At 72.2% G+C, this 57,671-nt stretch carries 36 protein-coding genes (1 of these 36 cut by a window edge); 23 read left to right on the top strand and 13 right to left on the bottom strand.

Features of this window, described 5'->3' with window-relative positions; genetic code table 11:
- The 3 genes in view from ACF07B_RS07715 to ACF07B_RS07705 are tightly spaced (each overlapping or abutting the next) and all read left to right on the top strand, a layout consistent with a single transcriptional unit that may run on beyond the window.
- Positions 1-1,594, top strand: the 3' portion of a protein-coding gene (locus tag ACF07B_RS07715; RefSeq protein ID WP_392178167.1) for an alpha/beta hydrolase family protein. It extends 374 nt beyond the left edge of the window; only the last 1,594 of its 1,968 coding nucleotides appear in the window; the start codon falls outside the window, past its left edge; its stop codon occupies positions 1,592-1,594.
- The gene (locus tag ACF07B_RS07710) at positions 1,591-2,511 is read left to right on the top strand and encodes an aminoglycoside N(3)-acetyltransferase (protein ID WP_392178166.1); all 921 of its coding nucleotides are present in this window, start codon (positions 1,591-1,593) and stop codon (positions 2,509-2,511) included. Before ACF07B_RS07715 ends, ACF07B_RS07710 begins: the two co-directional genes overlap by 4 nt.
- Positions 2,508-3,050: a GNAT family N-acetyltransferase gene (locus ACF07B_RS07705; RefSeq protein WP_392178165.1), complete on the top strand. Its 543-nt coding sequence runs from the start codon at positions 2,508-2,510 to the stop codon at positions 3,048-3,050. The genes ACF07B_RS07710 and ACF07B_RS07705 overlap by 4 nt, the downstream gene beginning before the upstream one ends.
- A 12-nt stretch (positions 3,051-3,062) precedes the next feature.
- Here the strand turns inward: ACF07B_RS07705 and ACF07B_RS07700 are convergent, their stop codons facing one another.
- Complete coding sequence (locus tag ACF07B_RS07700; protein WP_392178164.1) at positions 3,063-4,274, bottom strand: RNA-guided endonuclease InsQ/TnpB family protein; 1,212 nt, start codon at positions 4,272-4,274, stop codon at positions 3,063-3,065.
- A gap of 152 nt (positions 4,275-4,426) precedes the next feature.
- Here ACF07B_RS07700 and ACF07B_RS07695 point away from each other — a divergent pair, with 152 nt between their 5' ends.
- The 6 genes from ACF07B_RS07695 to ACF07B_RS07670 all read left to right on the top strand — a co-directional run bounded on the left by ACF07B_RS07695 (position 4,427) and on the right by ACF07B_RS07670 (position 11,104).
- Positions 4,427-5,746 carry a M16 family metallopeptidase gene (locus tag ACF07B_RS07695; protein WP_392178163.1) on the top strand — a complete coding sequence of 440 codons (1,320 nt, stop codon included), beginning with the start codon at positions 4,427-4,429 and terminating at the stop codon, positions 5,744-5,746.
- The gene (locus ACF07B_RS07690; protein WP_392178162.1) at positions 5,743-7,125 is read left to right on the top strand and encodes a M16 family metallopeptidase; all 1,383 of its coding nucleotides are present in this window, start codon (positions 5,743-5,745) and stop codon (positions 7,123-7,125) included. Before ACF07B_RS07695 ends, ACF07B_RS07690 begins: the two co-directional genes overlap by 4 nt.
- Before the next feature lie 98 nt (positions 7,126-7,223).
- On the top strand, positions 7,224-8,501 hold the full coding sequence (locus ACF07B_RS07685; RefSeq protein ID WP_392178161.1) for an MFS transporter: 1,278 nt from the start codon (positions 7,224-7,226) through the stop codon (positions 8,499-8,501).
- Between the two features lie 132 nt (positions 8,502-8,633).
- The gene (locus ACF07B_RS07680) at positions 8,634-9,095 is read left to right on the top strand and encodes a nuclear transport factor 2 family protein (RefSeq protein ID WP_392178160.1); all 462 of its coding nucleotides are present in this window, start codon (positions 8,634-8,636) and stop codon (positions 9,093-9,095) included.
- Positions 9,096-9,410: 315 nt separating this feature from the next.
- Positions 9,411-10,166 (top strand): thioesterase II family protein, encoded by a 756-nt coding sequence (locus ACF07B_RS07675; RefSeq protein ID WP_392178159.1) that lies wholly within the window; start codon positions 9,411-9,413, stop codon positions 10,164-10,166.
- The gene (locus ACF07B_RS07670) at positions 10,163-11,104 is read left to right on the top strand and encodes a BTAD domain-containing putative transcriptional regulator (RefSeq protein WP_392178158.1); all 942 of its coding nucleotides are present in this window, start codon (positions 10,163-10,165) and stop codon (positions 11,102-11,104) included. Before ACF07B_RS07675 ends, ACF07B_RS07670 begins: the two co-directional genes overlap by 4 nt.
- Positions 11,105-11,169: 65 nt before the next feature.
- Here the strand turns inward: ACF07B_RS07670 and ACF07B_RS07665 are convergent, their stop codons facing one another.
- From ACF07B_RS07665 to ACF07B_RS07655, 3 genes are all read right to left on the bottom strand, one after another.
- Positions 11,170-12,021, bottom strand: a complete 852-nt coding sequence (locus tag ACF07B_RS07665; protein WP_392178157.1) for a hypothetical protein — start codon at positions 12,019-12,021, stop codon at positions 11,170-11,172.
- Positions 12,018-12,926, bottom strand: coding sequence for an acetylglutamate kinase (gene argB, locus ACF07B_RS07660; RefSeq protein WP_392178156.1), 909 nt, complete (start codon positions 12,924-12,926; stop codon positions 12,018-12,020). The genes ACF07B_RS07665 and argB overlap by 4 nt, the downstream gene beginning before the upstream one ends.
- A gap of 274 nt (positions 12,927-13,200) precedes the next feature.
- A complete protein-coding gene (locus ACF07B_RS07655) occupies positions 13,201-14,553 on the bottom strand; it encodes a lysine N(6)-hydroxylase/L-ornithine N(5)-oxygenase family protein (protein ID WP_392178155.1) in 1,353 nt (450 codons plus the stop codon).
- 496 nt (positions 14,554-15,049) lie between these two features.
- Between ACF07B_RS07655 and ACF07B_RS07650 the strand changes: the two genes are divergently transcribed.
- Positions 15,050-15,706: an FMN-binding negative transcriptional regulator gene (locus ACF07B_RS07650; protein ID WP_392178154.1), complete on the top strand. Its 657-nt coding sequence runs from the start codon at positions 15,050-15,052 to the stop codon at positions 15,704-15,706.
- A gap of 28 nt (positions 15,707-15,734) precedes the next feature.
- Here the strand turns inward: ACF07B_RS07650 and ACF07B_RS07645 are convergent, their stop codons facing one another.
- The 8 genes from ACF07B_RS07645 to ACF07B_RS07610 form a co-directional block, all read right to left on the bottom strand.
- The gene (locus ACF07B_RS07645) at positions 15,735-16,529 is read right to left on the bottom strand and encodes an LmbU family transcriptional regulator (RefSeq protein ID WP_369484529.1); all 795 of its coding nucleotides are present in this window, start codon (positions 16,527-16,529) and stop codon (positions 15,735-15,737) included.
- 321 nt (positions 16,530-16,850) lie between these two features.
- Complete coding sequence (locus ACF07B_RS07640) at positions 16,851-17,627, bottom strand: ABC transporter permease (RefSeq protein WP_362395411.1); 777 nt, start codon at positions 17,625-17,627, stop codon at positions 16,851-16,853.
- On the bottom strand, positions 17,624-18,580 hold the full coding sequence (locus ACF07B_RS07635) for an ATP-binding cassette domain-containing protein (protein ID WP_392178153.1): 957 nt from the start codon (positions 18,578-18,580) through the stop codon (positions 17,624-17,626). The genes ACF07B_RS07640 and ACF07B_RS07635 overlap by 4 nt, the downstream gene beginning before the upstream one ends.
- A gap of 29 nt (positions 18,581-18,609) precedes the next feature.
- The gene (locus ACF07B_RS07630; protein WP_392178152.1) at positions 18,610-19,296 is read right to left on the bottom strand and encodes a hypothetical protein; all 687 of its coding nucleotides are present in this window, start codon (positions 19,294-19,296) and stop codon (positions 18,610-18,612) included.
- Positions 19,297-19,440: 144 nt separating this feature from the next.
- Positions 19,441-20,646 carry an acetylornithine transaminase gene (locus ACF07B_RS07625; RefSeq protein ID WP_392178729.1) on the bottom strand — a complete coding sequence of 402 codons (1,206 nt, stop codon included), beginning with the start codon at positions 20,644-20,646 and terminating at the stop codon, positions 19,441-19,443.
- Positions 20,647-20,975: 329 nt separating this feature from the next.
- Positions 20,976-22,127 carry a bifunctional glutamate N-acetyltransferase/amino-acid acetyltransferase ArgJ gene (gene argJ / locus ACF07B_RS07620; RefSeq protein WP_369484525.1) on the bottom strand — a complete coding sequence of 384 codons (1,152 nt, stop codon included), beginning with the start codon at positions 22,125-22,127 and terminating at the stop codon, positions 20,976-20,978.
- Positions 22,128-22,182: 55 nt separating this feature from the next.
- On the bottom strand, positions 22,183-23,211 hold the full coding sequence (gene argC, locus ACF07B_RS07615; RefSeq protein ID WP_392178151.1) for an N-acetyl-gamma-glutamyl-phosphate reductase: 1,029 nt from the start codon (positions 23,209-23,211) through the stop codon (positions 22,183-22,185).
- 67 nt (positions 23,212-23,278) lie between these two features.
- The gene (locus tag ACF07B_RS07610; protein ID WP_392178150.1) at positions 23,279-24,454 is read right to left on the bottom strand and encodes a serine hydrolase domain-containing protein; all 1,176 of its coding nucleotides are present in this window, start codon (positions 24,452-24,454) and stop codon (positions 23,279-23,281) included.
- 988 nt (positions 24,455-25,442) lie between these two features.
- Here ACF07B_RS07610 and ACF07B_RS07605 point away from each other — a divergent pair.
- From ACF07B_RS07605 to ACF07B_RS07550, 12 genes are all read left to right on the top strand, one after another.
- Complete coding sequence (locus ACF07B_RS07605) at positions 25,443-25,658, top strand: MbtH family protein (RefSeq protein ID WP_328443621.1); 216 nt, start codon at positions 25,443-25,445, stop codon at positions 25,656-25,658.
- A gap of 142 nt (positions 25,659-25,800) precedes the next feature.
- Positions 25,801-26,520 carry an LmbU family transcriptional regulator gene (locus tag ACF07B_RS07600; protein ID WP_392178149.1) on the top strand — a complete coding sequence of 240 codons (720 nt, stop codon included), beginning with the start codon at positions 25,801-25,803 and terminating at the stop codon, positions 26,518-26,520.
- A 168-nt stretch (positions 26,521-26,688) separates the two neighbouring features.
- The gene (locus tag ACF07B_RS07595; protein ID WP_392178148.1) at positions 26,689-28,257 is read left to right on the top strand and encodes an amino acid adenylation domain-containing protein; all 1,569 of its coding nucleotides are present in this window, start codon (positions 26,689-26,691) and stop codon (positions 28,255-28,257) included.
- Positions 28,257-28,484: a phosphopantetheine-binding protein gene (locus ACF07B_RS07590; RefSeq protein ID WP_362395385.1), complete on the top strand. Its 228-nt coding sequence runs from the start codon at positions 28,257-28,259 to the stop codon at positions 28,482-28,484. The genes ACF07B_RS07595 and ACF07B_RS07590 overlap by 1 nt, the downstream gene beginning before the upstream one ends.
- Positions 28,485-28,558: 74 nt before the next feature.
- Positions 28,559-29,746 (top strand): NAD(P)/FAD-dependent oxidoreductase, encoded by a 1,188-nt coding sequence (locus tag ACF07B_RS07585; RefSeq protein ID WP_362395383.1) that lies wholly within the window; start codon positions 28,559-28,561, stop codon positions 29,744-29,746.
- Positions 29,747-29,791: 45 nt separating this feature from the next.
- The gene (locus ACF07B_RS07580) at positions 29,792-37,558 is read left to right on the top strand and encodes an amino acid adenylation domain-containing protein (protein WP_392178147.1); all 7,767 of its coding nucleotides are present in this window, start codon (positions 29,792-29,794) and stop codon (positions 37,556-37,558) included.
- A gap of 10 nt (positions 37,559-37,568) precedes the next feature.
- Positions 37,569-45,338: an amino acid adenylation domain-containing protein gene (locus tag ACF07B_RS07575; RefSeq protein ID WP_392178146.1), complete on the top strand. Its 7,770-nt coding sequence runs from the start codon at positions 37,569-37,571 to the stop codon at positions 45,336-45,338.
- A 5-nt stretch (positions 45,339-45,343) separates the two neighbouring features.
- The gene (locus ACF07B_RS07570; RefSeq protein WP_392178145.1) at positions 45,344-50,329 is read left to right on the top strand and encodes an amino acid adenylation domain-containing protein; all 4,986 of its coding nucleotides are present in this window, start codon (positions 45,344-45,346) and stop codon (positions 50,327-50,329) included.
- Positions 50,330-50,421: 92 nt separating this feature from the next.
- A complete protein-coding gene (locus ACF07B_RS07565) occupies positions 50,422-51,108 on the top strand; it encodes a thioesterase II family protein (RefSeq protein ID WP_392178728.1) in 687 nt (228 codons plus the stop codon).
- A gap of 292 nt (positions 51,109-51,400) precedes the next feature.
- Positions 51,401-52,375: an ATP-binding cassette domain-containing protein gene (locus tag ACF07B_RS07560; protein WP_392178144.1), complete on the top strand. Its 975-nt coding sequence runs from the start codon at positions 51,401-51,403 to the stop codon at positions 52,373-52,375.
- Positions 52,372-53,133 (top strand): ABC transporter permease, encoded by a 762-nt coding sequence (locus ACF07B_RS07555; protein ID WP_392178143.1) that lies wholly within the window; start codon positions 52,372-52,374, stop codon positions 53,131-53,133. The genes ACF07B_RS07560 and ACF07B_RS07555 overlap by 4 nt, the downstream gene beginning before the upstream one ends.
- 148 nt (positions 53,134-53,281) lie before the next feature.
- Positions 53,282-54,514, top strand: coding sequence for a cytochrome P450 (locus tag ACF07B_RS07550; protein WP_392178142.1), 1,233 nt, complete (start codon positions 53,282-53,284; stop codon positions 54,512-54,514).
- Between the two features lie 75 nt (positions 54,515-54,589).
- Here ACF07B_RS07550 and ACF07B_RS07545 read toward each other — a convergent pair whose 3' ends face one another.
- Positions 54,590-55,981 (bottom strand): PLP-dependent aminotransferase family protein, encoded by a 1,392-nt coding sequence (locus ACF07B_RS07545; protein WP_392178141.1) that lies wholly within the window; start codon positions 55,979-55,981, stop codon positions 54,590-54,592.
- Positions 55,982-56,566: 585 nt separating this feature from the next.
- Here ACF07B_RS07545 and ACF07B_RS07540 point away from each other — a divergent pair.
- Entirely contained in the window at positions 56,567-57,493 is a 927-nt protein-coding gene (locus ACF07B_RS07540) for a phytanoyl-CoA dioxygenase family protein (RefSeq protein WP_392178140.1), read from the top strand.
- Positions 57,494-57,671 lie beyond the last annotated feature (178 nt).

Below are 57,671 nucleotides of genomic sequence, written 5' to 3'. Positions count from 1 at the left end.
CCGGCCGGGCGGCGGCCAGATCGCGGTGACCACCAGCACCTTCGGCGGACCCGGAGAACACCCCCAGGACCTGCTCGCCGGCTCCGACGCCGTATGGGCCCAAGGCTCCGACATGACGCTCAGCTACGCCAAACAACCCCAAAAAGAGTGGCAGGTCCACCTCGTGCCGCTGGACGGCACCGGCACCCGCCTGCTCACCCCCCACGTCCCCGCCGGCCTCGCCCTCTCCGGCGAAGCCGCCTGGGCCACGAAGACCACCCTGTTCCTGGGCGCCCTGCGCCACCACCGCCACGGCGTCCGCAACTTCGGCCTGCTCTCCCTGAACGCCGACCACGGCGAGGCCACCCGCGAACTCTTCTCCGACGACGTCGACCTCTGCTACCCCGTACCGGGCCCCGGCGGGCAGGTCGCCTACCTCGGCACCACACCGCGCCACGACAACACACCCATCGCCCAGTTCGCCTGCCTCGTCGGCGAACCACTGCACCAGCCCGAACTGCTGGCCGCCGACGACGGCCTGTGGCAGCGCCCCATCGGCTGGGACGGACCGCGCCGCCTGGTGTGCACCGCCGAGTCGGGACCCCGCCGCGGCCTGTACGTCCACGACCTGGACGACGCCACCTGGCGGCCGGTGCCCGCCCGCGCCTCGGTGATCAACGCCCGCGTCCACGACGGCCGCGCCGCCGTCCTGAGCTCCGCCCCCGACACACCGCCCGCCCTGGAAGTGACCCCCCTGCACCCCGGCCCGCACCCCGGCCGCACCGGCGAACACGTCGTGTCCGCCGAGGCACCCGAGCGGCCGGGCCGGCTGCACTACCGGCGCCAGCACCTCCCCAACCTGGACGGCGACCTCGCCAGCTGGGTGTGCCTGCCCGAGAACGGCACAGCCCACGCCACCGTCGTCCTCTACCACGGCGGCCCGTTCCAGAGCTGGAGCGAATGGTCCTGGCGGTGGAACCCCTGGCCGTTCGTCGCCTGCGGCCTGGCCGTCATCCTGGTCGAACCCCCGCTCAGCCTCGGCTACCCCGACGCCGTCCGCACCGGCTGGCGCCAGTGGCGCGGCGGCATCGCGGCCGCCGCCGCCGCCCAGGTCGAGTCCGTCCGCGCCGCCGAAGGCCTGCTCGACTCCCCCCTCGCCCTCATGGGCGGCAGCTTCGGCGGCTACCTCGCCCTGACCACCGCCGACCTGCTCAACCCCGACCTCGTCGTCACCCACGCCGCCCCCCTCGACCTCACCCAGGTCGCCGAGGGCAGCGACGTGGGCTGGCAGTGGATCCGCGAGTTCGGCGACCCCACCGAATGGCGCCCGCTCTACCAGATCAACAGCCTCGCCCCGCGCCCCGTACGGCCCGGCACCCGGGTCCTGCTCTCGCACGGACTGCAGGACGGACTCGTCCCGCCCACCGAGACCCTGCGCACCCACCGCGCCCTCGCCCGCCAGGGGGTACGCAGCGAGGTGGCGTTCTTCCGCTCCGAGGCACACCCCCTCAGCCGGCCCGGCAACATCCGCGCCTGGTACCGCTGGGTCCTGTCGGCCGTCGCCGACGAACTCACCCCCGCACCGGCGAAACCCCCCGCGGAGGCACCCCGATGACGGGACGTCACATCGTCACCCGCTCCGCGCTGGCCGACGGCCTCACCGCCCTGGGCATCCGCCCCGGCGCCACCGTCATCGCCCACACCTCCCTCAGCTCCTTCGGCTACGTCGTCGGCGGGGCACACAGCGTCCTGCTCGCCCTGCGCGACACCCTGGGCCCCCGGGGCACCCTCGTCATGCCCGCCTTCACCCCCCAGCTGTGCCATCCGTCGACCTGGCGCGCACCCGACCTCGCCCACGCCGCCGCCGACCCGCGCACCGCCGCCCAGATGCCGCCCTTCGACCCCCGCCGCACCCCGGCCGCCCGCACCATGGGCGTCCTGCCCGAACTCCTGCGCACCCAGCCCGGCACCCTGCGCTCCTGCCACCCGCACGTCTCCTTCGCCGCCCAGGGCCCCCGCGCCGAGACCATCGTGCGCGAGCACCCCACGGCCTGGCGGCTCGCCGCCCACGGCCCCCTCGGCCGGCTGTGGGACCTCGACGCGACCGTCCTGCTGCTCGGCGCCCCCTGGCACAAGACCACCGCCCTGCACCTCGCCGAGTACGCCACCGCCTACCCGGGCCGGCGCTCCGGCCTGTGGGCGGTGCCCGAACCCGACGGGCACGGCGGAAGCCGCTGGCAGGCCGTACCCGAACTCCTGGTGTGGGAAGGCGACTTCGACACCCTCGGCGCCGCCTACGAAACCTCCGGAGCCCCGCTCGCCGGCACCCGCATCGGCGGCGCGCACTGCCGGGCCCTGCCGCTGCGCGACCTGGTGCGCTTCGCCTGCCGCTGGCTGGCCGAACACCGCGACCTGAGCCGCACGCTCGCCCCGCCCGGCTGGCACGACGTGGTGGATGCTGAGGCCCCGGTGCCCGCCGGAGAACTCGGCGCGGCACACACCGATCCGGCGGCCAAGGAGCCCATCCCATGAGCAGCGAAGTGTCCCTGCGACCCGTCGTCCCCGGCGATCTCGACCTCTTCGAGCGGGAGTTCACCACCAAGGACGGCACCGGCCCCTACCAGTGGTTCGGGTTCACCCCCACCCACCGGCTGCGCGACCGCTTCGCCGAGGACCGACTCCTGGGCCGCGAGAGCGGCATGCTCACCATCACCGCGGCGGGCGAGACGGTGGGCCGCGTCGAGTGGTTCGCCTCCGCCTGGGGACGCCCCGACACCTCGGCCTGCTGGACCATCGCCATCGCCCTGATTCCCGCCGCCCGCGGCCGCGGCACCGGAACCACCGCCCAGCGCCAGATCGCCGGCTACCTGTTCGCCCACACCCGGGCCGAACGCGTCCAGGCCTTCACCGACCACGCCAACCTCGCCGAGCAACGCGCCCTGGAAAAAGCCGGCTTCACCCGCGAGGGCACCCTGCGCTCCGCCCAGTGGCGCTCCGGGAGCTGGCACGACCAGGTTCTCTACTCGCTGCTGCGCAGCGACACCTCCCTGTGGGACGAGGAGCACCATTGACCTCCCCCCTGCCTAAGGGCAGGGGATTCCAGCGGTCGCTCGCTGGGTTTCCTGCTTCACCGACGACCGCCCCGTCCGGGAGGATCCCCGTTGAGGTCTTACACCGTCTCCACAGGCAGACGCCGCCAGTCCGGCGGCCAGAATGTTGCATGCCGCGTTCACGTCGCGGTCATGGACGGATTCGCACGTGCCGCACGTCCAGTTGCGGACGTGCAGAGGCAGCTTCCCGAAGATCGTGCCGCAGATTCCACACAGCTTGCTGCTGGGGAACCAGCGGTCGATCACGACAAGTTCACGCCCGTACCAGGCGCACTTGTACCCCAGCATCGAGCGGAATTCCGTCCACGACGCATCCGAAATGCCGCGCGCGAGGCGGCCGTTCTTCAACAGGTTGCGGACGGCGAGGTCCTCGATCACGACCGTTTGGTTCTCACGGACGAGACGAGTCGACAGCTTGTGCAGGAAGTCCCGGCGCCGGTCGGCGATCCGGACGTGGACGCGGGCGACCTTCACACGGGCCTTGGCCCAATTGTTCGAGCCCTTGACCTTGCGCGACAGATCCCGCTGCGCACGGGCCAGCCGGGCGCGGTCGCACCGCTCGTGCTTGGGGTTGGTGACCTTCTCCCCGGTGGACAGGGTCACCAGGGAGGAGATTCCCACGTCGACACCGACAGCCGCCGTCGTGGCGAGGGCGGGGGTGACGGTGTCCTCGCAGAGCAGGGAGACGAACCAACGGCCCGCGCTGTCACGGGAGACGGTCACCGTCGTCGGCTCCGCCCCCGCCGGCGACGGACGCGACCAGCGGATGTCCAGAGGCCCGGACATCTTGGCCAGCGTCAGCGCCCCCTTGTGCCATTGGAAGGCGCTGCGGGTGTACTCGGCCGACGCACGGGACTTCTTCCGCGACTTGTAGCGCGGGTACCCGGTCCGCTTGGCGAAGAAGTTGTTGAACGCCGTCTGCAGATGCCGCAGGGCCTGCTGGAGCGGAACGCAGGACACCTCGGTCAGGAAGGCCAGCTCTTCGGTCTTCTTCCACTGCGTCAGCGCGGCGGACGACTGGCTGTAGGAGACTCGGCGCTGTTCGCTGTTCCAGGCCCGTGTGCGCTCCTCCAACGCCCGGTTGTACACCGTGCGGACGCAACCGAACGTGCGCGACAGCTCAGCCGCCTGCTCGTGCGTGGGGTAGAAGCGGTACTTGAAAGCCCGCCGGACCTGCTGCGTCACACCTCGCACGCTATCAACCCCCCTGTGAGTGCGGTGCGTCGGCCAAAGACGAGTCGCCGAATCGCCCTGAGGACGGTGCGGACGTCGTGCTCCGCGGGAGCTTCGCTTCTTCCCCAGACCGACGGCCGGGGTATGCGCGAAGGGACGAACCGATGACCTCACAGCCGACCGCCCTGGTCCTCGACAACGGGCTGAGCGTCCTGCTGCAGCCGCTGCCGGGCTGCCAGGTCGTCGCCACCTGCCTGCACGTCGGCACCGGTTTTCGCAACGAACCGGTCGCCGGCGCCGCCCACCTGCTGGAGCACGTCCTGGCCCAGGGCGCCTCCAGCAGCAGGCCGCTCACCGACGCGGTCGCCGCCACCGGCGGCACCGCCAACGCGCGCACCGCGGCCGACTACACCCAGTACACCTCCATCCTCCCGGCCGGCGCACTCGATCTGGGCCTGCGCATCGAACACGAGCGGCTCACCGACCCCGACCTCGGCCTGCCCCACGTCACCGCGCAGATCGCCGTCGTCCAGGCCGAGATCCGCCGCAACATGCTGCAACGCCCGCACGGCGGACTGGTCCTGTTCGACCTGCCCGCCCTGCTGCACGACAGCTGGCACAACCGGCACAACGGATACGGCGACATCGACGCCCTCGAAGACCTCGGCCCCGCCGAACTGGGCCGCTTCTTCCAGCAGTCCTACGCACCCGGCAACATCCACCTCGCCCTCGCCGGCGACTTCGACCCCGCGCACGCCCGCGACCTGGCCGAGCGGCACCTGGGATCCGTGCCGCCCCGCCCCGCACCGCCCCGCACCCACACCCCCGAGGCCCCGCTCACCGCGCCGCGCCGGGCACTGCGCGACGAACGCATCGCCGCCGCCGCTCGCACCGCGATCGGCTTTCGCACCCCGGACCCGGCCACCGCACCCGACGCCCACCTCGCCACCGTCCTGCTGGGCGAACTGCTGGAGAGCCTGGGCACCGACTGCGCCTGCCACCTTGCCGCCCGGCGGACCTGGGGCACGTTCAAGGCCCGCGCCCACCGCACCGGCAACCCCTTCGACGTCTCCCGCGACGCCCTGTTCGCCGTGGACTTCCCGCACCCCGCGGACACCGGACCCGACGAGGCCGAACACTGCCTGCGCAGCGTCCTCGCGAACATCGCCGACAACCCCGCACAGCTCACCGAGCCCCTGGCCCGCATCCGCCGCCAGCTCGCCCTGGCCCTGCACGCCGAACTGGACTCCGTGGCGAGCCAGGCGTCCTGGCTGTGCGTCGGCGCCGCAGTGCACCGCGACCCGCTCCACCTGGCCGCCCTGCCCGACGCCCTGCTGAAGCTGCCCGACACCCAGGTGGCCGCCGCGGCCGCCCGCTACGCCGCCGCCCCCGCCGCCCGCATCACCAGCCGCCCCGCCCCGGCAACCCCGGCGGCCCCGGCCCCGACCGCGGCCGGTGCCGTCCCCGCAGGAGCCACCCGATGACCGCCCCCACCGCACCCACCGCACCCCAGGCCGCGCCGCCCACCGCACCCCAGGCCGCGCCCACCGCACCCGAGGCGGCCTCCACCGCACCCCGGGCCGCGGCCGCGCAGCCCGCGGCCGTTCCGCACTTCAGCGCCCCCGCGCACAGCGAACAGACCACGGGCCGCGGCACGGCCGTCGCCGTCCAGCGCGCCGGAACCGGGCAACTGACCGAAGCCAGGCTGCTGTTCCCGCTGACCCCCACGCCCGGCGCGCACCCCAGCCGGGTCGAGGTGATGGCCGAGGCCCTGCGCGACGCCCTCACCGAGGCCACCGCGGACCTCGCGACCCTGCGAGTGGAGGCACGCAGCGACCGGGCCGTCATCGCGGTACGCACCTTCGCCGACGACTTCGCCGCCACCCGCGCCCGCATCCGCGACTGCCTCGACACCGGCCGCCCCCACCAGGGCGACCGGGTACGCGCGGCCGCCGACCGGGTCGCCCGCCGACTGACCGCCGCCGAAACCGTGCCCGCCTTCCTGGCCCGCAGCGGCTTCCTCGCCGCCGCCTACGGCCCCCACCCCTACGGCCGGACGGCGTCGGCCGCCGAGGCCGCCGGCGTCGACGGCACGCACACCGCGGCCCTGCTGCACAGCGCACCGGCCCCCCGCCGCCACAGCGTCGTCGTCGGCCCCGACCCGGCCGGGCAACTCCTGGAGCAGGCGGCCGCCCTGCTGCCCCGCACGACCACCGCCCCGCACCACGAGCCGGACGGCGGCGCACCCCCGCCACCCGCGCCCGCCCCAGGCCCGCCCCGCACCCTGCTCCACCCCGCCACCCCGCAGACCCTGCTCCGCCTGGGCGGCCTGGTCCCCGGCCGCGGCCACGACGACTACCCCGCCCTGCAACTGGCCGCGCTCATGCTCGGCGGCTACTACGCCAGCCGCCTCACCCTCGTCCTGCGCGAACGCGAGGGCCTGGCCTACGCGCCCCGCGCCGTCCTGGACCCGCTGGGAGCCCACGCCGTACTGACCGTGGAGGCCGACGTACGGCACGACGGCGCCGCCCGCGCCCTGACCCTCATCGCCCAGGAGACCAGCCGCCTGGCGGACGGCGCCTTCAGCGCACGCGAACTGCGCAACGCCCAGAACTACGCCGTCGGTTCCATGGCGATGGCCTGCTCCTCCCGCTCCGGACTGGCCTCGACCTACGCCGCGGTGCTGGCCGGCGGCCTGCCCGCGAGCTGGCCGGCCGGCTACGAGGACCGGCTGCGCGCCCTGACCGCGGCCGACGTGGCCCGCGCCGCGGCCACCCACCTGGCCGCGCCCGCCCTGACCGGCGTCGTCGTCGCCCCCGCCCGCCTTCCCGGCCTGCCGCCCACCACCCCCGAGGACACCTGAGCACACCCCAGGCAACAGGCAACAGGCAACACAGGGGCCGGACACCGGCCCGGACCGCCCCACCGAACCGGACCACATCAAGGATGGGACCCACCGCCGTGAAAGCGATCGTCCAGCGCACGTTCTCGTCATTACGCGGCCCGGCCCGGACACTCGGCGCGCTGCACTTCGTCGACAGCCTCGGCAACGGCCTGTTCATGGCCGGCTCCGCGGTCTACTTCGTCACCGTGGCCGGCCTGCCCGCCACCGTCGTCGGCCTGGGCCTGTCCGCCGCCGGCCTCAGCGGCTTCGTGGCCAGCCTCGTCTTCGGCCGGATGACCGACAAGGCCGGCGCCCGGCGCCTGCTCGCCGTCCTGCTGTTCCTCCTGGCCGGTTCCTACGCCCTCTACCCGGCCGTGCGCTCACCGGCCGCCTACTTCCCGGTGGTCGTCCTGATCGGCGCCCTGGAGTACGGCTGCGGACCCGCCTTCGGCGCGCTGATCGCCGAACTCGTCCCCGACGGCGAACGCGTCACCGCGCGGGCGGCCCTGCGCTCCTTGTTCAACGCCGGCTTCTCGGCCGGCGCGCTGGCGGCGGCCGCGCTGATCTCCCTGGGCAAGGACGCCCTCAGCCTGCTGCCGCTGGGCAACGGCCTGACCTTCCTGGCGGCGGCCGCCCTGGTGCTGAAACTGCCCGCGAACGCCGCCCGGGCCGCCGCCGACGGCCGTAAACCCTTCCGCGTCCTGCGCGACCTGCCCTTCCTCGGCGTCATCGGCTCCTCCAGCCTGCTCGCCCTGCACAGCGCCGTCCTGCTCGCCGGCATACCGCTGTGGATCGTCCGCAACACCGATCTGCCACGCGGTCTCGTCCCGCTGATCCTCGCCGTCAACACCGTCCTGGTGGTCCTCTTCCAGGTCGCGGCGGCCCGCGGCTCGGAGACCCTGGACGGCTCCGTGCGCGCGGCCCGCAAATCGGGACTGGTCAGCGTGCTGGCCTGCGCCGCCCTGGCCGCCGCGACCCTCACCGGATCCTGGGCCACCGGCGCCGTCACCCTCGGCGCGGTCCTGCTGTTCACCCTCGCCGAACTGTGGCAGGCCGCCAGCGGCTTCGGCCTCGGCTTCGGCCTCGCCCCCGAGCAGGCACGCGGCGAATACCTCGGCGCCTTCCACCTCCACATGGTCATCCAGGCCACCCTCGGACCCGCCCTCGTCGCCTTCCTCGTCATCGGCCACGACCTGGTGGGCTGGCTCGCCCTGGCCGCCCTCTTCCTGGCCGGCACGGCGGCCATCGGCCCCACCGTCGACCGCGCCCGCCGCAACCTCCCCGCACCGCCCCCCGAGCCCGCAGCAGCCCCCGAGCCCGCACCCCAGCCCCGGACGGCGGCCGGGAGCGCTTGAGGCGGTCTTGAAAGATGCTCGATCACCGCCTCGAAGACTGTCCGTACCCAACAGCGGATCCCCGGCACGGCCCGGGATCCCCCTGATGTCCCCCCACCCCGGGGACGCGGACAAAAGCGGAGGCTTGAGACCATGACCGTCGAGCTTGCGGGCACCGCCGAACGCACCCTGCCCGGCGACGAGTTCGCCGCCCTGTACGCACAGGCGCAGCGCTTCTACGCGCACCAGATGCGGCTCCTGGACACGCACGACACCGAGCGCTGGGCCGAGACCTTCACCGAGGACGCCCTGCTGCACCCGCTGTCCCAGCCCGGGCCAATACGGGCACGCGCCGGGCTGGAGAACTATGTGCGCGCCGGCGCCGCCCACCAGCGGCGGGCCGGCAGCCGCCTCGACCACTGGGTCGGCATGCTCGACGTACGGCCGCAGCCGGACGGTTCGCTGCACACCCGCTGCTCGGCCCTGGTCCACGCCACACCGGGCCAGGGCGGCCCCAAGGTGCTGTACGTGTGCGTCATGCAGGACGTCCTGGTCCGCTCCCGAGGCGAATGGCGTATCGCGCACCGCCGGGTGACCCGCGACGACCTGGCCTGAGCCGGGGCAGCCGGCAGCGCGGCAGGATCGCCGCAGCCGAGCTCGAAGTTCCGTACAGCGAAAAGGACATGAGACAGAACCCCGCCTAGAGTCGGCCACGCACATCCCCTCCCCGTCCGCGCCCGCCCGCCGTCCTCGACGAGGGCGGGCGCGTCGACGCACCAGGACGCGCTCCAGAAGGACTTGAGAGCGGTTCGAGGCCCGCTCATGACGGCCGCCGCCGCGGGCCGGGCGCCGCTATCGTCGGCATTCCCCTGGTCCGGGCCCCCGCGTCACCCGGTCCGGACGCCGAAGCGTCTCGTCGATGGAGTGCCCATGCCCAAGGCGGAAGAGCCGAAGCTGCGCCTGTTCGTGTTCCACCACTCCGGCGGTTCGCATCTGGCCTACCGCGGCTGGTCCTCCAGCTTCCCCGCCCACTGGGATGTGCAGATCCCCGACGCACCGGGCCGCGGCCCCCGCGACCGGCGCCCCGCACTGAGCGACGCCGGCGCCCTGCTCGACCACTTCCTGCACGAGCTGGACACCCGCCTGACGGGCCCCTACGCGTTCTTCGGGCACAGCATGGGCGGACTGGTCGCCTACGAACTGACCCGCCGCCTCCTGGACATGGGCCGCACACCGCCCCTGTGGCTCGGCATCTCCGCACGCGGCACACTGCACCCCGACGGCGACCCGGTGCGCCGGCACCTGCTGAGCGACGCCGAACTGCGCCACGAGCTCGCGACGATGGGCGGCACTCCTTCCGAGGTCATGGACCACGACGAACTGTGGGAGCTGTTCGAGCCGACCATCCGCGCCGACCTGCGCATGAGCGAGACCTGGCGCACTCCGCCGCTGACCGCGCCGCTGCCGGTGCCCCTCTCGGTGTTCGGCGGCACCCGGGACCAGGTGGCGCCGCCGCACCGCCTGGACGGCTGGGCCCGATCCAGCGAGCACTTCCTTGGCCGACACCTCTACGACGGCGGCCACTTCTACTTCCAGGACCACCTTCCCGAGGTCGCCCGGCAGATCCAGGACGACGTGCGCCAGGCCGCGCTGACCGCCCGCGCCCCCTTCGCGACACCGCGATGACCCTCCACAACCTCGCCGCACCGGCCCCGGCACACACCCAGGCCACCGGGACCATCGAGGCGACCGAGTTCCGGCTGCTGGGTCCCGTGGCCGTCTACGACCGGGGGACCCAAACGGGCATCACCCCCTCCGGCCCCAAACAGCGGGCCCTGCTCGCCACGCTGGTCGTCCACGCGGGCCAACAGCTCTCCGTGGACCGCCTGGTGGAGGAACTGTGGGGTGACCGGCCCCCCGCCAACGCACCCAGCGCCCTGCACACCCACGTCGCCCGGCTGCGCCGGCTGCTGCCCGCTCCGGGCCACGAGTGGATCAGCACCCTGCCCACCGGATACCTGCTGAGCCTGGGCAGCGCCTCGACCGACGTGGCCCGCTTCACCCGGCTGTCCGGCCAGGGCCGGGCGGCCGCCCCCCAGGACCCCCGCCACGCGACCCGCCTCCTCGGCCAGGCGCTCGCCCTGTGGCAGGGCACGGCCCTGCAGGACAGCTCGCACGGCCCCCTGTGCACGGCCGAGGCGGACCGCCTGGAGGAGCAGCGCCTGACCACGCTGGAAGCCCTGTACGAGGCGAGCCTGAACTGTGGCAGACACACCGAGATCGTCGGTGACCTGGAACGCCTCACCGCCGCCCATCCGCTGCGCGAGCGCCCCTACGACCTGCTGATGGTCGCCCTGTACCGGTGCGGGCGGCAGTCGGAGGCCCTCGGCGTCTACGAACGCGCGCGCCGCCGTCTGGTCGGCGCGCTCGGCGTGGAACCGGGCCCCGCGCTGCGGTGCCGCCTGGAGACGATCCTCAACCACTGCCCCACGCTGGCCCCGTCGCCTCCGCGCCATCCGGACCTGGCCGCGCAGGCGGCACACCTCCAGGCCCGGATCGACCAACTGGTGCGGGAACAGGCGGTCTTGATGCGCAGAGTCCAGGAGCAGGGCGCGGGCCGCTGACCCAGCGGCCGGCCGCCGCCGCCCGGTGCTCCGGTACATCAGGCGGCGGCGGTCTGCCCCAGGGATCAGAGCAGTTGGGTGAACGCGGCGAAGACGTCGTCGAGTTCGTTGGTGTGCACGGTGAGCGACTCGGGCGTGAGCGCTGCCGCGTCGAGGGCCGCGAGCACGGAGCGCAGCGTCTGGACGCCCGCGTCCGCGGGGACCTGGAGGGTGTGTGTCCCGGGCTCGCTCCACGCGCCGTCGAAGCAGGCGCCGGCACGCTCCAGCGCGCTCGCGTCGGCGAACCGCAGGCGGATGACGGCGGCGGGCGGCTCGTCGCGGGGCGCGGGCCACAACCCACCGTCACCGGAATCGTGTTCGCTGTCCCCGTCATAGAACTCGCCTTCGCGGGGTTCGCGTTCGCCGCCGTCGACGCAGAAGTCGCCCTCACCAGGCTCGCGTTCGCCGCCGCCGTCGCTGAACTCGATGTCGTGGAGCTCGCGTTCGCCGCCATCGCCGCCGGGGCCGCCGGAGCCGGGGACGGCAGCCCCGGGGGCGGCGGCGGCCGGCCGGTTCGGGCCGGGTGCCCGGTAGGCGGGCAGGAGGCTCAGGGCGGAGCGGACCCGGGGCACCGTGTACTGGGGCCCGTCGAAGGAGAGCGCGCCACCGCTCCCGTACCCGCCCGCGTCATCGCCGTCGTGCCAGGGGCCCTCCTCGGCCAGGGCGTCCAGCAGGACGGACCTGGCCTCGGACGGCAGACAGGCGGCGAGCCGGCGCGCGCACGCCCGGGCCTCGTCCTCGTCCGTCTTGGCCACGGTGACCAACTCGTGCACGAGCACCGCCGGTTGCGGGGCGCCCCCGGAGCGCGCCGGCTGCCAAGAAGTACCCGCGGGCCCGCCGGCCCGCGGCCCCTGTCGCTGTCGCCACTGCTCGTTCAAGGCAGGACCTCCTCCTCGTCCGGGTCCGGCACGATCACCGTCCCGATCCCGTCGTCGGTGAACATCTCCAGGAGGACCGAGTGCGGTATCCGCCCGTCGATCACCCGGGCCGCGCCCACCCCGCCCCGTACGGCCTTCAGGCAGCCGGTCATCTTGGGCACCATGCCCTCGCTCAGTTCCGGCAGGAGCTTTTCCAGCTCGCCGGCCGTCAGCCGCGGGATGACCTCGGCACTGTGCGGCCAGCCCGCGCACAGCCCCGCGACGTCCGTCAGCATGACGAGTGTCTCGGCCCGCAGCGCGGTCGCGAGCGCCGCCGCCACGGTGTCGGCGTTGACGTTGTAGACCAGGCCGTCCTCGGTGCTGCGGGCGAGCGGGGAGACCACCGGGATCCGGCCGCTCGCCAGCAGGCCGTCCAGGCTGGTGGTGTCCACGCCGGTGATGTCGCCGACCCTGCCGACGTCGACGGGTTCCCCGTCGACCCACGGCACGTGCCGTACCGCGGTGAGGGTGTTGGCGTCCTCGCCGCTCATGCCGACGGCGAGCGGGCCGTGACGGTTGATCAGCCCGACCAGCTCGCGCTGCACCTGGCCGGCGAGGACCATGCGGACCACGTCCATCGCGGCTGGTGAGGTGACGCGCAGGCCTGCCGCGAACTCGCGTTTCATGCCGCGCCGTTCGAGCTCGGCGTCGATCTGGGGGCCTCCTCCGTGCACCACCACGGGCCGCAGCCCGGCGTAGCGCAAAAAGGCGATGTCGCGGGCGAAGACCGCCGTGAGGTTCTCGTCGACCATGGCGTGTCCGCCCAGTTTGACGACGACCCTGCGGCCCTGGTGGCGGGCCAGCCACGGCAGGGCGTCACCGAGGGACCGGGCCTTGGCCTGGGCCTGCTGCACGCTGACGGTCATGAAACCCTCGCCCGCCGAACGAGGCCGCCGACCGGGGAATTGGCGCTCATGGTCTCGACTCCTTTTGTGGGGGCCCCGGCCGCGGGTCGGGTCCCATGACCGGTGGACATGCGCTGGAGAGCTGCACGAAAGGACTTGGCTGTGCTGCGGGTTCTTGGGACGGTGAACACCGGCCGGCCCGAGGAGGCGGCGCCGCGGTCGTCGCGCGCGGGTTCTCGAGTGTCCTGCCGCGGGGTCACGTCCTGTCAACGGGACGGTGGTTCGGCCTGCCGTTTCAGGCGGCCGAGCGGGCGGCCCGCACGTCGCCGCCGCGGCTCAGTTCCTGCCCGGTGCGCCGCAGCACGATCGAATCGGCGATCTCACCGCTGCGCACGGCGATGTTCGACAGCAGGGCCGAGGACAGGCCGTGGGTGTGCTCGGTGCCGCCCTGGAGGTAGACGCCGCTGGTCAGCCCTGACGCGCTGACGAGGCGGTAGTCGCGTTCCACCTGGTGCCGGCCCGCCGTGTCGCGCAGGAAGTGCCGGTCGAAGTCGCCGAGCAGGCGGGCGGGGTCCAGGCCGTCGTAGCCGGTGGCGAACACCAGGGCGTCGACGGCGAGTTCCTCCGTCCGGTCATCGAGCAGCGAGCGCAGGCTCACCCGTGTCTCGTTCCCGGCGCGCTTGACGTCGGTGACCCGGGTGAGGTTGCGAAAGTGCAGGCGTTCGCTGCCGCGCACCCGCTCGTCGTAGGAACGCCGGTACAGGTCCCGGATGACGTCGGAGTCGACCACCGAGTAGTTGGTGTTGCGGTGGTAGCGCCAGAAGGCGTCCCGTGCCTGCTCGGTGCCGAAGTAGTGGTCGTCGACCGCGCCGGGGTCGAACACCTGGTTGGCGAAGGGCGTGTCGTCGGCGATGGCGTAGCCGTAGGAGGGCACGACCGCGGAGACCTGGGCGTGCGGCAGTTCGTCGTGGAAGAAGCGGGTGATCTCGGCCGCGCTCTGGCCGGCGCCGACCACCGCCACGCTCTTGAGGTCCTTGGGGTCCTGCGCGCCGAACCTGCTGAGGAACTCCGAGCTGTGCCACACCCGTTCGTCGGACGTCACGTTGTCCGGCAGGCGCGGCACCAGGCCGGTGGAGATGACCACGTTGCGTGCGGCGACCACCCGGGTGGTGCCGTCGCCGGCGCGCACCTCGATCTCCAGGAGGTCGCCGGCCTGCGCTCCGGCCTCGGGGACGGACCGGATCGAGGTGACCTCGGCGCCGTAGGTGACCCGGTCGCTCAGGTCGGCGGCCGCCCACTCCAGGTACTGGTGGAACTCCTGGCGGGTGGGGAAGAAGTCCTGGTTGTTCACGAACTGCACCAGCCGGTTCGAGGCGTGCAGGTAGGAGACGAAGCTGTACCGCGACAGCGGATTCCTGTACGTCGCCAGGTCCTTGAGGAACGAGATCTGCATGGTCGTCGACGGCAGCAGCATGTTCCGGTGCCAGCCGAAGGCGGGCTGCCTCTCGAAGAAGTGGGCGGTGACCGGATGCCGGGGAGTGCTGGCCCCGTGTTCTTCCAGAGCGATTGCGAGCGACAGGTTGGACGGGCCGAACCCGATACCGACCACGTCGTAGACCTCTTCGCTCCGCCTGCCCGTTGTCTCCATGTGAATGCTCCCGATGCGTCTGGAAATCAACCGGTGGCCCACAGCGCCTTCCGGCTTGGCAAAACCTTGCCATGATGTTGGCAACTCGATCCTGAGATCTGGTCTCGTGACGCTGGAGTGGTGGCGGAGTCGCTGGTGAGAGGGGTGAATTCACCGCACGACGGCGGGAGTCCATTGCCGGGCGCCCATTGTCGGCCGCCGGCCGCCAGTCGCACGGCCGTGACGGCGCGCGGACGGGGTCCGCCGGTCTGTCGCGCCGGGAGGCCGAGGGTGCCGGGAGGCCGAGGGTGCCGGGGTCGGACGGTGGGCTCGGGGGAGGGCGGGAAAAGGCGAAAGCCGCGTGTTTCCGGAGCGTTTCTCGAAGAAGAATCGAAGACCGCTGGAAGACCCCTTTAGACCTTCTCCAGGTCCTCGACATGTGGAAGCATTGTCCTGTCGGCGGGACGGCCGTACGGTCCTGGGAATCCTCGAAACAGACCGATTTCCGAAAAGGAGAATGCGAATGTTCGTGCCCAGCTTTTATCGCGAGCCGAATAATTCCTGGATGGCGGATCTGATCCGCGACAACCCGCTGGCTCTCGCGGTGACGAACGGCAGCCCCGAGGACGGTCCCTTCGCCACGCACCTGCCGGTCATCTTCGACCCCGACGCGTCCGGCGACCCCGGCGCGTCCGGTGAGCTGACGGGGGCCACCCTGCTCGGGCACATGAACCGGGCCAACCCGCACTGGGCGGCGCTGCGGCCGGGCGGCGTGCTGCTGCTGACGTTCACCGGCCCGCACTCGTACGTGTCACCCACCGTGTACGGGAAGACTCCGGCCGCCCCGACGTGGAACTTCACCGCGGTGCACGTCCGGGGCGTGGTGGAGAAGATCGACGCGACCGAGGAGACGCTGGGCGTGGTGCAGTCCACCGTGCGCGCCTTCGAGGGGGCCTTCGGCGACGGCTGGGACATGACCGACTCGCTCGGCTACTTCCGCCAGATCGTGCCCGCCGTCGGGGCCTTCCGGTTCACGGTCACGGGGGCCTCGGGCATGTTCAAGCTCAGCCAGGAGCAGCCGGGCGAGGTGCGCGAGCGGGTGCGGACGTCGTTCGGGCAGAGCGGGTGCACCTACAAGCGCGAGGTCGCCGGGCTGATGAACCGGCTGCCGTGAGACGCCGGTGGCCTCGGCGCCGAGGACTTCAGGCGCTGATGGCCACCGGCCGGCTCCGCTGCTCGGCGAGCCCCTTCGCGTCCTGCACGCCCCTGTCCTGCACGCCCCTGTCCTGCACGCCCTTGAGTCCGGCGGGTTCGGGGTGGTCCGCCGGTGTGCCGGGCTCCTCCAGGGCGGTCGCGGCCGCGCTGTCCAGCGTGGTCATCACCCACTGCTCGAAGTCGACGCCCAGCTGCTGAGCGGCCTGGTGCCACCACTCCAGCCGGCTGCCGGGAACCTCCAGGCGGCGGCCCGGCTGGGCGGGAGCGGCCGGCTGCTGTTCGCCCTGGCGTGCGGCGCGCAGGGCGCCGCGCAGCTGTTTGGTGGTCCACTGCCGCTGTTCGGCGCGGTCGAGCCAGAGCTCCTGGTCCGCGACCGGCATGGAGGCCAGCTCGGCGTGGTGCTGGAAGCTCAGGGCGGGGCGGCGCCGGCCGAGGTCGAAACGCCGTGAGACCCACGCGTAGTTGCGCAGGGTCTGGTACGACAGGTTGGCGGCGCGTATCCCGCGCTGGTAGCGGTCGGTGTAGTGGTCCTTGCCGTACACCATCCAGTCGCCCAGCCACCAGGAGGAGGAGTCGACGACGTCGGCGAGCTGCCGGCCGGCCCGCTCCCACTCGTCGTAGGCCATCTTGGCGGGCATCTGCAGGCCCACCTTGGTCGTCAGCACCGGGACCCGGCGCGGCGCGGACGCCGTGGCGCGTGCCTGCCGCGGCGTCACCTGTGAGGCGGTGGTCGCCGTGCCGCCGTGCGGCCCCGCGGTCTGACCGGCCTGATGCGCCATCATGCCTCCTGAGAACGGTGCATATAACCGTCGATAAGGCTCGCAGGGCGGCCTGGGGTGGCACCGGAGCGGCACTCGAACGGTTGCACATCGAACCTTTTTGTCGAAGGGCGTCCGGCTTTCCCGCCGGGAAATGCGGCGGTCGCGGATCGGCCCGCGCGAGCGCCGGAAGCCGGAAAGCCGGACTGGAAAGAGGGGACCGGAAAGAGGGGGCCGGGTGGGCGGGTGCTTTTTTTGAACCAAAGGGGCGGCGTACTCCGGCCGGTGCCGGTGTACGCCGCCCTGGGCGGAACGAGGGTGCGGACGTCGCCCGCCGCATGGGTGTCAGTTCGCGTCCTTGTCGAACGTCGAGGTCGACCAGAAGTAGCCGAGTACCGCGAGGCCCAGGCACCAGGCCAGGGCGATCCAGCCGTTGTTGCCGATCTCGGTGCCCAACAGGAGCCCGCGCAGGGTCTCGATGGCGGGGGTGAAGGGCTGGTAGTGGGCGATGGGCTGGAACCAGCCGGGCATGGAGTGCAGCGGGACGAAGGCGCTGGACAGCAGCGGCAGCAGGATCAGCGGCATGGCGTTGTTGCTGGCGGCCTCCGCGGTCGGGCTGACCAGGCCCATGCCGACCGCGATCCAGGTGAGCGCCAGGGCGAACAGGACGATCAGGCCGAACGCCGCGAGCCATTCCAGGACGCCGGCGCCGCTGGAGCGGAAGCCGATGGCCACGCCGACGGCGGCGACCAGGACCACGCTCATCACCGACTGCAGGACGCTGCCGATGACATGCCCGATGAGGATGGAGCCGCGGTGGATGGCCATGGTGCGGAAGCGGGCGATGATGCCCTCGCTCATGTCGGTGGAGACGGACACCGCGGTGCCGATCACCGTGGAGCCGATCGTCATCAGCAGGATGCCGGGGACGATGTAGGCGATGTAGGCGGAGCGGCCCGCGCCGCCGCTCATCGCGTTGCCGAAGATGTAGACGAACAGCAGCAACAGCATCACGGGGGTGAGCAGCAGGTTCAGGGTGAGCGAGGGGTAGCGGCGGGCGTGCAGGAGGTTGCGGCGCAGCATGGTGGAGGAGTCGCGCACGGCGAGGGAGAGGGAGGTCATCGCAGGGTCTCCTTGGACTGGTTGGGCAGCTTGCCGCTGTCGGTGAGGGCGAAGAACACGTCGTCGAGGTCGGGGGTGTGCACGGTCAGTTCGTCGGCCTCGATGTCCGCCGCGGCCAGCCAGTCGAGGATGGAGTGGAGTTCCTGCTGGCTGCCGTCGCTGACGATCTGCAGGGCGAGGGCCTCGTCGTCCGGGGTGGCCCCGCGCAGCGCGGTGGCGGCGGACCGGTAGGCGTCGGGGTCGGTGAAGCGGAGCCGGATGTGGCCGCCCGGGATCAGCCGCTTCAGTTCCGCGGCGGTGCCTTCGGCGGCGATCTTTCCGTTGTTCAGCACGGCGATGCGGTCGGCGAGCTGGTCGGCCTCCTCCAGGTACTGGGTGGTGAGGAAGACGGTGACGCCGCCGGCGACGAGTTCGCGGATGATGCCCCACATGGTGTGGCGGGAGCGGGGGTCCAGGCCGGTGGTCGGTTCGTCGAGGAAGATGATGCGGGGGCTGCCGACCAGGGTCATGGCGATGTCCAGGCGGCGTTTCATGCCGCCGGAGTAGGTGGAGGCGGGCTTCTTCGCGGCCTCCACCAGGTCGAAGCGCTCCAGGAGTTCGGCGGCCACGCGCCGGCCCTCGGCCTTGGGCAGGTGGTGCAGGTCCGCCATGAGGAGCATGTTCTCCTCGCCGGTGATCAGGTTGTCGACGGCGGAGAACTGTCCGGTGACCCCGATCGCGGCGCGTACGGCCTGCGGGTCGGTGGCGAGGTCGTGGCCGCCGACGCGCAGTTCGCCGGCGTCGGCGCGGACGAGGGTGGAGAGGATCTTGACGGCGGTGGTCTTGCCGGCGCCGTTCGGGCCGAGCAGGGAGAAGACCGTTCCTTCGGGGACGGCTAGGTCGATGCCGTCGAGCACGGTCTTGTCGCCGTAGGACTTGTGCAGCTTGTTCGCCGCGATGGCCAAAGTGCTCATGAGGGGTGCTCCTTGAAGGTTGCGGGCGGTCACAGGCTGCGGGCGGTGATGTCGCCGTGGGCGGTGGTGGCGTGCACGTCCAGGTCGCGCGTGCCGGTGTTGCGCAGGGAGTTGTCGATGCGGCCGTAGCCGGTCTCGGCGTCCAGGGAGGCGGAGACGCCGGGGGCGGCGCCCACCGTGATGTCGCCGTGCTGGACGGCGAGGGTGAGTGTGCCGCGCACGGCCTCGCCGATCCGGATGCCGCCCTTTTGGACGCTGATCTCGGCGGGGCCGCCGAGGCGGGCGACCGAGACCTCGCCGTCGTGGGCGGTGAGGCGGGCGCTCGCGGCCTCGTCGACGTGGACCGAGCGGTGGCCGCCCGCGAAGGCGACGTCGCCGAGGCGTCCGACGCTGCGGAACTCGGCGGCGTCCGCCTTCGCCTCGACCCGGGAGCCGGCCGGCAGCATGACCGTGACCTCGACGGACCCGGAGTGCCCGAGGAGCGCGTGGGGCGCCTCGGCGGCCGCGATGCGCAGGACACCGTCGCCGAAGACGGCGCTGATCTCCTCGACCGCCGTCACGTCGCGCTTCCTGGCCGGGTCGGCGGGCCGGACCTCGACCACGGTGTCGGCCCGGTCGGCGGCGATGAACTGGATGCGTCCGGCGGGGATGTCCACCTCGGCGCGGATGGGGGCGGGGGTGTCGAACTGCTGCGTCGCGTACGCGGTCTTCTGCATCGGGGGCTCCTCGGCTCGTGTTTTCCGATGCAGAAAACGCTACGTTGCATTCAATGATGTGGCAACAACTCTGTTGCGCACTGGATTCATCATCGCAGCTCAACGCTTTTTAATTGTTGCAATGGATCTGAATGTAATGCAACGTCACCTGTCGGGTTGGTTGCAATGGGCTGAAGGTGAATGCTCCGCGGTGGCATCGGCCCCGGCACGGACGCCGTCATGGACCTCGGACAGCGCCGACCCGAATCCCTCCAGGAAGGTGTCCACCTCGCGGTCCGACACGATCAGTGGCGGGGCGAGCCGGATGACGTCCGGCACCGCCGCGTTCACCAGCAGACCCCTGTCCTGGGCGGCCCGCTGCACGCGTTCGGCCAGGTTCCCCTCCAGCACGACGCCCACCAGCAGGCCGGCGCCGCGGACCTCACGCACCAGCGGATGGGCCAGGTCCTCCAGACCGCGCCGCAGCCGCCGCCCGGCCCGGACCACCCGTTCGAGGAGGCCGTCCCGCTCGATGGTGTCCAGGACGGCGAGGGCGGCCGCGCACACCACGGGGTTGCCGCTGAAGGTGGAGCCGTGCGCGCCGGGTGTCAGCAGACGCGCGGCGGCGCCGAAGGCGAGCGTCGCGCCGATGGGCAGACCGCCGCCCAGACCCTTGGCGAGGGTGACGACGTCCGCCTCGATGCCCTCGGCCTGGGCCGCGAACCAGTGGCCCGTGCGCCCGATCCCGGTCTGCACCTCGTCCAGGACCAGGAGGGTCCCGGTCGCCGCCGTGATCTCCCGGGCCGCCCGCAGATAGCCGGACGGCGGCACGACCACGCCGTTCTCGCCCTGCACGGGCTCCAGCACCAGCAGCGCGGTGTCCTCGGTGACGGCGGCGCGCAGGGCCGCGGCATCCCCGTACGGCACATGGACGACCTCGCCCGGCAGCGGCAGGAACGGGCGCTGCTTGGCGCTCTGGCCGGTCAGCGCCAGGGCGCCCATGGTGCGGCCGTGGAAGCCGCCGGTCGCCGACACCATGTGCGGGCGGCCGGTGAGCCTGCCGATCTTGAAGGCCGCCTCGTTGGCTTCCGCGCCGGAGTTGGAGAAGTACACCCGGCCCTCGCGCCCGGCGAGGGCCAGCAGGCGTTCGGCCAGACGCACGGTCGGCTCGGCGATGAACAGGTTCGAGACATGCCCGAGGGAGGCGATCTGCGCGCAGACGGCCTCCACGACCGCGGGATGGGCGTGGCCGAGCGCGTTGACCGCGATGCCGCCGAAGAAGTCGAGGTACTCGTTGCCCTCGGCGTCCTGGACCCGGCAGCCCCGGCCCTGGACGAGGGGCAGCCGGGGAGTGCCGAAGTTGTCCATCATGACGCCCCGCCAGCGGCCGGTCAGCACCGCGTTGGCCGCCCCACCGCTCTGCGCATCCGTACCGGTGCCCGGACTGGTGCCCGCACCCGGACCCGCACCGCTGTGCGGACCCGCACCGGTGCCCGCACCCGCATCCGCACCGGTGTCCGCACCCGTGCCGCTGTGCGGACCCGCACCGGTGCCCGCACCCGCATCCGCACCGGTGTCCGCACCGGTGTCCGCACCCGTGCCGGTGCTCGCACCGGTGTCCGCACCCGCATCCGCACCGGTGTCCACGGTCGTGTCGCCGCCGTCCGGCGCGAGTGCCGTGCCCGCGCGTTCGACGGGGCTCACGAGGCGTACTCGCTGTTCTCGTGGACGTAGTCGGCGGTGAGGTCGTTGGTCCAGATGACCGCGCAGTCCGTGCCGGCGGCGAGGTCCACGGTGATGCGGACGTCGCGGCCGCTCATGTCCACCAGCGCGCGGTCCTCACCGATGCCGCCGCCTTCGCAGACCCGCACGCCGTTGATGGCGACGCCGAGCCGGTCGGGTTCGAAGACGGCGGAGGTGGTGCCGATGGCGGACAGCACCCGGCCCCAGTTGGGATCCTCGCCGTGGATCGCGCACTTGAGGAGGTTGTTGCGGGCGATGGAGCGGCCCACCTCGACGGCGTCGTCCTCACTCGCGGCGCCCCCGACCTCGATCCGGATCTCCTTGCTCGCGCCCTCCGCGTCCCCGATCAGCTGCCGGGCCAGATCGGCGCAGACCGCGTGGACGGCCTGGGCGAACTCGCCGTACGCGGGAGTGACCCCCGCGGCACCGGAGGCGAGCAGCAGCACGGTGTCGTTGGTGGACATGCAGCCGTCGGAGTCGACCCGGTCGAAGGTGACGCGGGTGGCGTCCCGCAGCGCCCTGTCCAGGCAGGCACCGTCCAGGTCGGCGTCCGTGGTGAGCACGACCAGCATGGTGGCGAGCCCGGGCGCGAGCATGCCCGCGCCCTTGGCCATGCCGCCCACCGTCCACCCCTCCCGGGCGACGGCGGCCGTCTTGTGCACCGTGTCGGTGGTCATCACCGCGCGCGCCGCGTCCTGGCCGCCGTCGGCCGACAGCAGGGCGACGGCCCTCTCGACGCCGGGCAGCAGGCGCTCCATCGGCAGCGGCACGCCGATGAGCCCGGTGGAACACACCGCCACCTCACCGCGGTCCAGGCCGAGCAGGCCGGCGGCCCGCTCCGCGGTCGCCTGCGTGTCCTTCAGGCCCTGCGCCCCGGTACAGGCGTTGGCGCCGCCGGAGTTGAGGACGACCGCGCGGATCCCGCCGTCCGCCAGGACCTGCCGGGACCACTGGACGGGGGCCGCCTGCACACGGTTGGAGGTGAAGACACCGGCCGCGGCACAGCGCGGCCCGTCGTTGACCACCAGCGCCAGATCCGGGCTGCCGTTGTTCTTGATACCCGCGGCGATGCCCGCCGCTCTGAAGCCTCGTGCTGCGGTGACGCTCAATGCATCTCCTCAATCGGCGCGCCGCGTCAGCGGCTGATGTCCGTGCCGCCCCGGATCACGGTGCGACTCCGGTCGTGGAAAGCCCCAGTTCCTCGGGAAGACCCAGGGCGATGTTCATGCTCTGCACGGCGCCGCCGGCGGTGCCCTTGGTGAGGTTGTCGACGGCGCTGATCGCGATGATCCGGTCGACCGCCGGATCGAGGGCCACCTGCACCTGGACGGCGTTCGACCCGTAGACGGCCCCCGTGGCGGGCCACTGCCCCTGCGGCAGCAGCCGGACGAACGGCTCGCCGGCCAGCGCCTTCTCGTACGCGGCCCGCACGTCCTGGACGCCGGTGCCGGGCCGGGCCGCCACGGAGCAGGTGGCCAGGATGCCGCGCGGCATGGGAGCCAGGGTCGGGGTGAAGGACACGGCGACCCGGTGGCCCGCCACGGCGCTGAGGTTCTGCACCATCTCCGGGGTGTGCCGGTGGCCGCCGCCCACGCCGTAGGGCCGCATGGACCCCATGACCTCACTGCCCAGCAGGTCCGCCCGGGGCGACTTCCCGGCGCCCGACGTGCCCGACGCCGCGACGACCACCGCCTCCGGCCCGGCGATACCGGCCGCGTAGGCGGGGAAGAGCGCCAGGGACACCGCGGTCGGATAGCAGCCCGGCACCGCGATACGCCGGGCACCCGCCAACTTCTCGCGGGCGCCCGGCAGTTCGGGCAGTCCGTAGGGCCAGGTGCCCGCGTGCGGGGAACCGTAGAACCTCTCCCAGTCGGCCGCGTCCGCGAGACGGAAGTCCGCCCCGCAGTCGATGACGAGCGTGTCCTCGCCCAACTCCCGTGCCACGGCGGCGGACTGGCCGTGCGGCAGGGCCAGGAAGACGACGTCGTGCCCCCGAAGGGCCTCGGCGGTGGTGGGCCCCACCTCCCGTCCGGCCAGCGCGGCCAGATGCGGCTGAAGGGTGCCCAGCCGCTGTCCCGCGCTCAAGTGCCCGGTCAGGGCACCGATGCGCACCTCGGGGTGGGAAAGGAGCAGACGCAGGAGTTCGCCCCCCGCGTAGCCGCTCGCTCCGGCCACGGCTGCTCGCACTGTCATCGGCTCTCCTGGTGGACGCGGTCGGGTTCGGTCTGGCCTCAGCCGGACGCCGGGTTCGGTCGTGGCCTCAGCCGGACGTCTGGTCGCAGAACTCGGCGTTCAGGATGGGCAGGATCGCCGAGGCGTCCCAGTCGCCGTTGTAGTTGAAGGTGAGTTCATGGCGGCCGTCCTCGGTGAAGGCGGCCAGCGTCAGCGACCCCACCACACCCCCGTCGTGGTACCAGATGTCGCCGCAGCTCATCGTGAGCTTCTCGACGCCGAGCCCGTAGGACGTGATCGGCAGGTCGGGGTTGACGACGGTCGTCTTCAGCTCCCTGAGCTGCTGCGCCGGCAGCAGCCTCCCGCCCAGCAGGGCCCGGTAGAACAGGTTCAGGTCGTGGGCGCTGGAGATGATGTCGCCGTCGCCCCAGTTCTGCGAGCCGTTCAGCTCGGTGACGTCGTCGATCCGCTCCGGCTGGGTGTCGTAGAACAGCTTGGAGTAGCCGCGGCTGCTCGGCCGGGGCAGCTCACTGCTCGTGCCGGGATGGGACGTCGACTTCAGCTCCAGGGGCTCGATGATGCGCCGGCGCACCTCGTCCTCGTACGGCCTGCCCGCCACCTTCTGGACGATCAGCGCCGCCAGGACGTCGTTGGTGTGGGAGAACGCGTGCCGGGCGCCGGGCTGGAACAGCGGCGCGTGGGAGAAGGCCACCTGCAGGCGCTGCTGGGCCGTCAGGGTGTCGTAGCGGTGCCGCAGGAAGCTGTCGCCCAGGGTGTACGTCTGGTAGTACGGCACGTCGGCGAGGTAGTCGAACAGCCCGCTGGTGTGGTTCAGCAGCTGCCGGACGGTGATCCGGGTGCCGTCGTTGCCGTTGCCGCTCACCACGCCGGGCAGGTAGCGCTCGACCGGGTCGTCGAGGTTGATCTTCCTCTCCGCCTCCAGCTGGAGCAGGACCGTGGCCACGAAGGTGTTGGTGATGCTGCCGGTGCGGAACCGGTCGTTCTTGCCGCGCGGGGCGCCCGTCTCCCGGTTGCCGACGCCCGCCGCGGTCTTCCAGACACCGGCGGCGTCCCGCGCCTCGGCGCTCACGCCGGGGACACCGGCCGCGACGGCCGCCTCGATCGCCGCCTGCGTGCCCTGGTGGCCGGCCGCCCGCGCGGCCGTGTCACCCGATGCCCGGGCGGGACCCGTGAGGACGGTGGCCGTGAGGGCCACCGCCGCCAGACCGACCACGCCGGCTCTTGGCCTGTTCCGCATCGTCATCGTCGTTTCCCCGTCTCTTCGTCGTCCGCACATTGGCTGGATCCGTACAGGTGCGGTTCGTGGCGGCACCGTAGGTCACCTGGCTCGCGGGCAACTCGTGCGGCGCCGCCACGGCCGAGAAGGCGCAGGTGCCCTGCCCTCCGGGCGTTTGCCGCCCTGCCTCGCCGGAGGCCGGAATTGATCGTTCTACCGGCGCGGGCAGGGGAGTTCGGCACCCACCCGCCGCATGGCCGGGCCCCATCCGCCGCGTGCCGGGCGCCGCGTGGCGAGGGGCCGGCGTGGGGGAGGGGCGGACGGCTGTGCCTGGGCCGCGTCCCGTGGCCGGTCCCGTTGCCATCGGCGGCTCCAGACGGGCCGGGCCGAGTCCCCGGGCGTGCCGTCGCCCAGGTGTCCGGCCGAGGTCCGGAGTCGGGGTGTCGTGGGGTGTCCGGCTGAGCCGGGGCCGGAGTGTCGTCCGGTGTCCGGCCCCGGGCTGAGCCGGGTGCCGCGTGCCGCGTGGCGAAGGGGTCGGCGCGGGGGAGGGGCGGACGGCTGAGCCTGGGCCGCGTCCGGCGTCGTGGCCGCGTCGCGTGCCATCCGCGGCCTCAGGCGGGCCCGGGCCGAGTCCGCGGCGCCGTTGCCCGGTGACCGGCCGAGTCCGGGGTCGGAGTGTGGCGGGCAGGGCGGCGCCAGGAGTGTGGCGGTCCCGCGGGCGCGGCATCGTGGCACATGAAACCGGCCCGGTACAGAGGATCACCGCGGGGCGCGGGTGCGGGCGGACGGCAGGGGGCCGGCGGGGCCGCCACCCCTTGTAGCGCCGGCGGCGCGCTCCCTACGGTTTCGAGGCATCGCCGGGGCCGCCGGCGCCGCTGTCCTGTCGACCGGACAGCGCGGGTGTCCCGTCGACCGGACGGGCACCGGCCGGCGGACCCGCGCCCGGTGCCTCGCGCACCCGGCCAGGCGATTTCCCATCCCGAGTCACCCCCTGACCGACAAGGACGGTGCCCAGTTGAGCACGAACCCCTTCGATGACGCGGACGGCCGCTTCTACGTGGTCGTCAACGACGAGGAGCAGCACTCCCTGTGGCCGGTGTTCGCCGAGGTGCCCGCGGGCTGGCGCGTGGTCTTCGGTGAGGCGGCCAAGGCCGAGTGCCTGGAGTACGTCGAGCAGAACTGGACGGACCTGCGGCCCAAGAGCCTGCAGGAGGCCATGGCGGCGGACTGACCGCCGGCACTCCCGCGGACCCGGCCGGCACGACGCTGTCGTCCGCCCCGGACCGGTCCGCACCCAGGAAGACACGTCAAGTGGGGAGTTGAAGGTTGTGACGGGGGCTGTGAGAACCGCCGGCAGGCACCGGCCGGGGCCCGTGGACACCGGCCGCGCGCCGGCCCAGGGCGACGTGGTCCTGTCCTTCGTGGGATCGAGGGCCACGGTGCAGAAGTCGGGGATGGTCCTCCCTCCCCACCTGCCGGAGCGGTCCTGGGAGCGGATCGGCGCCAACCTGCGCGAGCTGGCGAACTCCTCCGCGTGGTGGCTCGCCGACTGGCTGCTCTACGGTGAGGACACCTACGGGTGGCGGCGCTACAAGGAGGCGATCGAGCGCACCGGGCTCGACTACCAGACCCTGCGCAACTACGCGTGGGTGGCCCGGCGGTTCGAGCACCACCGCAGGCACGACGGCCTCAGCTTCGCCCACCACGCCGAGGTCACCCGCCTCTCGCCGCCGGAGCAGGACTACTGGCTGCGCAGGGCCGAACAGCAGAAGTGGTCGCGCAACGAACTGCGCAGGGCGCTGCGCGCCGGACTGGCCGAGCAGAGGGACGAGACCGGCATCCCCCCGGGCACCGACGCCGGGAAGCAGACCGGGCAACAGGCCGGGAAGCAGGAAGTGCCCCGGCCCGTCGAGCCGGCCACCACCGAGCAGCGGCAGCGGCACAAGGCCACCACGCTCACCATCGAGCTGTCCGCCGACCAGCTGGAGCACTACTCCCGGCAGGCCGCCGCACACGGCCTGCCCGTCGGCCGGTGGGTCACCCAGACGCTCGACACCGCCGGCCGGCACACCATCGACCGGCGCACCGCCTGAACAAGCAGCGCTCACAGAGGCACCGCCCGAAGACGCACCGCCCGAAGACGCACCGCCGGAGGCGCCCCGCACCGCCCCGAAGGTGCCGGCAAGCCCGTACCGCGCGGCGGGCCGGCGGCCCGTCCGACCGGACACCCCTCTGGACACCCCTCATATCGGAGTCAGTTGATGATCCTTCAGGGAAAACGGGTCGCCCTGCCCTCGGCGCCCGTCGTCCACCAGCAGTTCGAGGCGCACGCGCGGACCACCCCCGACGCCGTCGCCGTCGTCCGGGCCGGCCGGCAGGTGACGTACGCCGAACTGGACGCGAGGGCCAACCGGTTCGCGCACTACCTCGCCGCGCGCGGACACGGCCGGGGCGCGAAGGTCGGCGTCTGCCTCGACTACTCCGTCGACCTGCTCGTCGCCATCCTCGGCACGCTGAAGGCGGGCGCGGCCTACGTGCCGTTCGACCCGGCCTACCCGGCCGCCAGGCTCCAGCTGCTGCTGGGCCAGGTCCCCGGTCTCGCCCTGATCGTGGCCTCCCCGGCGACGGCCGGCATGGTCGCCTCGGCGGCCGTCGACGTCGTCGACCTCGACGAGCTCGGCGAGCACCTGGCGGGCCTGCCGGCGACCTCGCCCGGCATCCCCGTCACGGGCGACGACCTCTGCTACGCCGTCTTCACCTCCGGCTCCACCGGTACGCCGAAGCTGACCGCGGTGCGCCACGAGGGCTGGTTCAACCTGATGAACTGGCTGAAGGCCGAGTACGGCCTGCACAGCGGCTCGCACAACCTCGTCGTCAGCGCGTTCGGCTTCGACCTCTCCCAACGCGCCCTGATGACACCGCTGTTCTGCGGCGCCACCCAGTACCTGCTGGCCAGCCGCAACTTCGACGCCATGCTGGCCTACCGCGTCCTGAGCGAGCACGACATCCGCGTGGTGCACTGCGCCTCCAGCACCCTGTACGTGCTGATCGACTGGGAGAGCGCGCGCGGCGGCGACGCCCTCACCCGCCTGGACTACGTGCTCTTCGGCGGGGAGGCGCTCAAGCCCGAGCGGCTCACCGGCTGGATGCGGCGCGAGGGCAACACCTGCACCCTGCTCCACCAGTACGGCGTCGCCGAGTGCACGGACGTGGCCACGTCGTTCGACCTCGCCGGGTACCGGACGGGCGAGCACGACATCGCGCCGGTCGGCCGGCCGGCGTACAACACCGACATCCACCTCCTGGACGAGCACCTGCGCGGTGTCGGGCCGGGCGAGGACGGCGAGATCTGCATCGCCGGGGCCGGTGTCGGCGCCGGCTACCTGGGCGCCGCCGGCCCCGAGAACGCCAAGTTCACGACGATCCAGGTCGACGGCGCACCGGTCGGGCTGTACCGCACCGGTGACCGCGGCCGGGTGACCGAGGCCGGTGACCTCGTCGTCGCCGGGCGGATGGACGCACAGGTCAAGGTGCGCGGCATGCGCATCGATCCCACCGACATCGAACGCGCGCTGGGCAGGCTGGCCGAGGTACGGGAGGCCGCCGTGGCGGTCACCCACACCGACGCCGGCGAGGCCGAGCTGACCGCGTTCGTGGTACCGGAGGCGGGCGCTCTCGCCAAGGACGCCGTGCGCGCCCGCCTCCTTCAGGCGCTGCCGCGGAACATGGTCCCGGCCAGGTTCATCGACATCGCGGCGATCCCTTTGAGCCCGCACGGGAAGGTCGACCGCGCGGCGCTGGTCGACGCCCTCAAGAACCGAGGACAGTGATGACAGCCGACAGCGTGCGCGCCATCTGGTGCCGGGAACTGAAGCGCGAGGACATAGCGGCCGACGACGACTTCTTCGCCCTCGGCGGCCAGTCCGTGATCATGGTCAGGATCCAGGGCGCCTTCCTGGAGGAACTGGGCGCCGAGGTCCCCATGGACGAGATGTTCCTCCACCCCACGGTGGCGTCGATCTCCGCGTACATCGAATCCCTGCCGCTGCGCCGATAGCGCCGGCTCCCCAAGGACCGCCCGGCCCGCGGGCCGCTTTGCGTGCAAAAACTACCTGGTCAGAGAGGCGCGCCATGTACGACGTGATTGTCATCGGTGCCCGTTGCGCGGGTTCGCCGACGGCCATGCTCTTCGCCCGGCAGGGCTACCGTGTCCTGCTGCTGGAGAAGGCACGGTTCCCGCAGGACACGCTGTCCTCCCACTACATCCACATGCAGGGCATGGGACTGCTGAACCGGTGGGGGCTGCTCGACAAGCTCCGCGACGCGGGCTGCCGGCCCATCACCCGCCAGAGCTACCAGGGCCCAGGCGTCCGCATCGAGGGCTTCTCCCTGCCGGTCGACGGCCTGCACCACACGTACGCGCCCCGGCGCTACGTCCTGGACCCGCTGCTCGCCGAGGGAGCCGTCGAGGCCGGCGTGGACTTCCGGGAGGGCTGCGCGGTCAAGGACCTGGTGTGGCAGGACGACCGGGTCGCCGGCGTGCGCTACACGACACCCGAGGGCACCGAGACCACCGAGCGGGCACGCCTGGTCGTCGGCGCGGACGGCATGCGCTCCCTGGTGGCCCGCAAGACCGGCGCGCGCAACGTCATCGAGCACCCGCGGGTGAGCTGCACCTACTACAGCTACTGGGAGAACGTCCCCTCGCACTTCGAGCTGTACGAGCGGCCCGGCCGCTGGATCGGCGTCATCCCCACCAACGACGACCTCACGCTGCTCATGACCTACTTCCCCCAGGACCTCTACAACGAGGTCCGCAAGGGAGTGGAGCCCTTCTACCTCGACTCCTTCCGCACCACCGCGCCCGAACTGTACGAGCGGATGCGCGAGGGCCGGCGGGTGGAGCAGATCTACGGCACGGGCCACCAGGAGAACTACTTCCGCAAGGCCTACGGCCCCGGCTGGGTGCTGGTCGGCGACGCGGTCAACCACAAGGACTCCATCACCGCCCGCGGCATCACCGAGGCCTTCGCCCAGGCCCAGTCCCTCATCGACCACGTCGGCACCCAGCTGCACGACGACGCCGCGCTGCGCACCGCGCTCAAGCGCTACGAGAACGACCTGAGCGGCGAGGCCCTCAGCCACTACCAGGGCGCCCTGAACGTGGCCGAGCTCAAGCCCGAGGGCCGCGTGGAGATGCTGCAGCAACTGGTCGGCCACCAGGAGCACATCGACCGCTACTTCTCGACCCTGTCGGGGGCGTGCTCCATCGACGACTTCTACAACGACGACCTTCTGGACCTGCTCGACCTGAGCTGAGTCGCGGCCCGCTCCCTCCTGGTTCTGCCGATTTGGAGAAACACAATGATCCCGTTGTCGTTCGCGCAGCGCCGGCTGTGGTTCGTGGACCGGTTCGAAGGCCCTTCGCCGACCTACAACGGCGCCTTCGCCCTGCGGCTGACCGGTGCGCTTGACGTCGGCGCGCTGCAGGCGGCGCTGGGTGACGTCGTCGACCGGCACGAGGTCCTGCGCACCGTGATCGTCGAGGACGGCGACGGTGTCCCGCACCAGCAGGTGCTGGCGTCGGGGGACACGCCGTTCGCCCTGCCCGTCCTCGACGTCACCGAACAGGACCGGGCGGCGGCCGTCGAGGAGGCGGCCACCGCCACCTTCGACCTGGCCGCCGACACCCCGATCCGCGCCCGGCTGCTGCGCTGCGCACCCGACGAGCACACCCTGGTCGTCGTCGCGCACCACATCGCCGTGGACGGGGAGTCCTTCGGGCCGCTGTTCCGCGATCTGACCACCGCCTACGCCCTTCGCGCCGAGGGCCGGGCACCCGAGTGGGAGCCGCTTGCGGTGCAGTACGCGGACTACACGCTGTGGCAGCGCGACGTGCTCGGCGACGAGTCCGACCCGGACAGCCTCTCCGCCCGCCAACTGGCCTACTGGGGCAAGACGCTGGCCGACCTCCCGCAGCCGCTGGCACTGCCCACCGACCGCCCGCGCCCGCGGGTGATGAGCCCCGACGGCGACCGGATCCCCTTCACCATCGACCCCGACCTCCTCGGCGCCGTGGAGAAACTGGCCACCGGGGCGGACACCACGGTGTCGATGGTCATGCACGCGGCGCTGGCGGTCCTGCTGCACCACCTCGGATGCGGCGACGACCTGTCCATCGGCGCCCCGATCACCGACCGCACCGACGAGGAACTGCGCGACCTCGTCGGCTTCTTCGTCAACACCTGGGTGCTGCGCGTCGACCTGCGGGGCAACCCGACCTTCCATACCCTGCTCGACCAGGTCCGCGACCGCTCGCTGGCCGCCTACGACAACCAGGACATGCCCTTCGAGCGGCTGGTGGAGCTCCTCAACCCCGACCGCTCCACCGCCTACAACCCCTTCTTCCAGGTCATGCTCTCCTGGCAGCCGCCGGTGCCGCCGCTTGAGCTGCCCGGCCTCGGCGTCCAGGTCGAACGGCTGGAGACCAACACCGCCAAGTTCGACCTGTTCTTCGACCTCCTGCCCGACAGCTCCGGCGGCGCCCGGTGCCGGCTGGAGTACGCCACCAGCCTCTTCGACCACGACACCGCCGACGCCATCGCCCAGCGGTTCGTACGCGTACTGGGCCGGCTCGTGGCCGACCCCGAGCGCGCGATCGCCACCGTCGACGTCCTGGACACCGCCGAACGCGAGCAGCTGCTCGCCCGCACCGACGACACCGCCGCGGCGGCACCCGGGGCGACGATCCCGCGGCTGTTCGAGAACCAGGCCGCCCGCACCCCCGACGCCCCCGCACTCGCGTGCGACGGCCGGACCCTGACCTACCGGGAACTGGACGAGCGGGCCAACGCCGTCGCCTGGGAACTCATCCGGCACGGCGCCGGCCCCGAGGACCTGGTCGTCCTCGCGCTGCCACGCACCGAGGACCTGGTGATCGGCCTGCTCGGCATCCTCAAGTCCGGAGCGGGCTATCTGCCGCTGGACCCGCAGTACGCCCAGGGACGGGCCCACAGCGTGCTGTCCGAGGCGGCCCCGCGCTTCGCGGTCACCGACACCGCGACCTGGCGGGAGATCCCCGCCAACACCATCGACGCCGTCGTCCGCCTCGACCGGCACGCCGACTGGGAGGCGGCCGCCGGCGCCCCCGACGACACGGCCCGCCGCGCGCCGCTCGGCCCGGACAACCTGGCCTACGTGATGTACACCTCCGGCTCCACCGGCAAGCCGAAGGGCGCGGCCATCACCCACCGGGGCGTCGTCGACGGCGTACGCCGGCTGGTGGACGTCCTGGACACACCGCCCGGGTGGCGGATGCTGGCCGGCACCTCCGTCAACTTCGACGTCTCCGTCTTCGAGCTGCTGACCACCCTGACCACCGGCGGCACGGCCGAGATCGTCGCGAACGCGCTGGCACTGGCCGAGCGCGACAGCTGGGACGGGCACGTCATCAGCGGCGTCCCCTCGGTGCTGGGCGAACTCCTTCCCCATCTCGGCAAGGCACCCGGCATCCGCACCGTCGTCCTGGCCGGCGACGTGCTCCCGGGCCGGCTGGTGCGCCAGCTGCGCGAGGCCCTGCCCGACGCCCGGATCATCAACTCCTACGGCCAGAGCGAGAGCTTCTACGCCACCACCTTCTCCCTCGCACCGTCCAAGGAGTGGTCCGACAGCGACGTCGCCCCCATCGGCACCCCGCTGGGCAACATGCGCGCCTACGTCCTTGGCCCGGGCCTCGCCCCGGTGCCCCAGGGCGTCATCGGCGAGCTGTACGTCGCCGGCACCTGCCTGGGCCGCGGCTACCACGGCCGCGCCGCCCTGACCGCCGAACGCTACGTGGCCGACCCCTACGGGCGGGCCGGCGAGCGGATGTACCGCACCGGCGACCTCGCCCGCCGCAACGCCCAGGGCCGGCTGGAATGCGTGGGCCGCAGCGACGGCCAGGTCAAGGTGCGCGGCTTCCGCATCGAGACCGCCGAGGTCGAGGCGGCGATCACCCAGCACCCCGGGATCAGCGAGGCCGTGGTCATCAGCCGCGAGGTGCCCGCGGGCGGCAAACGGCTCGTCGCCTACGTGGTGCACACCGGCGAGGGAGCCGTCGGCGACGACGGCGCCGGAGGCATCGGCGACGTGGACGTGCTCGCCGGAGCCTCCTCCGCCGAACTGCGCAAGTTCGCCGCCGCCCGGCTGCCCGACTACATGGTCCCGGCCGCCTTCGTGGCCCTGGGCCGCCTCCCGCTCGGTGCGACCGGAAAACTGGACCGCTCCGCCCTGCCCGAACCGGAGTTCCTCGGCGAGACCTACCGCGAGCCCCGCACCGAGGCCGAGACGATCATCACCGCCGCCTACGCGGACGTCCTGGGCGTGGAACGCGTCGGCGCCGACGACGACTTCTTCGCGGTCGGCGGCGACAGCCTGCGCTCCATCCAGGTGGTGGCCCGCGCCCGCGCCCGCGGCCTGGAACTGTCCACCCGCGAGATCTTCGAGTGCCGCACCGCGGCCCGCCTCGCCGAGGTCGCCTCCACCCGCCAGGGCACAACACCCGTCCTGGAGGAGGACCAGGACGGCGGCATCGGCCCGATGCCGCTGCAGCCGGTGGCCCGGCACGTGTTCGCACACGGCGGCGGCACGAACCGGTTCGCCATGTCGATGGTCCTCGACCTGCCCGCGGGCATCGACGTCGACGGCCTGGCCGCGACCCTGGACGCCGTCCTGGACCGGCACGACCTGCTGCGCGCCCAGCTGGTGCACGGCGAGGAGCCCACCCTCGTCGCCCGCCCGGCCGGCACCGTGCGCGCCGCGGACCTCATCCGCCGGGTCGACTGCGACGGCCGCTGGGAAGAGCCGTCCGCACTGGCCGCCGCCAAGGCGGAACTGCACGACGCGGTCGGCCGCCTGGACCCGCAGGCCGCAGTCATGGCCGACTTCGTCTGGTTCGCCGCCGCCTCGGGCCCGGGCAGGCTGCTGGTGGTGTTGCACCACCTGGTGGTGGACGGCGTCTCCTGGCGCATCCTCATGTCGGACCTCGCCGAGGCCTGGCAGCAGGTCCGCACCGGCGCCACACCCGAACTGCCCCCGGTCACCACCTCCGCCCGCCGCTGGGCGGCCGCCCTGGCCGACGAGGCCCTGTCCGAGAAGCGGGAAGCGGAACTTCCCTACTGGCGCGACCTCCTCGAATCACCCAACCCCCCGCTGGGCACCCGGGCGTTCGACCCGGCACTCGACGTGTGGTCCACCGTCGAGACCGTACGGGTCCAGCTGCCCGCCGACGTCACCGACGCCGTCCTGACCACCCTGCCCGCCGCGTTCAAGGGCACCGCGACCGACGTGCTGCTCGCCGCCCTGGCCCTGGCCGTCGACCACTGGCGCACGGCCGACGGCCCGACACTGGTCCGCCTCGAAGGGCACGGCCGCGAGGAGGACGCCGTCCCCGGCGCCGACCTCTCCCGCACCGTCGGCTGGTTCACCACCATGTACCCCGCCCGCGTCGACGTGACGGCCGCCGACCTGGACGGCGTCCTGGCCGGCGGCCCCGCCGCCGCCACGGCGATCAAACGGGTCAAGGAGCAACTGCGCGAGATCCCCGACAAGGGCCTGGGCTACGGACTGCTGCGCCACCTCAACCCCGAGACCGCCGAACAGCTCGCCGGCCTCCCGGTCCCGCAGATCGGGTTCAACTACCTCGGCCGGATCTCCGACACGGACGTGCCCGAGCACCTGCGCGAGCACGGATGGGGACCGGCGTCCTGGTCCGCCGAACTGATCGCACAGCCCGACCCGGACCTGCCCGCCCTGTCCGCCCTGGAGGTCAACTCCGTCGCCACCGACACCGCCGAGGGCACCCGCCTGCAGGCCGCCTTCATGTTCCCCACCGGAGTGCTCTCCCGCGAACGGACCACCGAACTGGCCGAACTGTGGGTGAAGGTGCTGCACGGCATGGCCGCCCACGCCGCCACCGGCGAGGCCGGCGGACTCACCCCCTCCGACGCCCCGCTGGTCACCGTCGGCCAGCGCGACATCGAGACCTGGGAGGAACGCTACGGCCGGCTGGCCCAGGTGTGGCCGCAGGCCCCGGGACAGGCCGGCATCCAGTTCCAGGCCGCGCTCGCCGACGGCGCCTTCGACGTCTACCACATGCAGTTCGTGCTCCACCTGTCCGGACACGTCGACCCCGACCGCATGCACGCCGCCGGACAGGCACTGCTCGAGCGCTACCCCAACCTGCGCTCCGCGTTCCTGACCACCGCCGACGGCGAACCCGTACAGGTCGTGGCCGAGCACGTCGACCTGCCCTGGCAGCACCTGGATGTGACCGGATACAGCGAGGCCGAACAGAACGCGGCCCTGGACGCGGCGCTCGCCGCCGACCGCGCGAACCAACTCGACCCCACCCGGCCCCCGTTGCTGCGCATGGCCCTGCTCACCTGCGGACCGCAGCAGGCCAAGGTCGTCCTCACCGCGCACCACACCCTGTTCGACGGCTGGTCCTCACCCCTGGTGATCACCGACCTGGTGAGGCTGTACGCCAAAACCACCACCCTCGCCCCGGTCCGCTCCTACGGCGACTACCTGGCCTGGCTGACCCGCCAGGACAAGGACGCCTCCGCCGCCCGGTGGAAGGCCGAACTCGACGGATTCGACGAGCCGACCCACGTCGCCGCGGGCCTCACCTCCCAGGGTGAGGCATCGTCCCTGGGACGCGTCGAGGTGCCGCTGTCCATCGACAAGGGCCGCGAACTGGCCCGGCGCGCCGCACAGCTCGGCGTCACCCTGAACACGCTGCTGCAGGGCGCGTGGGCGGTACTCATCTCCAAGCTCACCGGGCAGCACGACGTGGTGTTCGGCGCCGCCGTCAACGGCCGCCCCGCCGACCTGACCGGCAGCGACGAGATGGTCGGCCTGTTCATCAACTCCCTGCCGACCAGGGCCCTGTGCCGTCCCGAGACCAGCCTCGGCGACGTCATCACCGACCTGCAGAACCGGCAGATCAGCCTGCTCGACCACCACTACTACGGCCTGGCCGACATCCAGCGCGGCACCGGCCTGCCCTCCCTGTTCGACACGATCGTGGTGTTCGAGAACTACCCGGTCGACCGCGAGGGCATCATCGACGCGAACACCTCCGCGGGCTTCACCATCGACGCCATCCGCCCGTTCGCCGGCTCCCACTACCCCCTCACCCTCAACGCCTCCGACCCCTACCTGCGCCTGTCCCTCGACTACCAGAAGAACCTCTACGACCACCGGGCCGCCGAGGCCGTCGCCGACCGCCTCGTCCGCGTCCTGGAGCAGGTCCTCAAGGACCCCACGGTGCCGGTCGGCGCCGTGGAGATCCTGGAGCAGGAGGAACGCGACCGCCTGGTGCGGCAGATCAACGACACCGCCCACCCGCTCACCCCCGACACCCTGCCCGGCGCGTTCGAGGCCCAGGCCGCCCGCACCCCCGACAACCTCGCGGTCATCGGCGAGCACGAGCGGCTGACCTACGCCGAGTTCAACCGGCGCGCCAACCAGCTCGCGCACTGGCTCATCGAACAGGGCGCGGGCCCCGAACAGCTCGTCGCGGTGAAGATCCCCCGCTCGGTGGACCTGATGGTGGCGATCTACGCCGTCGTCAAGGCCGGCGCCGCCTACGTGCCCATCGACACCGAACTGCCCGAGGACCGGGTGCGGCACGTCCTGGACTGCGCACAGCCGCTGCTGGTGCTCGACCAGACACTCCCCGACGTCTGCGGCCACCCGGAGAGCGACCCCGAGCGCACCCTGTCACCGGACAACGCCGCCTACGCCATCTTCACCTCCGGCTCCACCGGCGGCCCCAAGGGCGTCCCGGTGGCACACCGGGCGATCATGAACCGGCTCCGGTGGGGCCTGGCACACTTCGACGTCGGCGCCCAGGACCGGGTACTGCTGAGCACCACGGCAAGCTTCGACGTGTCGGTGCCGGAACTGTTCGCCCCCCTGCAGGCCGGAGCCGCGGTCGTCATCGCCCGCCCCGACGGCCGCCGCGACCCCGCCTACCTCGCGGAGCTGATCCGGCGCGAGCAGGTCACCGGCGCGGACTTCGTCCCCTCCCTGCTGGAGGCGTTCGTCGCCGAACCCTCGGCGAAGGACTGCACCAGCCTGCGCTGGATCGAGGTCGCCGGCGAGGCGTTCCTGCCCGCGCTGGCCGACCGGTTCACCCAACTGCTGCCGAACTGCACCGCCAACAACCTCTACGGGCCCACCGAGGCGGCCGTCGAGGTCACCGCCCACCAGTACGTGCCCGGCGCGGACCGCCTGCCGATCGGCACACCGGTGTGGAACACCCAGGTCTACGTCCTGGACGCGGCCCTGCGCCCGGTGGCGGCCGGCGTCACCGGAGAGCTGTACCTCGCTGGCGACCAGCTCGCCCGCGGCTACCTCGGACAGAGCGCCCTGACCGCGGGCCGCTTCGTGGCCTGCCCCTTCGGAACGCCCGGCAGCCGCATGTACCGCAGCGGGGACCTCGTGCGCTGGAGCCAGGACGGCCAGGTGGAGTACATCGGCCGCGCCGACTTCCAGGTCAAGGTCCGCGGCTTCCGCATCGAGCTCGGCGAGATCGAACAGGTCCTCACCACGCACCCCGACGTCGACAGCGCGGTGGCCCTGGTGCGCGAGGACCGCCCCGGCGACCAGCGCCTGGTCGCCTACCTCGTGCCCGCCGCCACCACGGACCTCGCCGACCTGGACCTCGAGGCCCTGACCGGCCTGGCCCGCGAACGGCTGCCGGAGTACATGGTCCCCACCGCGCTCGTGCCGCTCACCGAACTGCCCACGACACCCAGCGGGAAACTCGACCGGGGCGCCCTGCCCGCACCCGGCCACGCCGAGACCGCGACCGGGCGAGGACCGCGCGACCACAACGAGGAAGTCCTGTGCCGGCTGTTCGCCGAGCTGCTCGGGACGGACGAGGTCGGCATCGACGTCGACTTCTTCGACAACGGCGGACATTCGCTGCTGGCCACCCGGCTGGTCGGCCGCATCCGCAACGAGCTCGGCGTCGACGTGAAGGTCACGACCGTGTTCCGCAGTCCGACCGTCGCCGAGCTGGCGGCCCGGATCGAGAAGTCGGCCAAGTCGAACCGCCTCCAGCTGCGACAGATGAACGTTTAGGAGTAGCACGATGATCCCGTTGTCCTTCGCCCAGCGCCGGCTGTGGTTCCTCCACCGTCTGCAGGGGCCGTCCGCGACGTACAACATCCCGTTCGTGCTGCGCCTGGACGGGCCGCTGGACACCAAGGCCCTGGCCGCGGCGGTGACCGACGTCGTCACCCGGCACGAGAGCCTGCGCACCCTGCTCGTCGAGAGGCAGGACGGCACCCCGGAGCAGCGCATCCTGGCACCCGAGGAGGCCGACCTCGCCTTCCGGGTGGTCGACGTGACCGCGGACGCCGTGGACGACGCGATGCGCCGCTTCGTGGGCGAAGGCTTCGAACTGGAGGCGGACCTGCCGCTGCGCACCCGCGTCTTCCGCCTCTCCGCGCACGAGCACGTGCTGGTGTTCGTCTTCCACCACGTCGCCGCGGACGGCGCCTCGATGGCCCCCTTCCTGCGGGACCTGCTGGCCGCCTACGCCGCCCGCGGGCGCGGCCAGGCACCCGACTGGCAGCCGCTCGCGGTGCAGTACAAGGACTACACCGTGTGGCAGCGCCAGATGCTGGGCGACGAGGACGACCCCGACAGCGTCGCCTTCGAACAACTCGACTACTGGCGCCGCGAGCTGTCCGGAGTGCCGCAGCCGGTGCAGCTGCCGCTGGACCGCCCGCGGCCCACCTCGGCCGGCCACGCCGGCGGCCATGTCGACCTCGAACTCGACCCCGACGTGGTCACCGGGATCGGCCGCCTGGCCGCCGAGCACGGCGCCACCGCGCCGATGGTCGCGCAGGCCGCGCTCGCGGTGCTGCTGCACCACCTCGGCGCCGGCAACGACCTCACCATCGGCAGCCCCATCGAAGGGCGCCCCGACGAGCAGCTGGAAGACTTGATCGGGTTCTTCGCCAACACCTGGGTGCTGCGCGTCGACCTCTCCCGCAACCCCACGTTCGGCGATCTGCTGGACCAGGTCCGCGACCGGGCGCTCGGCGCCTACGACAACCAGGACGTCCCCTTCGAACACCTGGTGGAACTCCTCAACCCCGACCGCACCACCGCCTACCAGCCGCTGTTCCAGGTGATGCTGGCCTGGCAGTTCGCCTGGTCCCCCCTGGAGGTGCCCGGCCTCAAGGCCACCCCCGTCCCGCTGGGCACCGACACCGCCAAGTTCGACCTGTTCTTCAACATCGTCCCCGACCCCTCGGGCCGCGCCTACGGACGCCTGGAGTACGCGACGGAACTGTTCGACCACTCCACCGCCCAGAGCCTGGTCGACCGCTACGTCCGCGTACTGCGCCAGGTCGTCACCGACCCCTCCACCCGCCTGGGCCGGGTGGAGGTCCTCACCACGGACGAACAGGACCGGCTGGCCCGGCTGAACGACACCGCGGCCCCCGTGCCCGATGCGACGGTGGCGGACCTGGTCGCCGCCCAGGCGGCGCGGACACCGGACGCGACCGCCGTGGTCTGCGGCCCCACCGAACTGTCGTACCGCGAACTGGAGACCCGCGCCGGACGGCTGGCCGCCGTACTGCGCGAGCACGGCGTGGGACCCGACGTCCTGGTCGCCGTGGCACTGCCCCGCTCCGCGGACCTGGCCGTAGCCCTCCTCGCCGTCCTCAAGGCCGGCGGCGCCTACCTGCCCGTCGACCCGAACTACCCGGCCGCGCGCGTCGACCTGCTGCTCACCACCGCCGATCCGGCCCTGGTGGTCAGCGACCACGCGACGGCGCCCACCCTCGCCCAGGGCACACGGCGCGTCCTGCACCTGGACGACCTGAACCTGGACGGGCCCGCCGTCCAGGCACCCGACGCCGGCACCGGCCCGGACCATCTCGCCTACGTGATGTTCACCTCCGGCTCGACCGGCACCCCCAAGGGCGTCGCCGTCACCCACGCCGCCGTGGTCAACGGCGTACGGGACCTGGCCCGACGCACCCACGTCGGGGCCGGCTCGCGGATGCTCGCGGCGACCTCGGTCAACTTCGACGTCTCCGTGTTCGAGATCTTCACCGCGCTGACCTGCGGCGCGAGCGTCGAGATCGTCCGCGACGTCCTCGAACTCGCCGAACGCGACGCCTGGTCGGGCACCACCATCAGCGCCGTGCCGACCGTGTTCGCCGCCCTGCTCGACCAGGTCGCCACCGACGGCGGCCCCGGACTGCGCCTCGACGTCGAAACCGTGATCTTCGCCGGTGAGGCGCTCTCCGCGGACCTGGTCCGCACGGTGCGCCGGATCCTGCCCGACACCCGCGTCATCAACGCCTACGGCCAGACCGAGAGCTTCTACGCCTCCACCCACACCGTCCCGCGCCAGGGGAGCGACACCGGCGCGGTAGCGGTCGGCACTCCGCTGGCCAACCTGCGCGCCCACGTCCTGGGACCCGAACTCGCCCCGGCCCCGCAGGGCGTGATCGGCGAACTGTACGTGGCCGGCCCGGTCGCCCGCGGCTACCACCGCAACGGCGCCGCCACCGCGGAACGCTTCGTCCCCGACCCCTACGGGCCCGCCGGCTCGCGGATGTACCGCACCGGCGACCTGGCCCGGTGGGACGCCGAGGGCCGGCTCAGGTACGCCGGACGCGCCGACGACCAGGTCAAGGTGAACGGCATCCGCGTCGAGCCCACCGAGATCGAGACCGTCCTGGCCCAGCACCCCGCCGTCACCCAGGCCGTCGTCACCGTGTGCGCCGACCACACCGGCACCCAGCGGCTCGTCGGCTATGTGGCCCAGGCCGGCGCCGTCGCCGGCGGCGGCGACGTGGACATCAACGCCAGTGTCTCGGTGGCCGACCTGCGCCGGTTCGCGGCCAAGCGGCTGCCCGACTACATGGTCCCCGCCCAACTCGTGGTCCTCGAAAGACTGCCGCTGACCGCCAACGGCAAACTGGACCGCGCCGCCCTGCCCGAACCGCAGTTCACCGGCACCCAGTACCGCGCCCCGCGCACCGACACCGAGCGGGTACTGGCCGAGGTGTACGCCGACGTCCTGGGCGCCGGGCAGGTGGGCGTCGACGACGACTTCTTCACCGGCGGCGGCGACAGCATCCGCTCCATCCAGGTCGTGGCACGCGCCAAGACCCGCGGCGTCCTCGTCACCACACGGGAGATCTTCGAGCACCGCACCGTCGCCCGGCTCGCCGAGCTGGTCGAGGACCGGGCCGACGAGGAGCGCGTGAGCCTGGCCGAACTGCCGGGCGCCGGCGTGGGCTGGGCCCCGCTCCCGCCCACCGCCGCCCACGTCCTGGCCCTGGGCGGCCCCGTCGGCCGGTTCTGCATGTCCGCGCTGCTGACCCTGCCCCAGGACATCGACCGCGCCGGCCTCACCGCGACCCTGCAGGCCGTCCTGGACCGGCACGACGTGCTGCGCTCCCACCTGGACCGGGCCGAGAAGGGCCTGCGCATGCGGGAGGCCGGCAGCGTGGACGCCGCCGCGCTGGTGCGCGAGGTCCCCTACGACGCCGCCACCGTGCAGGCCGAGCTGGACGCGGCCGCGGACCGCCTGGACCCGGACGCCGGCGTGATGGCCCAGTTCGTGCGGTTCACCTGCGCCACCGGGGCCGACCGGCTGCTGGTCGTGCTGCACCACCTGGTCGTCGACGGGGTGTCCTGGCGGATCCTGCTGCCCGACCTGGTGGCCGCCTGGCAGCGGGTCAAGACCGGCCTCGAACCCCGGCCGGCACCCGCGGGCACCTCGCTGCGCCGCTGGACGCACGCGCTCGCCGAGCAGGCCGCCACCGCCGGGCGCGTCGCCGAACTGCCGCTGTGGCAGGACATCCTCGCCGGCGACGAACCGGTCCTGGGCGCCCGCCCGCTGGACCCCGCACGCGATGTCACCTCCACCGTCGACACCGTCCGCGTCCAGCTCCCGGCCGATGTCACCGCCACCCTCCTCAACACCGTGCCCGCCCTCTTCCGCGGCGGCGTCGACGACGGCCTGCTGGCCGGCCTCGCCCTGGCCCTGGCCCGCTGGCGCCGCACCCGCGGCCTGCCCGCCACCCCGGCCCTCGTCCGCCTGGAGGGCCACGGCCGCGAGGACCACCTCGTACCCGGCGCCGACCTGTCCGCCACCGTCGGCTGGTTCACCGCCATGTACCCGGTCGGCCTGGACGTCACCGGCATCGACCTCGCCGACGCGTTCGCCGGCGGCCCCGCCGCCGGCCGGGCCGTCAAGGCCGTCAAGGAACAGCTGCGGGCCGTCCCCGACCACGGCATGGGATACGGCCTGCTGCGCCACCTCAACGCGAGGACCGCGCCCGCCCTGGCCCGCCTGCGCCGCCCGCAGATCGGCTTCAACTACCTCGGCAAGGCCTCCGGCGCGGACATCCCCGAGGAACTGCGGGGCCTTGGCTGGGCACCCGACACCACCCACCGCGACCTGATCGCCGCACCCGACGCGGACATGCCGGTCCTCTCCGCCCTGGAGATCAACGCGGTGGCCACCGACACCGGCGACGGCGACGAACTGACCGCCTACTTCGGCTTCCCCACCGGCGTCCTGTCCCGCGAGGACGTCACCGAACTGGCCGCCCTGTGGACCCAGGCGCTGACCGCGCTGGCCCACCACGCCACCACCCCCGACGCCGGCGGCCTCACCCCCAGCGACGCACCCCTGGTCCCCGTCGGCCAGACGGAGATCGACGCCTGGGAGGCCCGCTTCGGCACCCTCGCCAAGATCTGGCCGGCCACCCCCGCCCAGTCCGGGATCCTCTTCCAGGCCAAGCTCGCCGGGGCGTCGTTCGACCCGTACCACATCCAGCTGGTGTTCCACCTGTCCGGCAGGGTCGACCCGCAGCGGATGCACCGCGCGGGGCAGGCACTCCTGGACCGCCACCCCGTCCTGCGCGCCGCGTTCGTCGACCGGGCCGACGGCGACCTCGTCCAGGTGATCCCGCAGTCGGTGACACTGCCCTGGCGGCACCTCGACCTGACCGCCCTCGACGCACCGCAACGCGAGGAGACGTTCGAACGGTTCCTCACCGAGGACCAGAAGGCCTACTTCGACACGGACACCCCGCCGCTGATGCGCCTGGCCCTGGCCGTCCTCGACCCCGACCGGCCCGAACTCGTCCTGACCGCCCACCACGCCCTCTACGACGGCTGGTCCACACCGCTGCTCATGCAGGACCTGCTGCTGCTGTACGCCTCCGACGGCGACGCCTCCGCGCTGCCCGCCACCCGCGACTACGGCGACTTCCTGTCCTGGCTCACCCGCCAGGACCCCGAAGAGGCGGCGCGGGCGTGGGCGGCCGAACTCGACGGGATCGGCGAGCCCGCCCTGCTCGCCCCCGACTCCGCCGACACGGACGACGGCGTCCGCGACCAGGTCGAGGTCGCGCTGCCGGTCGAGGAGGCACACGAACTGGTGCGCCGCTCCTCCGAGCTGGGCATCACCGTCAACACCCTGGTGCAGGGCGCCTGGGCGCTGCTGCTGGGCCAGCTCACCGGCCGCCAGGACGTGGTGTTCGGCGCGACCGTCTCCGGGCGCCCGCCCGCGGTGACGGACGTGGAGTCGATGGTCGGCATGTTCATCAACACCCTTCCCGTACGGGTGACCCACGCGCCCGGCGACACCGTCGGCGAGGTCCTGGAGCGCCTCCAGCGCCGCCAGGCCGGCCTGGCGGAGCACCACCACCACGGGCTCGCCGAGATCCAGAAGTCCGCCGGGGTGCGGTCCCTGTTCGACACCCTGGTCGTCTTCGAGTCCTACCCGGTCGACCGGGAGGGCCTGGAGGACGCCAGCGACGCCGCGGACGGGATCACCTTCACCGGCCTGCGCCCGTCCGCCGGCAACCACTACGCGCTGTGCCTGACCGCGGCGGCCGACCCGCATCTGCAGCTCGTCATCCAGTACGCGCCGGGCGTCTTCGACCGGGACACGGTCCAGACGTACGCGGACCGCCTCGTGCGCCTCCTGCGGCAGCTGGCGGCCGACCCCGCGCTGAGGATCGCGCGGATCGACGCGCTCCAGGAGGGCGAACGCGAGCGGATGCTGGCCCCCTTCGACGACGCCGCCGCCCGGGCCCGCCACGTCACGCTCACCGAACTGGTCGAGGCACAGGTGGCCAGGATCCCGGACAAGGTCGCCGTGGCCGCGGCGGGCGAGTCGCTGACGTACGCCGAACTGGACGCCCGCGCCGAGGCCCTCGCGGCCGAGCTGGCCCGGCACGGGGTGGGCCCGGAGACCGTCGTCGGCGTGGTCCTGCCGCGCACCGTGAACATGGTCGCGGCCCTGCTGGGCGTACTCAAGGCGGGCGGCGCCTATCTGCCCGTCGACCCCGCCTACGCCGCCGCCCGGCTCCCGCACGTCCTGCCCACCGCCCGGCCCCACCTGGTCCTGACCGACGCCGGCACCCGCGGCCTCGTCCCCGCCACCGACATCCCCGTCCTGGACCTCGACGGCATCGACCTCACCGCCGCCGCGGCCACCCCGCGGGCCGGGGCACGGCCCAAGGCCGGTCCCGACAGCCTCGCCTACGTCATCTACACCTCCGGCTCCACCGGCGTGCCCAAGGGCGTGGGCGTCACCCAGTCCACCGTCGTCAACGCCGTGGACACGATGGTCACGCAGGCCGGGGCGGAAGCCGGACGGCGCATCCTGGTCGCCGCCTCCTTCGGCTTCGACGTCGCCACCTTCGAGACGTTCGCCGCCCTCACCCGGGGCGGCACCGCCGAGATCGTGCGCGACGTGCTGGAACTGGCCGAACGCGACAGCTGGGACATCGACGTCATCTGCTCGGTCCCCTCCGCCTTCGCCGAGCTCGTCGACCAGCTCGCCGACCGCATCGACCCCACGGCACTGAACATCTCCGGGGAGGTGCTGACCCCGGTCCTGGCCCAGCGGGTGCGCACCCGCTGGCCCAAGGCCCGCGTCATCAACAGCTACGGCCCCAGCGAGACGTTCTACGCCACCGGATTCCTCCTGGACCCCGACGAGCCCTACACCGCGGGCGTGCCCATCGGCCGTCCCTTCCCCGGCGTACGGGCCTACATCCTCGGCCCCGGCCTCGGCCTGCTGCCCGCGGGCACCCCGGGCGAGCTGTACCTGGCCGGAGCCGGCCGCGGCTACCACCGCCAGGCGGCCCTGACCGCGGACCGCTTCGTCCCCGACCCCTACGGGCCAGCCGGCTCGCGGATGTACCGCACCGGCGACCTGGCCCGCTTCACCCCGGGCGGCGAGCTGCAGCACCTGGGCCGCATCGACACCCAGGTGAAGATCCGCGGCTACCGCGTGGAACCCGCCGAGGTCGAGGCCGCCCTGACCACCCATCCGCGCATCGCCCAGGTCGCCGTCGTGACCCAGCAGCCCGGCGACACCACCCCCTACCTGGCCGCCTACCTCGTCCCTGCCGACGGCGCGAGCGTGCCGGACGCGGCCGAGATCCAGGAACATCTGGCCGACCGGCTGCCCGAGTACATGGTGCCCGCCGCCTACGTGCCGCTGGAGCGGCTGCCCCTGTCGCCCAACGGCAAGCTCGACCTCAAGGCCCTGCCCGCACCCGACCTCACCTCCGCCACCCCCTTCAGGGCGCCCACCACCCCGCGCGAGGAAGCGCTGGCCAGGCTGTTCGCCGAGGTGCTCGGCCTGGAGAAGGTCGGTGTCGACGACGGCTTCTTCGAGCTCGGCGGGCACTCCCTGCTCGCCACCCGGCTGATCACCCGGGCCCGCTCAGAGATCGGGATGGAGATACCCATCCGGAAGATCTTCGACCTGCCGACGGTCGCGGCGCTCGCCGCCTGGTCGGAGGAATCGGCCGTACCCCTTCGCCCCGCCCTGCGCAGGATGATCCCAGAGGAGTAGAACCTGTGATTCCGCTTTCGTTTGCACAGCGCCGCATGTGGCTCACGCACCAGCTGGAGGGCGGGGCAGAGACCTACAACATCTCCCCGGCCTTCCGGCTGAAGGGGCCCCTGGACGAGACCGCCCTCGTCGAGGCCATCGGCGACGTGGTCGCCCGCCACGAGACGCTGCGCACCACCTACGTGCTGGACGACAACGACGAGCCCCACCAGCGGATCCTGCCCGCGGCCCAGGCACCGGTGGAGGTGCCGGTCATCGAGGTGGAACCCGACGGCCTGGACGACGCGGTCGACGCGTTCATCGCGCACCGCTTCGACCTGATGGCCGACATCCCCTTCCAGGTACGCCTGTTCCGCTGCTCGCCCGAGGAACACGTTCTGGTCCTGCTCATCCACCACATCGCCTCCGACGGCGTCTCCGGCGGCCCTCTGGCACGCGACCTGACCACCGCCTACACCGCCCGCCTGGCCGGCCGGGCACCCCGGTACGAGCCGCTGGCCGTGACCTACAAGGACTACGCGCTGTGGCAGCGCGAACTCCTCGGCGACGTCGCCGACCCCGGCTCGCTGGCCGCGGCCCAGGCCAACCACTGGCGCAAGGAACTGGCCGGAGTGCCCCAGCCGCTCAGCCTGCCGCTGGACCGCCCGCGGCCCGCGACCCGGGACTCCAAGGGCGACTCGCTCCCGCTCGTGGTGCGGCCGCAGGTCGCGGCCAAACTGCAGAAACTCGCCGACGAACGCGGCATGACCATGTCGATGGTCGTCCAGGCCGCCCTCGGCGTGCTGCTGGGCAAGCTCAGCGGCGGCGAGGACGTCACCATCGGCAACCCGATCGCCGGCCGCACCGACGAAGGCCTGGCCGATCTGGTCGGCCTGTTCGTCAACACCCAGGTGCTGCGCGTCGACCTCTCCGGCAACCCCTCCTTCACCGACCTGCTCCCGCAGGTGCGCGACAAGGCCCTGGCCGCCTACGAGCACCAGGACGTCCCCTTCGAGACCCTGGTCGAACTGCTCAACCCCGAGCGCTCCACCTCCTACCAGCCCCTGTTCCAGGTGATGTTCGCCTGGCAGAGCTTCGAGAAGGCCGACTTCGAACTGCCCGGGCTCAAGGTCGAGTTCGAGCAGTACCTCACCAACACCTCCCTGGCCGACCTGTTCTTCAGCCTGGCCTACGACACCACCGGCGCACTGCGCGGCGACCTCATGTACGCCACCCAGCTCTTCGACCGCGACACCGCCGAGGCCCTCGCCGACCGGTTCGTACGCGTCCTCGAGCAGGTGGCCACCGCGCCCAAGGCCCCGCTCAGCTCGATCGAGGTACTGGGCGACGACGAACGCGACCGGCTGGTGCGGCGGATCAACGACACCGCCCGTCCGGTCGCCTCGACGACCCTGCCCGACGCGTTCGAGGCCCAGGTCGCCCGCACCCCCGACCGCGTCGCGGTGGTCGGCGAACACGAGAGCCTGACCTACGCCGAGTTCAACCGGCGCGCCAACCAGCTCGCGCACTGGCTCATCGAGCAGGGCGCCGGCCCCGAGCAGCTGATCGCCGTGAAGATCCCCCGCTCGGTGGACCTGCTCGTCGCGGTGTACGGGGTGGTCAAGGCGGGTGCCGCGTATGTGCCGCTGGACACCGAGCTGCCCGCCGAACGCGTACGCCATGTCCTGGCGAGCGCCAAGCCGCTGCTCCTTCTTGAGGACACGCTGCCCGACGTCTCCGCTTACCCCGGCACGGATCCCGTGCGGGACCTGTCGCCGGACAACGCCGCCTACGTCATCTTCACCTCCGGTTCCACCGGCGGTCCCAAGGGCGTGCCGGTGGCGCACCGTTCGATCACCAACCGGATCGAGTGGGGGCTGGAGCACTTCGGGGTCACGGTCGAGGACCGGATGCTGATGAGCACCTCCGCCAGCTTCGACGCCTCGGTCCCGGAGATGTTCTCCAACCTGCAGATGGGCGCCAGCGTTGTCGTGGCCAGCGCCGAGGGCCGCCGCGACCCCGCCTACCTCGCCGAACTGATCCGGCGCGAGCAGGTCACCGCCGCGTTCTTCGTGCCCTCGCTGCTGTCCGCGTTCGTCACCGAACCCGCCGCCGCGCACTGCACCAGCCTGCGCTGGATCGAGGTCGCCGCCGAGGCCTTCCCGCCCGCGCTGGCCAACCGCTTCACCGACCTGCTGCCCGGCTGCACCGCCAACAACCTCTACGGCCCCACCGAGGCCACCGTCGAGGTCACCGGCTGGCAGCACGTCCCCGGCACCGACCGCGTCCCCATCGGCACCCCCATCTGGAACAACCAGGTCTACATCCTGGACGCGGCGCTGCGCCCGGTCGCCCCCGGCGTCGCCGGCGAGCTCTATCTCGCCGGGACCTGCCTGGCCCGCGGCTACCTCGGCCAGACCGGACTGACCTCGGAACGCTTCGTGGCCTGCCCGTTCGGACCGGCCGGCGCGCGCATGTACCGCACCGGCGACCTGGTGAAGTGGAACAGGGACGGCCAGGTCGAATACCTCGGACGCACCGACTCCCAGGTCAAGGTCCGCGGGTTCCGTATCGAACTCGGCGAGATCGACCACGTCCTGAGCGGACACCCCTCGGTCGCACAGGCCGCGGTCGTGGTCCGCGAGGACCAGAAGGGCGACCAGCGCCTGGTCGCCTACATCGAACCCGATCCCGACGCCGCCGTCCCCGACACCACCGCCCAGATCGAGGAATGGCGCCAGATCCACGACGACGCCCACGCCGACGTCGCGGACGAGGCCTGGGGCGAGGACTTCCAGCCCTGGCAGAGCGTCTACGCCGGCGAGCCGATCCCCGCGGAACAGCTGCGGCAGTGGCAGGACGCCTCGGTCGCCCACATCCTGCGGTACGCGCCGCGCCGGGTCCTGGAGATCGGCGCCGGCTCCGGCCTGCTCCTCGCCAGGATCGCCGGCGAGGTCGACGCGTACTGGGCCACCGACATCTCCGCCACCGCGATCGACCGGCTCCGCCACCAGGCCGAGGCGGCCGGCCACGGCGACCGGGTCCACCTGCGCGTCCAGGCCGCCGACGACCTCTCGGGGCTGCCCCAGGGCACCTTCGACACCGTCGTCCTCGACTCCGTCATCCAGTACTTCCCGAGCGCCGCCTACCTCGACCAGGTGCTCACCCAGGCTCTCGGCCTGCTCGCACCCGGCGGCCGGATCATCGTCGGCGACGTCCGCAACGCCGCCACCCAGCGGATCCTGGCGACGGCGGAGCAGCGCGCACAGCAGCCCTACGCCTCCCACGAGGAGATCCGGGCGGCGGTGGAGCAGGCACTGCTCGCCGAGCGGGAACTGCTCATCGCCCCCGAATGGTTCGCCGAGTGGGCGGCGCGGCACGCCGTCGGCGCCGACATCCGGCTCAAGGCCGGACAGGCGCACAACGCGCTGACCCGCCACCGCTACGAGGCCGTCCTGCACAAGGAGCCCGCCGACGCCCTCGACCTGACCGGCGTGCCCGCGCTGCCCTGGGGCGGCGAGGTCTCCGACCTCACCGCGCTGACCGGACGGGTGGAGCGGGCGGGCGGCCCGCTGCGGGTGAGCGGCATACCCAACGCGCGTCTGGCGGAGGAGGCCGCCGCGGCCACCTTCGCCGGTGTCGTCGCCGAGGACGCCCCCACCGGCAGGCCGCTCGACCCCGAGGACGTCGCCGCCTGGGCGCGCCGGCAGGGCCTGGACGCCGTACTCACCTGGTCGGGCGAGAGGGCCCACAGCTTCGACGCGGTGCTGCTGCCCCGGCCGCGGACCGTCACCGGAGCCTTCGTGCCCAGCGCGGTGGCCGGACGCGTCCGCGCCAACGCACCCGCGCTGGCCAAGGCGATCGGCCCGCTGCTGGCCGAACTGCCCGCCCACCTGGGCGCGCGGCTGCCGGACTACATGGTCCCGGCCGCCTTCGTACCGCTGTCGCGGCTCCCGCTGAACCCGGCCGGAAAGATCGACCGGGCGGCGCTGCCCGCGGAGCACACCACCACCGTGAGCAAGGGCGAGCCGCGCAACTCCCACGAGGAGGAGCTGTGCTCCTTCTTCAGCGAGCTGCTCAAGCTGGAGCGGGTCGGCATCGACGACGACTTCTTCGCCCTCGGCGGGCACTCCCTGCTCGCCACCCGGCTCAGCGCCCGCATCCGCAAGCACTTCGGCGTCGACATGCCCCTGCGGACGATCATCCAGTACCCGACCGTGGCCGAACTCGCGGCCCTGCTGCTCATCGGCGGCGTCCCCGGCGACCACGACGACTCCTTCGGCGTCGTGCTGCCGCTGAACCGGGACCCCGGCACGGGCAAGGAGCCGGTGTGGTTCTTCCACGGCGGCGGCGGCCTCGGCTGGGCGTTCTTCACCTTCGCGCCACACGTGCCCGACCGGCCGGCCTACTCCCTGCAGTCCCGCGGCTCCAACGGCAAGGAACCGATGGCGAATTCGGTGGAGGAGATGGTCGAGGACTACCTGGACCAGATCCTCGCCGTCCAGCCGGAAGGCCCCTACTACCTGATCGGCTGGTCCTTCGGCGGCCCCATCGCGCACGCCGTCGCCGAGGCGATGGACCGGCGCGGCCTCGAGGTCGGCCTCATCGCCGTCCTGGACTCCCAGCCGGCCAACTCCGCCACCAACAACGGCTTCCGCGAGGTCGCCGGCCGGACCAAGGAGCTCTACCGCGCCGATATCGAGGAAGTCTTCGGCAAGTTCATGAACACCGGCAACATGGACGCCTTCCTCGACACCATGTCGCAGGTGGGCGCCAACAACCTGCAGAAGATGGGCGTCTTCGAATCGCCGGTCTACCGCGGCGACGTCCTCTATTTCAACGCCAGGCTGGACAAGGTCGACGGAGTGACCTCCTACGGCCCCGACTGGCGGCCGCACGTCCTTGGCACCATCGAGGAGTACGACGTGGACGCCACCCACCACGACCTGCACATGCCCAAGCCCGCGGGCCAGATCATGCGGGTCGTCGCCCGCAAACTGGCCGAACGGTGAGCGGACAGAACCAACCCGCAAACGAACGAGAGGAGTTGGTCGGGGTGACAGGACCCGGCACATCAGCGCAAACGGGGGAGCGGACCACACTGCTGTGCGTGCCGTTCGCCGGAGCGGGACCCTCCTTCTTCCACCCGTGGCAGGACCTGGCCGCCGACCGGTGGCGGGTGACCTCGGTCGAACTGCCCGGCAGGGAACGGCGGATCCTGGACGAGCCGTACCGCAACGTCGTCGAGGCGGCCAAGAACGAGATCGACGGCATCGCCGCCGACCTCAAAGAAGGCAGCCGGGCCGTACTGTTCGGGCACAGCCTGGGCGCGGTCCTCGCCTACGAGCTGGTGCACCTGCTGAGCACCCGCGGCGTGCACGTCGAACGGCTGGTCGTCAGCGGCTCGCCGGGACCCTGGACACAGCGCGAACGCCGCGCGGCGGGCCTCCAGGGCGACGAATTCCTCGCCCGGGTCGAGGAGTTCGCCGGATTCCGGCACGAGGCCCTGGACCACCCCGAGATGCGGGAGCTGATCCTGCCCACCCTCCAGGCCGACTGCGAGATGCACGAGGCCTACGTCCCCAGCACCGACGATCCCGTGCGGGTGCCGATCACCTCGCTGCGCGGCGAGGCCGACGGCCTGGTCACCGCCGAGGAGGGCCGCCAGTGGCGGGACGCGACCACGGCCGCGTTCAGCTACACCGAGTTCCCCGGCGACCACATGTACCTGGTCGACCAGGGCCGGGAGATCCTGGACGTCATCGAGGCGGAGTGCGCCCGGGGCCGCTGACACGCTCGCTGACGGCGCCGAACCGGCCCGGCGGCGTCCGGGCCACCGTGCGCGCGAAGGGGGTGCCCGCTGCGGCGGGCGCCCCCTTCGCATGTCCGCACTCCGCATGTCCGCTTCCGCTCGGCGGACACCCTGCGCCGCCGCGCTCCCACTGCGGCGGACGCCCTTCACTCCCTGCGTTTCCGCTCCGGATTCCGCTTCCGGGGCGGGCGCCCGCGGTGTCGAGGAGGACTTGAGGGCCGTGAAAGGGGTGTGACAGGGCCTTGTCAGCCCCCGGCCCGACAGTGGGGGCATGAAGAGTTCCGCTATCGCAGTTTCAGGGCTGCGCAAGGCATATGGCGACAAGGTCGTTCTCGACGGCATCGACCTCGAAGTCGCCTCGGGATCGGTTTTCTCCCTGCTCGGGCCCAACGGAGCGGGCAAGACGACCACGGTGAACGTCCTCACGACGCTGCTCACCGCCGACGCCGGAACGGTGCACGTCGCCGGGCACGACGTGGCGACCGCGACCAAGGAGGTGCGCGCCGCCATCGGTGTGACCGGCCAGTTCGCCGCAGTGGACGATCTGCTGTCGGGCCGCGAGAACCTGCAGCTGATGGCGGACCTCAAGCGCGTGCGCTCCGGCGGCCAGGTGGTCGACCGGCTGCTGGAGCGGTTCGACCTGGGGGAGTCGGCGGACAAGCTGGCGTCGGCCTACTCCGGCGGTATGCGCCGCAAGCTGGACCTGGCGATGACCCTGGTCGGCAGCCCGCAGATCATCTTCCTCGACGAGCCGACGACGGGTCTCGACCCGCGCAGCCGGCGCACGCTGTGGGGGATCGTCCGCGAGCTGGTGGCCGAGGGCACCACCATCTTCCTCACCACCCAGTACCTGGAGGAGGCCGACCAGCTCGCCGACCGGATCGCGGTCCTCAACCAGGGCCGCCTGGTGGCCCAGGGCACGGCCGACGAACTCAAGCGCCAGATCCCCGGCACCCACGTACGGCTCCGGTTCTCCGACGTCTTCCAGCTCGACGCCGCCGCGGGGATCTTCGCCGACTCCACGCGGGACGAGGAGGAGCTGACCCTGCGGGTGCCCAGCGACGGCCAGTCGAGGTCGCTGCGGGCCCTGCTGGACCGCCTCGACGAACACACCCTCAACGCACAGGAATTCTCCGTGCACACCCCGGACCTCGACGACGTCTTCCTCGCCCTGACCGAGCACACCGGCCAGGACAGCGAGAGCGCCGAGGACACGAGCGAGAAGAAGGAGGCGATCGCGCGATGAGCACGGTCGCGACGGCGTTCGCCGACTCGAGCATCATGTTGCGCCGCAACGTGAAGCACACCCTGCGCAACCCCACCACGATGTTCAACGCGGTCCTGTTCCCGATCGTCATCATGCTGATGTTCGTCAAGGTGTTCGGCGGGGCCTTCAGCGTCGGCGAGCACTACATCGACTACGCGACGCCGGGCCTGCTCGTGATGGCCGTCAGCTACGGACTCGGGGCCACCGCGACGGCCGTGAACGACGACATGACCAAGGGCATCATCAACCGGTTCAAGACCATGGACGTCTCCCGCGGGGCCATGCTCACCGGACACGTCGTCGTCACCACGGTGCGCTGCCTGGTGGCCTCCGCCGCCATCGTCGGCGTGGCCTTCGCCATGGGGTTCGACCCCGAGGCGAGCGCTCTGGACTGGCTCGGTGTGCTCGGCCTGTTCGTGCTCCTGGCCGTCGGCGCGAGCTGGCTCACCGTCGCCATGGGCCTGGCCGCGAAGACCACCGAGTCGGCCGGCCTGGCCACCGTGCCGCTGATCATGCTGCCGTTCCTCAGCAGCGCGTTCGTGCCCGCGGACACGATGGGCGCCGGCGTGAAGCAGTTCGCCGAGTACCAGCCCTTCACCCCGATCATCGAGACGCTGCGCGGACTGCTGGCCGGCCACGTGTCGAACGGCGACGCGATCGCCGCCGTCGCCTGGTGCCTCGGGTTCGCCGTCCTCGGCTACGTGTGGGCGCTGTCCACCTTCAAGAAGCGCGCCTGACCCCCACCGGCCGGCGCCCACCGGCCGGACCCCCCGAGCCGCCTCGGCGAACCACGTTTCGCCGGGGCGGCGTCGTGCTGCCGCACACCCCGTAACCCCCCACTGGGCTTGCCACCCGTTCGACGACATCCCTAAGGAGACGGCAACCATGGCCGAGTCGATTGTCAGCCTGACGAACCCCGAGTTCACGGAGAATCCCGTCTGCGCCTACGCGCGCCTGCGGGAAGAGGCCCCGCTCGTGCGGATCGGGTTCCCCGGCGGCCCGCGGGTCTGGCTGGTCACGCGGAACGAGGACGTCAAGGCGGCGCTGAGCGACCCGCGGCTGGTGGTGGACTACAGCAACGTGCCCGGCCACCAGGGGCCCAGCGTGGCGGACCAGATGGTCGCCGCCCTCGACCTGCCCGACGAGTTCGTGCCCTACGTCGCCGCGAACATGATGCTCAAGGACGGCAAGGAACACGCCCGCCAGCGCCGCCTGGTGACACCGGCGTTCACCGTCCGGCGCATGAAGGCCCTGCGGTCCCGCATCGAGGAGATCTCCGCGGAATTCCTCGACGCCCTCGCCCTCAAGGGCTCCGGTGACCTCATCGAGGAGTACTCCTCACCGCTGACCGGCACGGTCATCTGCGAGCTCATCGGCATCGACAAGGCCGATCAGCCGCAGGTGCGCGGGTGGATGAACGAGTACACCGCCCCCGACGCCGACATCGCCGCGAGCGGCCGGTCCATGGTCGACTACGTCAAGGAGCTCATCGTGCGCCGCCGGGCCGAGCCCGCGCAGGACATGGTCTCCGCCCTGGTGGAGGCGCGGGACGTGGACGGCGACCAGCTCAGCGAGGAGGAGATCGTCTCGGTGGTGCTCACCGTCGTCAACAACGGCCACCACTCCACCTCCCACTTCATCCCCAACGCGGTCCTCGCCCTCTTCGACAACCCCGACCAGCTCGCCCTGCTGCGCGCGAAGCCGGAGGTCCTGCCGCACGCCGTCAACGAGCTGATGCGGATCGCGAACCCCGTCCCGACCGCCGGACCCCGCTACGCCACCGAGGACATGGAGTTCGCCGGTGTCCAGATCTCCAAGGGCGACGCCCTGACGGGCTCGTACCTGTCGGCCAACTACGACCCGCGGGTCTTCGCCGACCCCGAGCGGTGCGACGTGGAGCGGGTCATGGAGCGCGGGCAGAGCAATCTCTCCTACGGGGCGGGCCCGCACTACTGCCCCGGCGCCGCGCTGGCCCAGCTCGAAGCCGAGATCGCCCTCGACCACCTGCTCCTTCAGCGCGACACCCTCGAAGTCACCGTCAGCCGCGACCGGTTGCGCTACACCGAAGCCACCCCGGGCGGCGCCCGGCTGCTCAACACACTCCCGGTACGGCTGTGAACACCTGACCCCGGCGCCATGAAAAGGGGCGGCCCCGAACGCACCGCGTTCGGGGCCGCCCCTTTTGTCCACCGCTCACGCGGTCTGGGGCTCCAGCAGCCGGCCGCGGCCGCCTCGTGCGGGTGCGACGCCGGCGCGGTCGCGGGCGCGCTGGTCCTGGACGAGTTTGCCCAGCCGCTCCACGCCCAGGGCGATCTGCTCGGGGCTGAGCACACTGAAGGAGAGCCGGGCCTGGCGGAACCCGGAGGTGCCGCCGTAGAAGTGGTCCATGGGCGTCCACAGGACGCCGAACCGGGAGGCCGAGTACTCGAGCATGGCGTCGTCCGCCCGGAACGGCAGCGTGAGGACGACGAACATCCCGCCCTCGGGTGTGTTCCACGAGACGTCCTGCACGGTGCCCGGCGCCGGAGCGAAGACGGAGTGCAGACTCTCCAGCATGGTCGCGAGGTTGCGGCGGTAGACCTCGGCCTCGCGGGCGGTGGCCCGCTTGAGACTGCAGCCGTTTTGAAGGAGGTATCCGCCGATCACCGCCTGCGCGACGGTCGAGGTGTTGAGGGTGACCATGCTCTTCAGCCTGGCGAGATGGTCGGCGAGCAGCACCGGCTCCTCGTGCGAGGCGCCCGTCGCCGTCACGGGCTGGTCGGCGATGACGTAGCCCACGCGGGCACCGGCGAAGGCGGACTTCGCGAACGACCCGAGGTGGACCACCTGATGCCGCTCGTCCAGGGCCTTGAGCGTGGGCAGCGGGGAACCGGCCGCGCGGAAGAGGGAGTACGGGTTGTCCTCGATGACCAGGATCTCCTCCCGCCCCGCCAGCTCCAGCAGGGCGATCCGGTCCGCCAGACACATGCTCGCGCCACTGGGGTTGGCGAAGTCGGGAACGACGTAACAGGCACGCGGCCGCAGGCCCTCGCGCCGCGCCGCCCGTATCTGCCGCTCCAGGTCCTCCAGGTCGATGCCCCCGTCGTGTTCCCGCACGGAACGCAACGGCGCGCCGGCCACCCGCGCCGCGCCGATGAACCCGACATAGTTGGGGGTGGCGGCGAGGACGACGTCGCGCGTGTCCCGGACGAGCGTGCGCAGCAGCAGCACCATCGCCTCCTGGCAGCCGGTGGTCACCACGATGCTCTCCGGGTCGACCTTCAGGTTCTCGTCGACCTCCAGCTGGCGCGCTATGAGTTCGTGGATGAACCCTTTCGTGCGGCCGTACTGGAAGAACGTGCGCCGCACCTGCTCCGCGGACAGGCCTTTGTCGACCTCCAGATAGTTCCGGAACGTCCTGAGGTGACGGGAGAGGTCGTCGACGTCGTAGAAGCCTTCGAACGGGCGGCCCGCGGAGAACGACACCGCGTCCGGATACCTTCCGGCGAGCTCATTGAGCAGCGTCATGGAAGTGAGCGCGGGATCGTCGACCGACGCGTGCAGGTCGGTGACACTCAGCCGGATCGGCCCTGCTTTTCTGGACATAGTCACGTCATCCTCGTCCGCCGGACAACTCAGCCTTGAGCTGGTGTCGGTTGAATGCCGCCTCGTCGGGGTGCTCAAGAACATATGTGGCTCCCCTCGAACCGTGAATGAACTTGACTGGAGGAACGGTCGATTCCCGCTGTTCCAGCGTTTCGGAAAGGCGATTGTCGTGCATCCTGTCCCGTCAGCGGGACAGAGCGGATCGGCATCCGGACCGGCCGGGCGCGCAATACCGGAAACGCGGGTGTGGTATCGGCAAAGCCCTGAGTTCCTCGAAACGTTGACACCCTCTTGGGCGGCCGAGAGAGTAGGGAACTGCTGGGCGAACCGCGAGAAGGCCCGGGGACCGCCGCCGCGACCGGCCGGCGTCACCCGGCGAAATCGCCGGGCTGCGAGCCGGGTCGCGGGCCGTCCGCCCGGCCGATGAGCGGCCGCATATCAGGCGATGCCGCGTCGACCCTCCCATTCGACCACCTGCACACGGTCCGCGCCGAATCGACGGAGCCCGCGGACGGTACGCCGAGGCGGCTTTCCGCATTCTTCCGCGCGGTAAGCGGTACCTGACACCCGAGAAGGAGTTGACGCATGACCACACTTGACGAAGGCGTACTGGAGAAGGCGGCGAAGGAATACGCCGAGCAGGGCTTCTCCATCATCCGCAATGTCATTGACCGGGAGCTCCTCGAGGAGGCGGCCGCCCACGTCGACTGGCTCACCCAGAAGTACCCGGATCTGCGTCCCGAGCACTTCCACCACCCGCTGATCCGCAACGACGCCTTCTGGGCACGTCTGGTCTCCGACTCCCGCCTGGTCGACATCGCGGAGTTCTTCCTCGGCCCCGACCTGGGGTGCTTCACCGCCCACTACATCTGCAAGCCCCCCTACAACGGGCAGCCCGTGCTGTGGCACCAGGACGGCGCGTACTGGACGCTGAGCCCGATGGAGGCGCTGACGGTGTGGCTGGCCGTCGACGAGAGCAGCACGGAGAACGGCTGCCTGCGGATGATCCCCGGCAGTCACGAACTGCCGCTGCACAAGCCGTCGTCGCGCACGGACACGGACAACATGCTGTTCTCCGCCTCCGACGAGGACATCGTGCGGGAGTGGATCGACAAGCGCGGCGTCGTGGACATCGAGCTCCAGCCGGGCGACGTCTCCATCCACCACCCCCACCTGCTGCACTACTCGGAGGCGAACACCTCCGCCAAGCGGCGGTGCGGTCTGGACATCGGCTACATCGCGACGACCACGCGCATCCACAGCGAGGGGATCTACCTCGACCCGCTGCTGGTGCGCGGAACCGACGCGGCCGGCCTGAACAACTACCGTCCCTTCCCCACCTACCAGGAGGGCGAGACGATCCCCTTCGCCGGCCAGGAGGACTGGAACGACAAGGTGGCCAAGCTCAACGCGGCGCTGCCGGCGCGTACCCGGGACCTCCCTGAGGAGAGCCCCATCGAGACGACCCGGCACATGATCGAGCGGCTGCGCGCGGGCACCACGAAGGGGTGATCCGGCCGCACGGGCCGATGGTGCGCCGCCCCCGTGCGGCGGACCATCGGCCGGGCGCCCGCCCCCCCCCCGGGCCGGGGGGGGGCCGCCCCCCCCCGGGGCGGGCCCCCCCCCCCCCCCGGGGGGGGCGGGGCCGGGGGGGGGGGGGGGGGCCCGGGGGGGGGGGGGGGCGGGCGGG

Origin of the sequence: Streptomyces sp. NPDC015532, from assembly GCF_043078065.1 — a bacterium.
GTDB lineage: Bacteria > Actinomycetota > Actinomycetes > Streptomycetales > Streptomycetaceae > Streptomyces.
The sequence above is the reverse complement of the archived record's forward strand: the minus strand, read 5'-3'. Positions and strand labels throughout refer to the sequence as shown.

Excerpts from the sequence above, each read along its gene's own strand:
- ACF07B_RS07540 (WP_392178140.1), top strand. The coding sequence starts at position 56,567 with ATGACCACACTTGACGAAGGCGTACTGGAGAAGGCGGCGAAGGAATAC.
- ACF07B_RS07690 (WP_392178162.1), top strand. The coding sequence starts at position 5,743 with ATGACCGCCCCCACCGCACCCACCGCACCCCAGGCCGCGCCGCCCACC.
- ACF07B_RS07640 (WP_362395411.1), bottom strand. The coding sequence starts at position 17,627 with ATGACCTCCCTCTCCCTCGCCGTGCGCGACTCCTCCACCATGCTGCGC.
- ACF07B_RS07595 (WP_392178148.1), top strand. The coding sequence starts at position 26,689 with ATGATCCTTCAGGGAAAACGGGTCGCCCTGCCCTCGGCGCCCGTCGTC.
- ACF07B_RS07675 (WP_392178159.1), top strand. The coding sequence starts at position 9,411 with ATGCCCAAGGCGGAAGAGCCGAAGCTGCGCCTGTTCGTGTTCCACCAC.
- argC (WP_392178151.1), bottom strand. The coding sequence starts at position 23,211 with ATGACAGTGCGAGCAGCCGTGGCCGGAGCGAGCGGCTACGCGGGGGGC.
- ACF07B_RS07580 (WP_392178147.1), top strand. The coding sequence starts at position 29,792 with ATGATCCCGTTGTCGTTCGCGCAGCGCCGGCTGTGGTTCGTGGACCGG.
- ACF07B_RS07610 (WP_392178150.1), bottom strand. The coding sequence starts at position 24,454 with ATGACGATGCGGAACAGGCCAAGAGCCGGCGTGGTCGGTCTGGCGGCG.
- ACF07B_RS07710 (WP_392178166.1), top strand. The coding sequence starts at position 1,591 with ATGACGGGACGTCACATCGTCACCCGCTCCGCGCTGGCCGACGGCCTC.
- ACF07B_RS07560 (WP_392178144.1), top strand. The coding sequence starts at position 51,401 with ATGAAGAGTTCCGCTATCGCAGTTTCAGGGCTGCGCAAGGCATATGGC.
- ACF07B_RS07575 (WP_392178146.1), top strand. The coding sequence starts at position 37,569 with ATGATCCCGTTGTCCTTCGCCCAGCGCCGGCTGTGGTTCCTCCACCGT.
- ACF07B_RS07695 (WP_392178163.1), top strand. The coding sequence starts at position 4,427 with ATGACCTCACAGCCGACCGCCCTGGTCCTCGACAACGGGCTGAGCGTC.
- ACF07B_RS07655 (WP_392178155.1), bottom strand. The coding sequence starts at position 14,553 with ATGGAGACAACGGGCAGGCGGAGCGAAGAGGTCTACGACGTGGTCGGT.
- ACF07B_RS07555 (WP_392178143.1), top strand. The coding sequence starts at position 52,372 with ATGAGCACGGTCGCGACGGCGTTCGCCGACTCGAGCATCATGTTGCGC.
- ACF07B_RS07545 (WP_392178141.1), bottom strand. The coding sequence starts at position 55,981 with ATGTCCAGAAAAGCAGGGCCGATCCGGCTGAGTGTCACCGACCTGCAC.
- ACF07B_RS07585 (WP_362395383.1), top strand. The coding sequence starts at position 28,559 with ATGTACGACGTGATTGTCATCGGTGCCCGTTGCGCGGGTTCGCCGACG.
- ACF07B_RS07645 (WP_369484529.1), bottom strand. The coding sequence starts at position 16,529 with ATGATGGCGCATCAGGCCGGTCAGACCGCGGGGCCGCACGGCGGCACG.
- ACF07B_RS07625 (WP_392178729.1), bottom strand. The coding sequence starts at position 20,646 with ATGATGGACAACTTCGGCACTCCCCGGCTGCCCCTCGTCCAGGGCCGG.
- ACF07B_RS07630 (WP_392178152.1), bottom strand. The coding sequence starts at position 19,296 with ATGCAGAAGACCGCGTACGCGACGCAGCAGTTCGACACCCCCGCCCCC.
- ACF07B_RS07550 (WP_392178142.1), top strand. The coding sequence starts at position 53,282 with ATGGCCGAGTCGATTGTCAGCCTGACGAACCCCGAGTTCACGGAGAAT.
- ACF07B_RS07590 (WP_362395385.1), top strand. The coding sequence starts at position 28,257 with ATGACAGCCGACAGCGTGCGCGCCATCTGGTGCCGGGAACTGAAGCGC.
- argB (WP_392178156.1), bottom strand. The coding sequence starts at position 12,926 with ATGACCGTCAGCGTGCAGCAGGCCCAGGCCAAGGCCCGGTCCCTCGGT.
- ACF07B_RS07650 (WP_392178154.1), top strand. The coding sequence starts at position 15,050 with ATGCGAATGTTCGTGCCCAGCTTTTATCGCGAGCCGAATAATTCCTGG.
- ACF07B_RS07680 (WP_392178160.1), top strand. The coding sequence starts at position 8,634 with ATGACCGTCGAGCTTGCGGGCACCGCCGAACGCACCCTGCCCGGCGAC.
- ACF07B_RS07635 (WP_392178153.1), bottom strand. The coding sequence starts at position 18,580 with ATGAGCACTTTGGCCATCGCGGCGAACAAGCTGCACAAGTCCTACGGC.
- ACF07B_RS07670 (WP_392178158.1), top strand. The coding sequence starts at position 10,163 with ATGACCCTCCACAACCTCGCCGCACCGGCCCCGGCACACACCCAGGCC.
- ACF07B_RS07705 (WP_392178165.1), top strand. The coding sequence starts at position 2,508 with ATGAGCAGCGAAGTGTCCCTGCGACCCGTCGTCCCCGGCGATCTCGAC.